Origin of the sequence: Clostridium sp. MF28 (genome assembly GCF_002969175.1) — a bacterium.
GTDB classification, from domain to species: Bacteria; Bacillota; Clostridia; order Clostridiales; family Clostridiaceae; genus Clostridium; species Clostridium beijerinckii.
In genome coordinates this window covers 3,603,395-3,661,065 of record NZ_CP014331.1, presented here as the reverse complement: position 1 = coordinate 3,661,065, position 57,671 = coordinate 3,603,395, and the positions used below count along the sequence as shown (strand labels likewise).

The window sequence follows — 57,671 nt, the reverse complement described above, 5'->3', positions numbered from 1 at the left end:
TATAAAAATAAATTTTTTATATAATATCTTTCAATAATAAATTTACATTTGCCCCCCTGGTAATCTAAGGGCTCAATTAAGGCTGAGATTTAGAATTTTAATTAGAATATATATCACAAATGACTTATATTAGGTCTTGTAGTTTTTCTTTAAGTTTAGGGTATAATTATAAAAGAAAATTATATTTGTTTTAATTGCAAGGAGGTGAATAATAACAACATGTTAAAAGGAACTTTACCACCAAGGAACATTTCTTACAAAAGACTTTTCAAAAATAAAACTTCCTTAAGTATTTTGGTATTCAGCTTATTGTTTGTAATGTTTTCTATTTACCTAACAACACACAATATATCTTATAAAAATTCTATAGCTTCTAATCATGGTTCTGATAATACAAGTATTGATGAAAATCATGTTGGATCTGAAAATATATTAAAAAAAGATCCTTCCAATGTAGACAAAAGTACACTTCAAAATGAAAGATCTTTTAATAATTCAAATTTAATTACTGACAATAGAGGAGTTCCCGTATTATATTACCATTCAGTGAGAGAACCGGCTGAGAATGAGGTTACAATAACTCCAGAAAATCTTCGGATACAGCTTGAGTACATAAAAAATCAAGGTTATACAACATTAACTTTAGATGAACTAAAAAACTACTTATTAAACAATTCCCCAATTCCTGAGAAGAGCATAGTTATCACTTTTGATGATGGCTATATGGATAATTACTACAATGCTTTTCCAATTTTGAAAAATCTAAATATGGTAGCAACAATATTTTGCATAACATCAGATCTAGATGGTTCCTATTATTTATCAAAAGAGGCTATAAAAGAAATGTCTGATTACGGAATAGATATAGAAAGTCATACTGTTAGTCATCCCAAACTTAATCAGCTTCCATATGATAAGCAATTAAATGAATTGAAGGAATCAAAAGAAACTTTGGAATCAATAACAGGAAAAAAAGTTGAAGCTGTTGCCTATCCATTTGGAGATTTTAATGATGATAGTATTATCGCCGCTAAAAATTCAGGCTATACGTTAGCATTTACTACTAAGAGAGGACTCTCCGATAGAGATGATAATATTCTTAAACTTGATAGAATTTATATTAGCTCAAAATATGATATGAATACTTTTAAGGAAGTTTTAGCACAAACTAAAAAATAACTCTTAAATAAAGAGTTATTTTTTTTCTTCCTTGCTATCTTCAGTTGAGTATTTGGGTAATTTTTGTTGATTTCCTGCATTATTTATAGCTATAGGTATATTGTGTTCGTATATAAATTTATTTGTTTTAGTAAGCTCTCCATATTTTAAAGCTTGTCCATTAATTGTTATTAATGTTTTCCTACTTAAATCTAACATTTCATTATCCAATGCGTATTCAAATATCTCCGATATAGCATCATCAACATCCTTGTTCAAAACATCAATATTTCCTATAAGTTCTTTTCCTTTATCTGTAGGCGAATAGGCATATATAACTTTGTGAAACTTATTAATATGAATCTTTATATTAGAAGTTGTTTCTATCACTATTATGCTTTGTGTTGTCCTATATTCAATAGTTATACCACTACCAATCAATATTAATATAAATAGTAATATTGATATATGTATTTTGTACCCCCTAATCCCTTTCTTTTCTTTTCCTTCACATACATCTCCAACCTTTGATCTATTAGAAGTCTTTATCTTTAAAAATTCTCCTTTTGAAGTTAATATATATGCTGAATTTTTAAAGGCTTTTATTACTATCCCTTTATATAGCTGTTGATTTTTACTTGAAATGCTTACAACTTTATTATCTTCTTTTAATTTTATTCTTAGATAATCTTGAATAAATTTATAATTTGAATTAGTTATTATAATGCAATAAGCTATTATGTAGTCCCTAAGTTTATTTATAATCTCAGATTTTATCCTAGTTAACTTACTTATTTTAGCTATCGGTAAAACTCTTTTTTCATTGATTATTCTTAGTAAATCCTCATCACTAGCTATATAATAAGCTATATTTAAAGCTATATTTCTGTCAGCTTCTTTAATCGGAAAGTTTACTAAATCTTTAAGTAAAACATTATATGAGCTTAATTCATTTATAAATAAAGATATCTGTTTTTTTCTAATATCCTCTGCAGTATCTCCTATTAGGAACATTGACGGCATAGATGAAAATACATATTTGTCTTTACTAAAGCCCAAATTTTCCATAAAATTAACACCTCTTTAAAATATTAACCCTTTGTATAAGTTCTTCATACTATGATATTATAGCATATAAAGCTATTTATCTATAAAATTTTCTTTATCTAAATTTAATTTAAAAGCAATATTTTGGAGATTATTAATGAGAGGAAAAATTATATATGTAGATTTTGTAAAAAGACGTAGAACAACCTTTATACATTTTCATATAAATAGATTTATTTCTTGGTTTAACATTAAATTTTATATTAAACCCAAAACAAGCTCTTTGAACAACATGTCAACAAATAAACGTAGACGTATTTTAAATTAGTATAATTATTTATATAAAAAGCCTCATAATATGTTAAAATAGTAAAATAATAAAACACATAATGAGGTGATTATATGAGAATTGGATTAGGATATGATGTTCATAGATTAGTTGAAAATAGAAAATTAATTTTAGGTGGAGTAGAAATTCCATATGAGAAGGGGCTGCTAGGTCATTCCGATGCGGATGTTCTTATCCACGCTATAATAGACTCTTTATTGGGCGCTTGTGCTCTTGGCGATATAGGCAAACATTTCCCTGATACAGATAGTAGATTTAGTGGAATATCTAGTATCATACTTCTTGAAGAAACAGGTAAATTGCTTCTTAAGTCCGGCTATGCCATCAACAACATAGACGCTACAATAATAGCTCAAAAACCAAAAATGCTGCCTCATATTGAGAATATTAGAAAGAACATTTCAATTGCTCTGAATATAGATATTAATAAAATAAATATTAAGGCTACTACTGAAGAAGGCCTTGGCTTTACTGGTGAGATGCTTGGAATTTCTTCTCAAAGTATCTCTTCTGTTGAAAGTATAATTTAAAAATATACTATTCAAAGTTTATAGTGCTTTATAATTAAAAGGGAGCTATAATTAGCAGATTCTAATCTGCTAATTATAGCTCCTTAAATTATATATTAATCTTTTAAAATACTTCGCTTAATTTTTTTAGTAGAATCTCTCTGAATACTTCTCCTTTATTAGGATCACTTATTGCATTTTTGCAGATATCTTCCCACTCATCAATAGACATTCCTATTCTATTTTCTAATTCTTCTTTTGTATTTGTTAATAACGAAGATGAAATTACAAATTCTCCAAGTTCCTCTGGAGTCTTGAAAATTTTTATATATAAAAATTCTGTGTTATCCCCCATCCACTTCTTATTAAACTCTGCTGGGAATTTATCTAATCTAGCTTGAGCCTTTTCAGATGGAATATTCCATAAGCTACTTAAGAAATCATAGTCTCTCCTCATATTACTTGCAACTTCTTTGTCTATTTTCTTTAGTTTTTCTCCCTCACGAATGATCTTATCAACAGTTAAATGTGGAATCCTAGTAATTAATTTTTCTTTTCCATATATCCACTTATAAAAAGCTTCCTGCAAGAACGAATATTGAAGATAACCAATCAAACACTTTCTATTAGGGAAATATCCCCATATATTATTTATACCATTATTGTTTCCAAATATAAGGGTATGAAAATAAATACTTCTTTCTGTTGGTGGTTTCTGCATAAACATATGTCCTCTTATTGTCTTGTTCCTACTGATAACGTTTTCCCAATAATTAAATGAATTATAAACTTCCCACACTTTACTCACCTTCCCAACTAATATTTTATAAAATATATTATTAATAGTTATCTTTTGTTCTCTAATTATATTATAACTCATTTATCTCATAATTGTTTATTCTTGGATAAATTTGTTTAATATATACATATTAATATATTATCCCCATTTTATTATTTTATTACAAAATTTTAGACTTTTATTATAGATATTCAAATTGATATTTCTTATTTATTACTTTATAATATTAAATGTCAAGTTATTTACAGTTATCATATTATTATATTAAGAATTCTATTATTTTTTTAATTTAAATAAACTTTAACAATTAATATATTTTTATATAGGGTAGATTCTAAGGAGGATTAAAAATTGTCTTTATGTGAAATATGTAATGCCGAAGCTGATATACATCATATTGTTCACAGAAGTGAAGGTGGCTTTGATATAGAACTAAATTATAAATATTTATGTCCTTCCCATCATAGAGGAAAATATGGTCCCCACCAATCCAAAGAAGTTGATTATAGATATAAGTTAGATCTTCAAAATAAACTATACGATATGCTAAAAAAAGATTATTATTCTTTTAAGGAGCTAGCATTAGAATTAAATATACCTAGAAACACTCTTAAAAGAATTACAAGAAACTTAAAGCTTTATAAAGAAGGTTATAAAAAATCAGAAGTAATATTTAAAATAATGGGTGAAAAATTTTACTCTGAAGAAATGATTGTTAACTTAACTTTAGACAAATTGATTGAAGACAATTATTAACTTATTATGTTATATAATTAAATTTATCTTAGTAACCATGTGTAAATTAAAATAACAAATATCTAAAACAAAAATTTGTTTTAGATATTTGTTATTTTAATTTAATCTTTATATTCTTACTGGAGCGGAAAACGGGGCTCGAACCCGCAACGTCCACCTTGGGAAGGTGACACTCTACCATTGAGTCATTCCCGCTTATTGGTGCAGATGAAGGGAGTCGAACCCTTACACCAAAAGGCGCTAGATCCTAAGTCTAGTGCGTCTGCCAATTCCGCCACATCTGCCTACCAATATTATACATCTATTCAATATATTAAATCAATATTAAATTTTATACATTTGTTATGATTTTTTAGATATATTTATATAACAAACTATGATATATTATATCTTCCTAAATCATCCTCCGGGCATTCTCCTTCATCTTTTTGCTTAATATATTCTTTAATTTCTGTTATCTTAGAGCATCCCCATCCAAAATCTTTAGTTGATGTATCTACTTCCAACTTTTCCAGCGGAGACACACTTAAATCAACAAAGTGTTCTGCCAGTGATAAATCCAGATCACTTGTCTCATAATTACTAAATTCCAAATTAATTTCTTCCTCCGGTAACATTGATAATTCCTTTAATTCTTTTTCCAAATCAAGATCTAGATTTCTTTCATATTGATTAATATCTCTTGAGTCTTCAAACTTATTTAATAAATTCGTTTTTTCTAAACTCTTATTCTTAGTGTCTAACTCTCCTCCCCCACTGGAATATGATTTTTCTTCATATTGATTATTTGCTTTTGAATTTTGTTCAGATATGTCGGTATCTTTTGTTAAATCCTCTTCTTTGATTTTAAATTGATTAACTTTTTGAAGCAAATCATCTGCTCTATCTAGTAAAATATCAGAACTACTGTTAACTTTCTCTGCAAGTCGTGCAAGCTGCACTGATGAATTAGTTACTTGCTCCAAGGAATTTGATGTCTCTGTTATTTCTCCTGATAACTCATATACAGTTTCAACAATTAAATCTTTGCTGTGATTAATATTATTAAACACACTATCTATATTAGATACTTTAGGTGCTATTTCTTTAACTAGAAGTGCTATTTCTGAAAATGAACTTGATGCATTATAAATCATTTCCTTCTGCTCATGCAACTCACTCTCCATATTTTTAGACTCTTCTACAAGTTTATTTATTATATTTATAAGCCTATTTATTATCTTATAAATATTCTGTGCAGACTCCTTACTTTTATCTGAAAGCTTTTTCACTTCTAATGCTATTACGCTAAACCCTCGTCCTGCATCACCTGCACTAGCTGCTTCAATAGCTGCATTAAGTGCTAGAAGATTTATTTGTTCAGATATTCCATTGATAATATTCGTAATTCCATTAACATTTTTCATATCGCCTTGTATATACTCTATGCTGATTAAAAACTTTTCAAAACTATCATTAACACTTATAATTCCACCATTTAATTCTTCTATGTCTTTAGTTCCTTTTAAAGATTTATCATTTATTATTGCAATATCTTCATTAATTGAATGAACATTATTCTTAACTTCAGTTATATTTTCACCAAAGTTTTCAAGCTTAGTGCTTATCTGTACAAAGTCATGGCTTTGTTTATTAGTATTATTAGAAACCTCTCCTATGGATGCTGATATTTCCTCTGTAAGAATTGATAGTTCTTCTGCAATTTGATTTAATGATACAGAGCCTTCTCTAACTATATTTGAATCCTCTCTTACTGCCTCTATCATTTTCCCTACTGACTCTTTAGCTTGGCTTACACTTAAGCATATTTCACTTATTTCATCATTACCTTTAGTATATTTATTATCAACTTTAGTATAAAAATCACCTTTAGCAATACTATCTACATAATACTTCGCCCCAAGTAACCTGTTTACAAATATAATTGTAAAGCCTATTATAATAGTTAATATTAGTAGCGTCATAATAACAGTCACTATAATATCAATAAAAGCTAAACTGTTTAATGCACTTAGTAGATCTTTTTCTTCTACTGTGATTCCTATGGCAAGACCTGTTTTCCCTATCGGGCTATATGATATATATCTTTCTTTACCCTCATAAGTATATTTTCCTGTTCCAGATTGGGTCCCAATTGTCATACTTTTTCCTATGTTATTTAGATCTTGTAAATTTTCTTTATCAGAGGTCATATTGGTTATATTTTTATTCTCATTTACCAAGCTCTCATCTTCTGAAACTATAAAATTACCATTACTATCTACAATTAATAAATTTCCCGTTTTCAAAAAATTAGTTTCTTTGTTTAAAGAAGCGAAATCTTTACAATCTTTTATTGAGGTAATAATTCCTATAATACTATTTGAAGAATCCTTGATAGGTACTGAATATGATATGACTTTTTTCTTTGTGACTGGATCTATATATGGATTGGTTATTGAATTTTCACCATTTATTGATTTCATAAAACTTTGTGTTGTCTTTATTGATTTCTTATTTCCTAAAGTATCTATTGAATTTCCATCTTTATCACTTATGCTCATTTCTAATTGTCCAACTGTTTTTAATGCTGGTTTAAGTATTTGAATTTTTTCTTCTATTTGCACATTCTTATCCGTTATTATCGGATTGCTTGCAATTACTTCAAGGTTCCTAATCTCACTTTTTATTTGATCATCTGCTCGTGATGCAGCAGTTTTCGTCATCTCTTCCATTACATTTAAGTTGCTCTCTTTTAATGACTTACTTGCAAATCTATATCCTATTCCCGACAAAGCTATAAATGCAATTAATAACATTGGTATTAGGAACATAATAATTTTAACTTTTATACTTTTAATACTTCTATTCATCTTTACCTCCTGAAAAAAATACTAAATACAACCTAATATACATAAATTTTATTTGATTTTAATAAATTCTAGGTTAAAGCCTTATTATAATTTTGTTAAAATATCCAATATATTCTGAGATTCTTAATATCTTTTGTATTTTTTTTGTTAATTAGTTGACATCTAAAAATCATGTGCTTATAATTAAGAATATTAATATAATAAATAAACACGTTGATGAGGACAGTAAGCTAAAATCTTATTTTTCAGAGAGAGAATATGTTGGTGCGATTATTCTTATATAAATTTAGACTGAAAACCACCTCTGAGTGGCCCTAATAAAGCCCGTAATTATCACGTTACGATAAATTTAAGTGACCTATTTAACTGATTTTTAAAAAGGTTTTTAATGTTTATTTTATTTGACCTATTTTAATCAGTTTCTTCTAGGTAATTAGAGTGGAACCACGGATATTACTTCGTCTCTATTTTTAGAGATGAGGTTTTTTTGTTTGCAAAAATGCATGATTTTAGTAATAACTTTTCTTAACGATATTATTATTAAAATTTAACAAGTCACAAAATCAAAATTTTCTTAAATCTGAAAGGAGTTTTAAAATGATAAAAGTAACTTTAAAAGATGGATCAATTAAAGAATTTGAAGCTGGTTTATCTATTTATGAAATTGCCAAATCAATTAGCGAAGGTTTAGCTAGAAATGCTTGCTGCGGTATAGTTAATGGAAAGGTTGAAGACCTTAGAAAAGAAATAAATGAAGATGTTGAATTAAGCATATGCACATTTGATTCTCAAGAAGGTAAAGATGCTCTAAGACATAGCATATCTCACGTTTTAGCTTATGCCGTAAAAAGATTATTCCCTGAAACAAAGTTAGCTATAGGACCTTCAATTGCAACTGGCTTCTACTATGATTTCGATAGAGAAATTGCATTCACTGCTGCAGACTTAGAAAAACTTGAAGCAGAAATGCAAAAAATAATTAAGGAAAATCCAGAAATATCTAGATTTGAGCTTCCAAGAAATGAAGCTTTAGAATTAATGAAGGATGAACCTTACAAAGTTGAATTAATAAACGATCTTCCTGAAAATGAAATAATCTCATTCTATAAAATGGGTGATTTCACAGACTTATGTGCTGGTCCTCATCTTATGTCACTAAAATCAGTTAAAGCAATTAAACTTACTAGAAGTGCTGGTGCTTACTGGAAGGGTAATGAAAAAAATAAGATGCTTACAAGAATCTATGGTACTGCATTCTTAAAGAAAGCAGACTTAGATGCTTTCCTAGAAGCTTTAGAAGAAGCTAAAAAGAGAGATCACAATAAGCTTGGTAGAGAGTTAAAGTTGTTTACAACTGATGAAAATGTAGGTCAAGGGCTTCCATTATTAATGCCTAAAGGAGCAAAAATAGTTCAACTTCTTCAAAGATGGGTTGAAGATGAAGAAGAAAAAAGAGGTTATCTTTTAACTAAGACTCCTCTTATGGCTAAGAGTGATTTATATAAGATTTCTGGTCACTGGGATCACTATAAAGATGGTATGTTTGTATTAGGTGATGAGGAAAAAGATGATGAAGTATTTGCTTTAAGACCAATGACTTGCCCATTCCAATATACAGTTTATAATGCTGAACAACACAGCTATAGAGATCTTCCAATCAGATACGGCGAAACTTCTACTTTATTTAGAAATGAAGCTTCAGGCGAAATGCATGGTCTTATAAGAGTTAGACAATTCACTTTAGCTGATGGTCACTTAATTGTTACACCTGAACAATTGGAAGAAGAATTTAAAGGTGTACTTGAATTAATTCAATATTTAATGGGAACTTTAGGAATTGCTGAAAAGATAACTTATAGATTCTCTAAATGGGATCCAAATAATACCGAAAAATACATCAATGATCCTGATGCTTGGAATAAAACTCAAGATACAATGAGAAATATCCTAGATCATTTAAATATCAATTATGTTGAAGCTGATGATGAAGCTGCTTTCTATGGTCCAAAACTTGATTTACAATTTAGAAATGTTCATGGTAAAGAAGATACTTTATTCACAGTTCAAATTGACTTTGCTTTAGCTGAAAGATTTGATATGAGTTATGTAGATAAAGACGGAGAAAAGAAACGTCCTTATATAATCCATAGATCATCAATTGGATGTTATGAAAGAACTTTAGCTATGCTTATAGAAGAATACGCTGGTGCTTTCCCAACATGGTTATCTCCAGTTCAAACCAAAGTATTACCAATCTCTGATAAGTACAATGATTATGCTGAAGCAGTTACAAAAGCCTTAAAGAATAAAGGTATTAGAGTTGAAACTGATTATAGAGCTGAAAAGATTGGTTATAAGATTAGAGAAGCTAGACTTGAAAGAACTCCTTACATTTTAGTTGTTGGAGAAAAAGAAGCTGCTAATAATGAAGTATCTGTAAGAAGCAGAAAGAATGACGATGAAGGCGCTGTTAAATTAGATGCGTTTATCGAGAGAATCGTTAAAGAAATAGAAAATAAAGAATTATAAAATTTATATAAAAAATGAGGATGCCCTTGTAAATAAGGCATCCTCATTTTTTTAGTTTACACAATTTTTTTTACAGAGCCTAGGCTTATGTTCTTTCTGTAAAATAATATAATATTCAGTAAATCATAATAATATATCTACAATTAACCTTTTAGTAGCCACCTTCTATGTCTATATACGCATTCTTCATAGTAGTTAACTGCTTCTGCAAGTCAATAATTTTACTTCCTATATTATCAACTAGTGCATCTTTGCTTTTCAGCATCTCCTTATTTTTTTCCATAGATTCATTCACTTTTTGAATTTGATCTTCTAATTCTAAGAAGACTGAATATTCTTTTTTAAAGTAAGGCTTTTGCTTTGCTTCTTTAATTAGCAACTTTTCAGCTTCTAGCATATTGGATTCATTAATAAACTTATTCGCTTGATCCTTCCAAACCTCTATAGAAAAAATGCTTTTCAATGTTCCGATTTTATTTTTTGATTCATTGATATGCTTTTCTGCTAACTTTTTCTTATTGCACAAATCATCATAGTAAAAATATGATGGCAAGAGAACTCTTTTTTCTGAATTCATAACTAGATTTTTAAATTCACTCTCGTAGCTTCCATACCTTCTCAATAATGAGTCATAGGCTTCTGATAATTCTTTCTGGTTAATTTCTAATTCTAATTTTTCTCTCATTAGTAGTGCTAAGCTACTTTCCTCTTCCTCTTTCTTCATACAGATATCGTTATATTTTTGCTGTTTTTGTTTCCATAACTTGACCAAATCATTATAACCTTCCAGATTTATAAAATCATTATCTGAGACTAAACTTACACTCGTTATTAACATCACTGCTAATGGTACTAATTCTTCTTGCTGATTTTGGCTTACAACTATTGCATCGCTAGATAAATATAATAGAACCATAAAATAGGTATTAGAAAAATTTTTAATTAAAGACCTTTTCTCAATTAAATTTTCAATTTGAAATATAATACTAGACATATCCTTATATGAATCAATGCTCGCTAAGTCTGCTATCATATATAGAAATGTATATGGTTGAGATTTTATAACTGCTTTAATGGTCGACTCCGTCATGACATCTAAATCGAGTTTTTCATAGTAAAGCCTTTTCTCTTTATTTTCTGGTCTTTGTCTTAATTTTGTGATTATATCATAAATCTTTTCTATAAGCTCTTCTGTAATATGTGTATTTGAACCTTTATTTTTTAATGCCGAGATAGTTCTATTCATGTAATATTCATTTATTGCATCTAGCTTTTTTGTTCTTGCTTTAAAATCCTTTTTAGTGGCTAAAAGACTATAAGCTTTATCTACCATGTAATCCAATGTCTGTACAAATTTTCTTCTATTGTATATCTTCCCATAAGGCGCATTTGACAAACTTATTAATTTATAATATAAAATTAGCTTTATTTCATTATCATTAATGTTTTTTAAATTCTCTAAATTTCTATTTAGTAATTCTAAAAACTTATCTTCATTATATCTACCCAATAATTCCTTAGGTTTACTTATCAAATTAAAACTTGAAGTAATATTATTAATGATTGTATATACGATTTTAAGCTCTTTTCCTGATAGTCTTAAAAATCCATCATAAAATTTTTCATGCCTAATTTCTCGTTTTATATTTTCATTTACTAGTTCTTTAAATATTAACGCTTTTCTTTTATACTCCACTGTATTTTTATTGTAAATAATTATATTCTCATTAAATACAGCATCTTCAAAGTTTATTTTTATTTGAATACTGTTCTTTTTAGCTTCTAATTCTTTTCGTAGCTCATTATCATATAAAAATTCTATTGTTTCAACAATATCATTATATTCTTCTGTTAAGTTTAATAAACTTTCATATGCGTGTCTTAATATTCTTAATTCTTCATCCAGTGATACTTTCATCCTTTTTATTGATTCATCTTCGTCATCTAACTCCTCAGTCGATATTTTCAATTCTTGATTTTGTATCTCAGCCTTCAGAAGCTGCCCCTCTTTTTCTAGAAGAAGTTCTTCATTCTCATTAAACTTAATTTTCATTTCATTAAGCTTTTTTTCATATGTTTTATAATCCGTTTCCATATTCAATACACATTTATTTTGCATTTCTACTTTTCTATTTAATATATCTTGGATTTCTTCTAAATAAGCTTTTTCTTCTTTTATTAATATTATGATGTTATTTATTTCACTTATTCGCTTTGGAGAACTATCTACCTCAAGAATCTTTTTCCTAAGATTATTGATTAAATTTTCTCTTTGAGCAATATCGTTATTGATCTTTAAAAGTTCTTTCTTCATATATTCTATAGTACTAGGAGCACTAAAACTTAAATTCTTTATATCTAGCATCAAATTTTCTTTTTCTTTCAAATAGTAATATAGAACCTTCTGAGCTATTTTTAAAATTTCTATTGGATGTTTAGGTATCTTTCTATTTCTATCTCTTTTTGAAATGTTCTCATACCCGTTAGCCAATATAATCTCTATATTATTATAAATTTCTTCTGAAAAAGAAATATTAGACTTTAACTTAATACCATTTAGTAATGTAAGTGCAGAAACATTCATATCCATTCCACTGTCCTGCGCTATATCTCTTAAAAGCATTTCCATTACTTTTCTAACAATAATCTTTGTAACTATTGGATAATACTCGCATAAAAATTCTGCTTTTATCAGATCATCGTAGTACTTTTCTATTTTGGTTCCTTTTAGGTAACCAAAATTACTTTCAATGTATTCCATATATTCCCCCTGTTTATTTTAATCCGCCATTACATTATTCCAACTTTATAAATTCTTTCTCAGTTATAATGTAATCTACTGGTACATCATGATAACTGGTTGGAACTTTATCAAGTACTTGAAAATCATATGCTAATGCTAATTTTGTAATTCTTTTTATATTATCCTTGTTAATTTTCTTGAAATATCTATCATAAAAACCTGCTCCATAGCCAACTCTTCCCCCACGCCTGTCAAAAGCTACGCCTGGAACTATAATTAAATCAAGTTCGTTTGGATCAATATATGGATCATTTATAGATGGTTCTGGTATTCCATATGAACTCTCCAACAAATTATCCAGTGATTTAATTTCTACTGCATCCATAAGTCTAGTTTTAATTTCCGTCCTTGGAACATAAATTCTTTTATTATTATTTAAAGATTCCTTTATAAAATCTCTTGTATTTATTTCAGTGTCAAACGATATATAAACAAAAATTTTTTTTGCCAATTTATAATACTCGCTACTATAAACTGTTTCTAATATTCTTTCATCCATTTTTTCTTTTTCTGTTGCATCTATTTTTTTTCGCTTATCTAAAATTTCTTTTCTTAGTATTTTCTTATTAATAAAGCTTTCCATACAAACAACTCCTATAATTATACTTCATATCAATCATGAACTTTATATTGTTCTCAAATTAATAAATCTATAGATATTTTATCTAGCTATTCACTTTACTTATTATTTTAATTTTACTTACTAAAACATCTTATGTCTATTCTTTATATATCTAAAAATAGTAAACCTTACATAGTAGTAAAATTAATTATGCTTTATATTGTACTTATCTTTATTGATTATACATATATCTTTTAATATAATGAACATAAAATATGTGATAAATAAAGGGAGAGTAATTTATGAACTACGATGTTGAATTAATAAGAGAAAAGAGCTATAAGCCGACATTTTGGTCTGGTGGAATGGCGACAGAATTAATAACATATCCAGTAGATTCTGATTATGCAAGCCGGAACTTCTTATGGAGACTTGGTATAGCTAAAATTGATATACCGGAATCTACTTTTAGCGATCTTACAAATGTTTCACGTAAATTTATGGTTACTGAAGGCAAAATAACCCTTGATCATAAAAATAAGTATAGGAAATTACTAAAAGCCTTTGAACAAGATAGCTTCATGGGTGATTGGAAAACAAAAACTTATGGAAAAGCCTCTGTTTTTAACTTAATGACAAGAGAGAATTATAATGGTGAATTAGTTCATTTAAATATTACGCCTAGAAAAAAGTGTGTATTCAAATATCAAGTTCAATTAGATAAGGAACTTATAGCCATTTGTTTTTATGTTGTAAGTGGTAGCTTTAAATTTACTATTAACAATAAAATTTTCAAAGCTAATACTAATGATTTGCTATTGCTTAAATCCTTAAACCTAAGTTCTATACATGAATTTTTACTCTCTAGCAATTCATTAGAAATTACTAATATAATAGCAAGCGTAATTTATAGTCAATAATACTAGAATGCATTAAAAAGGCTTCATCTCAAATTACTTCTAATTTGAGATAACTCCTTTTTATTTTTCTTTTAAAATACATATTATAAACTGAAGTCCTTAATTACTACCTTAGGCTTCTTAAAGACTACCTCCTTTGTTATTTCATAGCTATCTTTATCTATAGTTATTCTATAAATATCAGGACAACCTTCTTCTCTCCATTTTTTCATATATTTTGCGGTAGCATCTATATCTGTATAATAATTTTCATCATAATAATCTGAGAATTCCAAATAAGATAATATGCATCTCTTATCTAATACTAAATTCTCTCTACCTACATTTTTACATATTGGAATAAAGAATCTTAAAGGTACTTCATATTGATATCGTCCCTTAATTTCTTTTGATTCCATAATAGCTCTTTTAAATAAAATATTTTCTTTATAATCGCTATCTATTTTTAATTTAAATATTATTTTTCCACTTTTATTCTTTTCTAATTTAGCTTTAATCATATACTCACCATCTGTCTTATTTTTATATACTTCTTTTATTTTAACACGGTAAATATGAACTGTCTAAATTTTCAAAAATACCAACGCAAAAAAGGAAACACTTAATTTAAACTTAAATATAAGTGTTCCCTCAATGCATGTCTATTTGATTTCTATATTAATAATTTTCAACAAATACTTCAAAGTATGCTTGTGGATGTGCACATGCAGGACATGCAACTGGTGCTTCTTTGCCTTCATATATAAATCCGCAATTGCCACACTTCCAAAGAGTTACTTCATCCTTCTTAAATACTGTTCCATCTTCAATATTTTTAGCTAGTTTTTTATATCTAGCCTCATGTCGTGCTTCAACTTCACTTATCTTTCTATAAACTACTGCAATTTCTGGATATCCTTCCTCTTCAGCTGTTTTTGCAAAACTTGGATAAAGGTCTGTCCATTCTTCATTTTCTCCTGAAGCTGCTGCAAGTAAGTTTTTCAATGTACTTTCGTGGAATGAGACTGGGTAAGATGCTTGTATTTCTATCTGCTCGTCAACATAATCATCCTTAAGGAATTTATAAAACCTTTTTGCATGTTCTTTTTCTTGTTCTGCTGTTTCTAAGAATATGTTCGCAATTTGCACAAACCCTTCTTTTTTAGCAATACTAGAATAGTAAGTATATCTAGTTCTAGCTTGGCTTTCCCCTGCGAATGATTTCATTAAATTTACTGCTGTTTTGCTTCCTTTTAAACTCTTCATAATCATACCTCCAATATACAAATTCTCTATATAATGATACCACTAAATAATTAAATTATCTAGGATGCTTTTAACTCTGTTTGAGTCAAGTAAAAGTTGGCAAGAATTTTATTTAATTTATTATCCATTATTTTACATCATATTTTTAGAATTTCCCTACACACGCTTTATACTTAACTATAACTAATATCACTAAATGATTTTAATCCACATAAATCACGCACTATTTTTCTACCTAGCGTTGTGGCAGCTCCGCTGTACGGAATTTGTGCGCTATTACACTTATATACCTTACATTTATTAGATTCTTTATTTGCTTGAAATACTGTTAATGGTAGTTTTGTAACTATTGTATCAATAACATTATCAGGAATAATATTTCTATAGATTTTATCCACAGTATCAAACAACCTATTACTAAATTTTTCAGATAATATTTTAGATAAATTATCTGCACCATTAATAGACCAGCTCATTTTTCTGCCCTTCATCCTTTGAGCTAATACATCACAAATATTATGTTCCATTGTACCTAAATTCCTGTATTCTATGCCTTCCGGCGCCGTAGGCATGTCTATGTTACCTCTTAATTTATATGGTGTTAATCCATCTCTATTGTGAGCTAAGTAATCATATAACTCAGTAAGCTTCTTAAATGAAACATCTTCTTCATTTGTAAGTGTCATCATATTTACAATAGCTTCTAGACCTTCATCAATTTTACCTTCTCTAAATAGTTTTAATAATTGCTTTTGGGTTCTTTTATCACTTACCTTACGCATAATTGCTTGACCTACATGAAATGGATCTAGTTGAAAATGAATGTCTTGATCCTCACAAGTTGCCTTAATCCACTTTGCTCCATCACCGTTTAATATTCTAGTTTGAATTTCGTCTACATTGTATTTTTCTGAAATTGTTGCGCTAGCAAGCTTTTTAAAGTGGCTAGAATTACTAAAACTTGCACAAGCAGTTTTATCAACAACTACATATTCTTTTTTGCTTCCTGGACGTAAAGTCCAGCCTGTATATGATACTGCTAGTTTTAACTCTTTCTTTTTATTTTTCCCTTTTGGTCTATCTTTACCTTGAAGATAGAGCCAAACTCCATCTTGCTCTTGAAACAATACTGGTACTTCCTTTTCGCCTTTTAACACACCTTTATCATCTAGTTCAATTTTACGATTTTCTAGTTCTTTAATCTTTTCTCCAACTGTTTGAACTACGTTCCAAACGCCTTGAGCACTAATTTCTTGATTACACATAGTTTTAATATTCTCAGATGTCTTTCTAAAAGAAACATCCGCCACGTTAGTCAAAATAGTTTCTACGAGATTTATAGAAACATTTCCTATAGTATCCATTCCTAAATACTCATCCAAAAGGTATTTAGTTGCTTTCTTACCATCCTCAAGTTTTAATTCATAAACACGCCTAGAATACTCTACATTCCCCATAATAGTCCTCAAACAAGTTTGCTTACGGCCTTTATTACGGTAAACCTTGCTATCTCTTTCATTAAGTAGTTTTTCATCCAAGGATTCTAATATGCTTTTTAATGCATTGCAAGCTTCATCACAAGCATATTTATAAATTCTTTTCTCTAACTCCTTGAAAGTAAATCCATTATCATTTAAACTTAATTCATACATAAATCTAACTCTATTCTATTTAGTTTCGTCAACTTAATTATAATGGATAATTTATGTATTGAGGAGATGCTTTTGCATCTCCTTTATTATTTATATAGTATTCTTTATTATCTTTGCCTACTAAAATTATACTCTAACTTTAACTCTAATTCATTATTATTCCTACAAATAAAGAACAAGTTGAATTAGATTCTTACATCAAATTCAACTTGTAATTCTACCTATGTCATTTTAAACTTACTTATTTCTTCATCTAACTTTTCCGCCAATAATTGTAGCTCATCCGCATATTTTGTGAATCTATCCATAACTGCTGTTATTTCCTCTGTTGATGCAGTTACTTCTTCTGAAGCTGAAGCAGTTTCCTGTGATATTAGTGATATATTCTCAATTTCTAATACCGCTTTTTTCTTTTTCTCATCAACATCAATAATAGAAGTCTTTATCTCATCAACCTTGCTTATCATTGTTTCAATTGATCTAAGGATTTCGCTAAATATCTCCTGTGTCTTTCCTACTGCTAAATCTTGCTCTGTCACTACACTTTCTGTAGATTTAATCGCTTTAACCGCTGTATCAGACTTACTCTGGATATTTGTAATAATAACTTTGATTTCTTCTGTTGATGATTTTGATTGTTCCGCGAGTTTTCTTATTTCCTCTGCTACAACTGCAAACCCTTTTCCTGCTTCCCCTGCTCGTGCAGATTCTATACTTGCATTTAGTGCCAGTAAATTAGTTTGCTCTGTTATTTGCGAGATTGTTTCAGATATAGTATTTATCTTTCTAGTACTTTCATCCATATCTCTAACTATGCTATCAACTTCACCTGTAGCTATTTTAGTTTTCTTTGATTTCTCTATTAGTGTATCTATCATAGATAATCCTTTAGCACCTAATTCTTTGGTGCTTGCTGATAGTTTGTCCATTTCATTAGAATTTACACTTATTTTATCTAGTCTACTAGATAAGTCATTCATTTCTGTAACTCCATTTTGAGCATTTTGCGATTGATTTGTTGCCCCTTCTGATACCTCTTCTATTGCTTTTGCAACCTCTCCTATAGATGCAGTTACTTCCTCAGACATACTTGCAAGATTCGATGACGTTTCCAAAACTGTTTTTGATGATTTAGTTACATTGTTCATAAGCTCTGAAATATTCTTTAGCATTTCATTAAATGAATTAGCTAAATCCATAAATTCATCTTTTGTAGATGAAGTAATAGAGACAGTTAAATCTCCACTTGAGGCTTTTTCAAATACTTCTTTTAATTTCTTAATATTATGTGCTATTCCTTTACTTAATAATAAAGATAAAACTATTGAAATAAAGCATATAACTACTATTATAATTAAAGTTGTAGTTAATATTGAATTTGTATCATTTGATAGCTCTTTTTCATCTAACGTCGCTACTAATTTCCAACCTGTAATATTATTAGTTTCATATACTCCAAACTTCTTTGTATTATTAAAGGTATACGTTATAAATCCCTTTTCATTAGTCTTAGCATCATTCCAAAAAGATTGTTTAGATGCTGCATCAGTTCCTAATAAATCTTTATTGGGATGCGCTATCATACTTTTACCTTCTACATCAGAAATAAAAACATATCCTGTTCTTCCTATCTTTTTCATACTTATTTTTTCTGTAAGTGTCTCTAAAGAAACATTCATAGCGCAAACTCCTATGACTTTCCCATCTCTTTCCACTGTCTTTGCAATAGACACAACATTTTTCCCTGTCTGAGCATCTGTAAACGGCAACGTTATTATTACTTTTCCTTTATTATCTGCAGCTTGCTTATACCAAGGCCTTTCTCTTGGATCAAATCCTTCTGGCATTTTACTATTAGGATATATATCAAATTTCCCATCAGTAGTTGCAAAATATGAACTAAAAATATTACTATTACTTTCTTTTAAATTCTTTAGACTTTCTGGTATGTATGCTGCTTGCTCACTCTTATCACTGTTAACAAAGTTATAATCTGTGGATGTCATAGTTATCATATTACTGAATCCATCAAAATAGCTGCTAATTCCATCATTCACTTCTAAAAGCGTTTGCTGGCTTGTTAATTTTAGTTTTTCATTAAGGATGGATTTAGCCTGTATATTGGCACCATAACCTAATATTATTAGGGGAATCACACAAATTCCTATTAAGCTAATAACTAGTTTGCTGCGAATAGTGTTAACCCTAAACTTTTTCGTTTTCATTACTATTACCCCTTTTCATAAAATTGAACAAATAACAATTTAACTTAATCAAATCTGTTATCTATTTGCATTATTTTCCCTTTTAATTTTTACAATAACAATTTACATATTCTTTTTATTATCGCACTGATAGTTCAATTTCTTTACATATATACTATAATATTATTAACTTTTAGCATAAAATCGAGTCGAAAATTATACTATTTTTACCATATTAATCTTCATTAATTACATCTACCTTACTTACTAATACTTGATTGTACTTGTACATATTTAATATAATATGTATATATTTAATATATATTTATAATAGTAGAGTGTGTGGAGGAAATTACCTTGGATAATTCATTCATATCAGATATGAGTATTTTTAATAATGACATATCATTCTTAATAAAACTTAGAGCAAAGCCGCAAATCTTAGAAATAGTTAAAAAAAAGCATTCCGATGAAATTTCCGATGAGATATCTATACAGGATAAGAAAAACGATTTGCTTATTTGGAATGCTATGTATACTAGAGAAATAGTTGAAAATGGCATTTTAACGAGATATCTTCATCCAATATACAACAAATTCTATACTTTAATCCCTACCCTTAATACTATAGACGATTTACAAACTATTGAAATACAAATGATAGATACATACATTAATCTCCTTATAAATGACGTTGAAGTGAAAGATAACTTTGTCATAAATAGAATTCTGAAGCACTTACATCTTAATATTGAAAGCCAAATCTCATTAAAAAAATTATCTGGAGAATTAAATCTATCTGAAGGCTATATATCAGATTGCTTTAAAAAACATATGGGCATGACTATTATGAAATATGCAAAAAAAATAAGAATTGATAGGGCTAAAGTATTGCTTGTAACTACAACTAGTAGCATTTTAGAAATAGGCTTAACCTTAGGTTTTCATGATCAAAGCCATTTCCATAAAGTATTTAAATCATTTACTGGTGTTTCACCTTCTGAATATAGGAACAATAATTTTGGATAATAAACAAACTTTTACTTTAATAAAAAGAAGACTAAAAACTTGAACTCTCAAATTTTTAGTCTTTCTTATCAGTTAAATTTGCTGCTAACCGGGATCGATACCACTTAAACTAAATTATTATTCTATTTATAAATTATAGCTTCCAAATATCTTCATTGTATTGAGCAATTGTACGATCTGAAGAGAAAAATCCCGCTTTGCTAATATTCATTAACACTTTTTTGTTCCAAGCTTCTCTATCTTCATAATCTTTAAATACCATATCTTTTGTGTTTATATAATCCTCAACATCAAGTAAAGTCATGAACCAATCCTTATTAACTAATTCTTTATGAAGTCTTGTAAGATTTTCTTCATCCCCAACTTTTATCATTTCATCACTTATGATAAAGTCAACCAATTCTTTTATTTCTGGCTTTTTATAGAATTCATTAGAAACATAATCTGCATTCTTATAATGCTCGATAACTTTTTCAGAAGATTCACCAAATATATAGATATTTTCAGCTCCAACTAATTCGTGAATTTCAACATTAGCTCCATCTTCAGTTCCTAGAGTTAATGCACCATTTAGCATGAACTTCATGTTACCAGTACCTGATGCTTCCTTAGATGCAAGCGAGATTTGTTCAGAAACATCACAAGCAGGTATTAACTTAGAAGCCTTAGTCACATTATAGTTTTCAACCATAATAACTTTTAGATATTTATTAACTTCTGGATCATTATTAATTATTTCTTGTAGACAAAGAATAGTATGAATTATATCTTGTGCAATTACATAAGCTGGTGCAGCCTTAGCTCCGAATATCATTGTTATAGGTGTAGTTGGCCTATTCCCCTTCTTTATATCCAGATATTTATAAATAATATAAAGTACATTCATTTGTTGTCTCTTGTACTCATGAAGTCTTTTAATTTGAATATCAAAGATAGAATTTTCATCAATTTCTACCCCTTGTGTTTCTTTTAAATATTGCTTTAATGCAATCTTATTTTCTTTTTTAATTTCCCCAATCTTACTTAACACTATTTTATCATTTATGAACTTATCTAATTCTTCTAGCTTAGCAGCATCTTTCTTATATCCATCTCCGATAAGTTCTGAAATATAATTAGCAAGTTTATTATTACAATAAATTAACCATCTTCTGAAGGTTATGCCATTAGTTTTATTATTGAATTTTTCTGGATATATATCATAGAATGGCTTTAACTCTTCTTCTTTTAAGATATCAGTATGGAGAGCAGCAACACCATTTACACTATATCCATAGTGAATATCCATATGAGCCATGTGCACTCTCATATCTTTATCTATAATAGCTACTTTTTCATCTTTAAATTTAAGTTTAGCCCGATTATCCAATTCTCTAATAATTGGTAATAAGTGTGGAACAACCTTTTGCAAATAAGCTATAGGCCACTTTTCCAAAGCTTCTGCTAATATTGTATGGTTCGTATAGGCACAAGTCTTAGATACTATTTCAATGGCTTCTGACATAGGTATGCCTCTTTCCCCGAGCAGCCTTATCAATTCAGGAATAACCATAGATGGGTGCGTATCATTAATTTGAACAACAACATGTTCATGTAATTTATGAAGATCATACCCATTTTCATCTGCTTCAAGTAATATTAATTGTGCAGCATTACTAACCATAAAATATTGTTGATATATTCTTAATAAGCGTCCAGCCTCATCACTATCATCAGGATATAAGAATAATGTTAAGTTCTTCTTAATATCTTCTTTGTCAAAATCAATTCCTTCTTTAACTAAAGTTTCATCTATTGTATCTACATCAAATAGATGAAGTTTATTTGATAATTCTTGATTATAGCCAGTTACATCTATATCATAAAGTGTTGAAGTGACTATGAATCCTGCAAATGGAACTTCAAACTTAATATCAGATTTATTTAACCAACTTTCACTTGTTATCCATGGATTCTTAACAGCTTTTTGCTTATGATCTTCAAAAACTTGTTTAAATAATCCAAAGTGATAGTTTAGTCCTACACCATCTCCATTTAATCCTAAAGTTGCAATAGAGTCTATGAAGCAAGCTGCTAATCTTCCAAGTCCACCATTTCCTAGCGAAGGTTCTAATTCAATTTCTTCAATTTCAGCTAACTTCTTACCATTCTTAGTCAAAACATCTTTAACATCTTCATAAAGACCTAAATTAATTAAGTTATTCGATAGTAATTTGCCAATTAAAAATTCAGCAGAAATATAATATAATTTTCTCTTCCCTCTATTAACACTCTTTTTCTTGATTGTTCCCTTTGTTAATTCTAATAATGCTAAATAGATTTCTTCATTACTCGCTTCTCTTGCTATCTTATTAAACCTTTTCTTTAAGATTTCGTTTAAATTTTTTTCTAACATATAATTTCCCACCTTAAATAAATTATTTATTTTTATACCCATGAGTAATATCTTCGATTTAGCCTTATTATATCAATTTACATTCAAACCGATTGTATATTTCTATTATATTTTGTATATTTATCATGTGAATTTTAGGTTCATAAATTTCTATAAAAATAATTTATGATTAGTCCTCAAAAAAATAGCCTATAGGATAGACTTTTATAAAATTATCTATCCTATAGGATCAAATTTAAAATTTATATACTTAATATTTAAATATTTATACCTATTATATTGGAATTATTAATTTATTATCTGCATAAGTTGTTCCTTACATTTAAAATAAGTATCCATACTTTTTTTAGATGAAAATATTTGTTCATAGTTTGCATACTCATTATAGTTGATATTATTATCGAATTCATTTTCCTCTACAATTCTAAAATCCGAGCTATCATTCTTTATAGGGAACTTCCCTAAAAATGGGTTCTTATATATGTATGAATTTTTCTCTTTATCTGTGTAAGCATGATCTGCAATATTAGAAAAATCGTTTATGCAGAAAACATACTCTTCATCATTTTTAATTAAATTGTAACCTAACATAGATTCAAGCTGTTTGGAATGATTTCCACCTATTTCTATAGATACAGGTTCATAAATATAAATACTTTCCTTATTAATATTCCCCTTGATAACTTTGGTAATGTTAATCTGAGTCAAAACCGCACTATCTAAAATTTCATGTTCACCTGTTGCAACTCCTTCTACTATATAATCTGAAAAATCACTCATATCAATATTATTTTCATCGCTTATATCTGTGAATACACTACCTGAATATCTTAAATCTTTATATGGATAATATGAATATTGATTCTTTTCTGAGAGAAATTTATTATAATCATAATTGATGATAGATGATCTTAATATTAATGATGATATTATGCCTATACATATTATTAAAAATATAATAAGATAAAATAAATTTTTTTCTGATTTAAATTTCATATACTCTACCAAGATCAACTTTAAACTTCTTATCAGCTAACCTATCAATGTCCTCACTAATATGACTAGCTATTAAAATAGTTGCTCCTCTGCTCCTTTCTTCTCTTAATATATTTCTCACTCTGATTGCCGACTCTTCGTCCAGAGAATTAGTAGGTTCATCTAATATAATAAGATCTTGAGATTCCATAAATGCTTGTACTAAAGCTAATTTTTGTTTCATTCCTAATGAATATTTTCTAAATTTTCTTTTATCTTGTGGATTTAACCCTATTCTTTGCATTGATTCCATTATAGCTCTATCATCCACTATATTCTTTATACTTGCTATATTCTTCAAATTATCAAATCCAGTTTGATCATTCCAAAACCCTGTATTCTCAATAGTTATACCACATGATTCAGGGAAATCAATTTCTTTTCCAATCACTTTGTCATTAATTGAGACCTCACCACTTGTTGGTCTAATTAATCCTGAGATAGTTCTAAATAGCATAGTCTTCCCTGATCCATTACTCCCTAGGAATCCATAAATTTTTCCTTTTTCTAAAGATAAACTTATACTATCTAAAATTTTAGAATCTTTTACTACTTTACTAACATTCTTTAATTCAATGTAACTCATAACTCCTCCTACTAACCTTCAAAATTAAACATATCTCTTTTTTTCTTAATTGATGTAGATATAATATAAAAAATCAATGCTATAATTAATGTTTTCCTACATACTTCATAAATAATGAAATCATTAGAACCGCAAGGTATTGAAAAGCTTGCAGAAATATTAAGATATTGATTCAATAGAAAGTTATCAATTAAGTTTAATATGGAATATATTATGAAAGGAATTGTTATAGCGAACTTTAAATTCAATGTTTTGAAATACACTAATGTAGCAAAAAAACCTACTGACATGAATGCAGCAGCTTGAGTTATTGTATTAATTGCTAGATACATCTTCCAATTGTCATATTTTATAACAGATGAATTTAAGACTATATATATGACTGGATTACATTCAATATAAGTGTAAAAATTATTGCTAGGAATATTTGGTTCTTTATTATAGACAATCTCCATTTCTCTATAGTTTGAAATCTGATTATTATATAATCTTTATCATAATAATCTATAAGTATACTCAGCAATAGTAAGTATGCTAACATGATTGCTCCTATTCTGCTGAAAAAGCCTACCCCGATATCATAAATATCGAAATTACTATAATTCGCAGTTGTACCTATTGAAAAATTATATATTAAAACTGCAAATATAAATAGAAATAAAAAGATTGATTTAATATCTAATAACGCTTTCTTTAAATATATGCTCATAAACTATATGCTTTCCTTTCTTTTTATAACTAAATAATTTCTTTCTTTATTCCTATCACAAATGTAATCACTGTTAGTAATATCCAAATAGATAATACCATTAAAAATTTTTTAAACTCAGCTGGCCAAGTTTGAATATACATTTGCATTTGATAATCATCAGACAAAAACATTTCAGTCCCATTAACTATTAAAAATGTTATAATAACCATTATTATTTTATTTATTTTAAATATCATCGATAAATTAAATGCTATTAATGAGGATATTGAACAAAATAATGCGGTAATAATAATAATAATAAAATTATATAAGTGCGGAAATCTATCATAAATATCTTGTAAAAAATACTCTGCTTTATTATTTTGAATTATTAAGTATGCAGGTTGTCCATTATTGATGCCTACATCAGGTATTGATATCCATGTTAATATTTCATTAAATCCAAGTATAAAAAATATAGAAACAAATGTAACTGTAAATATTGTAATTGTTTTGGCTATTATATATCTTTTCTTACCTGATCTCATTAAAAAAATTGAATACATGTTATTCTCTCTCTGCTCTATAAAAGAATCACTATACATTAAGGTACATATTAACGGAGCAATTAATACAAATGTTAAAAATATAGTTCTTATATCACTAGAGCTAATTATCATACTGTAATCTGTCGTCTTTCCCAATTGTAATGAATTGCGCTGAAATGTTTGTTTAAATAACATTGCATATGATAAAATTGTTAACCCAAATAAAATAGAAAAACAATATTTAAACTTCTTACTATTTAAACATCTGCTAAATTCCATTTTTAATTCATTCTTCATTTTTTTCCTCCCATTTGATTGTGAAAAGAGAGCATTTAAGCTCTCTTTTCACAATTAAATTGTTTATTGATAATCTAATTCTCCATCAGTGATATAGCTAGTATTTTTATGATCATAATGATCACGAAGTTGCATATCTATTGGAGATCCCTTTTGGATTACTGTTCCGTCAACAGGATGAATGGTACAATTTTGCCAACCTGAATAGGTACTAATGCTCTTCCAATCCAAAACAGAATTTCCATTAGCATCTAACGCACGCATATCAACTTTTGTTGTACCTTGCATGCTCTTTGCTAAAATTGCTACCTCTTTATCATCATGATTTTTTGCGCGGTATCCCATATCAGTTACTTGTTGATGTGGTTGGAGTATTGCATTTGAGCTATTTAATGGTAAAGTTTTGTAGTGCGAGCTTGCTGCTGCTGGTATAATGCTAGCGCATAGTAATGCTCCTAAAGTGATTTTAGCTATTAAGTTTTTTTTCATGGTTATTCTCCCCCTTTAAATTGTAGATTATTTACAATTACATATTCTCACAATATTGTAATTAATTAAATAGCTTTTTCTCTAATCATACAAATTTATGCATTAAACGTAAACTTTTTGGTACTAAGTTCAAATTATCAAAAATTTTCTTTTTATTCCAAAAAGCAGCCGTTTTATGCTAATAACCTATAATTATTCTTAATAAAAATATAAATAAAACCAAATTGCCCAATCTAAATTTAAATATTTTATCTCTTACTTTATTATATATAACATTGCTTAGATTCTAATTTTAATTCGAATTCTTTTAACCTGATAGAACTTTTTTTAAATCTATAAATTATCATATATTATGCTTCCTATAGTTAGTTTCGAAAATAAAATAAGCATAAAGATTCAGAATTAAACCTGATTTCTTCATGCTATATATATTTGGAATAAAGCTCTATCAAAATATTTTTTTAATATACTAATTAATATGCCATTTTTCTCAATTCATCAAATTTACTGACTATAATATCTATTTCATTACTTAATTTAGAAAAGTTATTTCTAGATTGCTGAATATTTTTTAACCGATTCTTTAATTTTTCTATTTCATCATTTGCATCCTCAGTCAAACAATACATCTTTTTCAATGTATCATTCATACTTAAAACCAATTCTTTAGTGCCAATAGAAAGCTTTTTAACTTCATCTGCCACTACCGAAAATCCTCTTCCAGCATCACCTGCTCTTGCAGCCTCTATTGATGCATTAAGTGCTAGCAGATTAGTTCTAGACGCAACATTATTTATCTCAGATGATATATTTTCTATAAATTTTGTATGAGCTAAAAGCTCTTCAAAGGTTTCAATAAAACTATTCATTTCATCTCCTCTGTTAGCTACTTCCTCTGAGAAAGTTATATTTCCTCTCACTTCATTTAGTAAATTAGATATAGTTTCAATGCATTCTTTTGTCTGAATTTCTCCATTATTTATTAAATTGTTATTTTCTTGCATTATTATCTTCTCCTCCCTAAAGCTCGCTTATTAAATCATCTAAAAAACTACTTATAATACCTAGTTCCTCTTTATCATATTTACTTAATATTTTCACAAACTTCTCGCTCTCAATTTTATGAAGCATTTCATGTACTTTAAAAACTTCTTTGCCTTGCGCTGTCAGTGTATAATAAATTTCTTTTTTATTATTTTCTAAGTGATTTCCTTTTATCAATTCTTTCTTTAGCAACTTACTGGTAATCTTAGATATAGCACCTTTCGTCATATTTAATTCTTTTGATATAAATGTTGCATTAATTAATTGATTTTTTCCAATACAATCAATTACGTGAATTTCCGAAAGCATTAGACCCATATCATAAAGATCCTTATGATTATATTGGATTAGCAAATTTTTTATTTCATCCCCGTGACTGTCCATTGAATTATTTATATGTTCAAAAGCTGTTACAAGCTTATTTATTGTTAAATCCATCTCAAATTTTGCATTTTCTTTGTTCATAATTGTAATCTCCCTTTAAAATTAATTTCTTTGGAAACAACTATATTATAACTGTTATTATGCACATATTCAATATTATTTTCAAAAAATAGTTTACAAGGAAATAATATTATGATATTATGATGTTGTTTCCCAGGAAACTATTCAAATATATTGGAGGTTATAAAATGAAAATTGATTTAAGTTTTAAAATTAAAAAAGAAATGTTAGATGAAATACACGCTACTACTAAAGCCACTAATGAAGCAGCTGAAAAATCTGGACATATAGGCACTCATTTAGATGTCATGAATGGGGAATTTTCACTAGATAATATTATTACAAACGGTAAAATATTTGATATAAGCCATATAAAAACTGGTGAAGTAAAATTAGAAAATTTAGATTTAAGCGACATAAAAGAGAATGATTTTGTATTATTTCATTCAGGGATATTAAAGCAATATGGATATGGTACAAAAGAATATTTTTCAACATACATCGAATTATCTGATGAACTAGTAGATTATCTTATTAATAAGAAGGTAAGCTTTATAGGAGTAGATATGGCAGGAGCTAAAAAACCTAAAGATCATCATCGTATTGATTTACATTGTGCAGAAAAGAGAATTTTCATCATTGAAAATCTTGTTAATTTAGATTTATTATTAAAAGAAGCTCCTAAAAAATCTTTCACAGTATATACTTTCCCTACAAACATGAGCGGCTTCTCTGGTCTATCTTGCAGAGTAATTGCTGATATATAAACTTATATTAAATTTCTATTAATATATAATATAAGCATGCATGAAATTTACTTACACGAACTTATGCATGCTTAATATTTATAGAAATTATGTCACAGTCATATTTCTTCTCCTTTTATAAAAGTGGTTTTTTAGCATTTGCCCTGCTGTATATCATCTCATTACGATATATAAAATATTGATTCAACGGTCACTTGACAAAAGTGTATGGTAACCATATACTATTGTCATGGATAGATTTATAGATAACAAACATAAAATTGCATATGATTCTCTTGATTTAGCATTTGCCTTAATCGATCTTGATAAAAAGACACGCTATTTCGGAACTGATGTGCCAATTTTTCACTCTGAAATTCATATAATAAAGGCCATTGCTGAACATCCTGGTATTCATGTGGGTGGATTAGCAGATATTCTAGGAGTAACAAAAGGGTCTGTTTCCGAAATCCTCAAAAAGCTAGAGAGAAAGGCTCTGGTTGTAAAGGAAATTGATAATCTTAATTTATCTAGATATTCGTTGAATCTGAGTGAAAAAGGTAAAAAAGCTCATAGCAGCCATATGTACTATCATTCTATTTTGAACAGAATGTTTGAAGATGAGCTACAAAATGCTTCCGAATATGAATTAGAATTTTTGTCAAACTTTTTATCGTCTATGATAAACAAAGTTAAATTCTTTAATGAAAACTTTGATGAATAAATACTTTACGCAAGTGCATGGATTCTATATTCATTATAATTTAAGCTAGAAAATGCTAATATCAAAAAGAGAAAATTATCAGAGGTCAGATATGACTTCTGATAATTACAAAATATGTAAGTGAATATATAAACAATTACCCCAAAGTATATGGCAACCATACACCATTTATCTATAATCAAAGCAAGAAACTCATAGTAACTATGTGAACTACCATTCTATTGTTGCAAATACAGTTGGATATGAACCACAAAATGCCTCCAAACATGAATTGGAATTTTTCTCATTCATGATAAGCAAAATTAAATTTTTTAATTAAAATTTTATGCATGTGTATGGATGCTATACACTTTTCATCACAATTAAGTTAGGAGGAGATAATATGAAAAAGAAAAAATCATTAAAGTCATTTCTGAGTTTTGATAATAGTAAAGTGAGTAAGAGAAAGCCACTTGATGCTGATGAAAGAGGTTTATGGACTACTGAAATGAGTTTATGGACTATCTATACTTCTTTAGCCTCATGCGTTCTCTTTGGTTCTTATCCATATGAGTGTCCAATATTTCCACCAACGAATCTTTCCAATAACAAATTGGAAAGCAATAAATTTGATGGACTCTAAAAAAATAAGATAAATGAAGAATTGTACCAAAGTGTATACCACCAATACGCTTCAATCTATAATTAATGCAAGGAGGATCAGTGATGTATCAAAATAGGCGTTATTCCCAGAAAAAACTTAGTCCTTCAAAAGAAGAATATTTAAAAGCCATATATAAGTTATCTGAAAAAACACAATCGGTACGTTCGATTGACCTTGCTGCTTATTTAGGATTTTCAAAGCCAAGTATTAATAATGCTGTGGCTATCTTGCAAGAGGCCGGATTAGTTGTTAAGCCTTTAGGCGGGGAAATCCATCTCACTGATGAAGGACGTAAACAAGGCCAAATAATTACAACTAAGTTTCAGCTAATAAAACAATTCTTAATTGTCTATTGCAATGTTAATGAGCAAACAGCAAGTGAAGATGCCTGCAAAATGGAGCATATTATCAGTGATGAAGCTACTTTTGCTTTAAAAAAATATTTAAATCAAGTATAAACATATGATAATTTTAAGGAGAAACTATATAAATGAATCAATTACGTAATGAACAGAAAAAGAACCTACATCCATATTCAAGAAGATCTATACAAATAGTGCTGATAATCGGAATTACATTTACTGCAGCGAATTTGCGTGCACCTTTAACAGCAGTTGGCCCGTTGATCGATGAAATTCGTAGAAGCTTACATATTTCAAATACATTAGCGGGTATGATTACAACACTTCCGTTATTCGCTTTTGCAGGATTTTCACCTTTCGCTCCAAATTTGGCGCGAAAATTTGGCACTAAGTTAGTGCTTTTTTGGTCACTTATCTTCCTGACTTTGGGAATTATATTACGTTCGTTGTTTGGAGATTTAGGACTGTTTCTTGGTACAGTAATCCTTGGATTATCAATTTCTGTAGGTAATGTGCTGATTCCCAGCCTAATAAAACACGAATTTCCTGAACGGGTCGGTGTAATGACAGGCATCTATACTGCTTCTATGGGCCTTTTTGGCGCTATAGCGTCCGGTATCAGTGTCCCCGTTGCTTCAGAATCAGGATTAGGATGGGGAGTAGCCTTAAGCATTTGGGCTGCACTTAGTTTCTTATCCATTATCCTCTGGATACCTCAAATTACACGAAGAAAACAAAAAATATCTATTGTTCAAAGAACGGTTCATAATGGCATTAGAATAAACGCCAAAGACATCCACGAAAAAAAAGGTGAAATGGAGATCGTTAAGGCAAATGGTACTAGTATTAATAAGATTAATCTCTGGAAATCTCCTTTAGCATGGCAAGTGACAGTATATATGGGATTACAGTCTATGCTACTCTATTGCATGATTGCGTGGTTACCAGCTATTTTAGTTCATCAAGGTATGGATTCAAGCAAAGCAGGATGGATGCTCTCCCTTTACCAACTGGTATCTCTTCCTACATCCTTTGTTGGTTCTGTACTTGCTGGGCGTAAGGCTAATCAACGTCCACTAGTTATCACTGCTTCCATATGTGTTTTGGTAGGGCTTTTGGGAATATTCCTCGGAGAAACAGAGCTTACAGCACTATGGATGATTATATTAGGTATTGGCGGAGCGCTTACTTTTTGCTTAGCTCTTATATTTTTCAGCTCTCGTACAAGAAATGCAGATGAGGCGGCAAGACTGTCCGGCATGGCGCAATCAGGAGGCTACTTGCTCGCTGCTTTCGGGCCGATGCTTTTTGGTTTTCTGCATGATGCAGTTAACAACTGGACGTTGCCACTTATTATCTTAATCTGTGCTGCCGGATTATGCTTATTGGCCGGTCTAGGAGCATCGCGCAATCTTTATGTTAGTAAAAATACTAGCAATAAAGCCACCATCTAGATCTTCTATCTATAATCTAGATTAATGTAGTAAACTATTTTTAATTTAAAAATAACATCCAAAAAGGTGGTTTTGATATGAAAACCACCTTTTTTCCAATACAGCTAGCAATCACATTATTATGGCAGCTGACTATATGGCAAATTCTCTTCCTGCATGATGGTGTTATGTGAATATCTTAGACACAAAAGTTAAACTTTTAAAATGCATTTTGTTAAGCCAAATTTTCTCCATCTTTAAATGCTCTTAAAGATAACTCATTAAAAACTTCATCATCTGTTCCACAGTAGTGGATGCAATCTTCTAATTTCCAACCAAATACATCAAAAATATTATTAACATATTTAATGGCTTCTGCACCCTTTTTAGGATCTAAGCTTCCTTGAGCAAATACAGTTATTAACTTTTTACCTGGATGTCTAGGAATAAACTTATTTGGAAGCTCTTCAACCATTGGAAACGTACGATCTAACCAAGTTTTTGCTTGACTTGTAATTTGATACATATATATTGGGGAACCAAATACAATAGCATCTGCCTCAGCAATAGCTTTATACATTGGTTGTAAATAATCATTGACAGCACAGCCATCATGAGTACGACAATAAAAACAACCTTGACATCCACGGATTCCAGTATCATTTAAATCAAATTCAATGACCTCAGCACCTTTGGATTTTGCTCCTTTTGCTACTTGATCTAATAATTTTGTAGTATACCCATTCTTTCTTGGACTACCCTTAAAAATAACTACTTTTGACATTTTTCATCTCTCCTAAATATAAAAATTTGAATCCTGTGTTTCTATATCTTCCTTAGTATCTTTTCAATCCAACTAAAAATACGTTCATTTGCAATTAATTTAGCTCCAGCTTGGCAATGAAATTCAGCACCTTCTTCAGCTGTAAATAAAATAAAATCTTTATAGCAGGTAATCTCCTCATACAATTGCCTTGCTTGATCTCTAAGCAGTTTGTCATTTTCCGAATCAACGATTAAGGTAGGGCATTGTATTCTTTCTGCTAATCCTTTCATATAAAAATCTCCAACCTTTAGAATGAATTCAGCAGGGGTATTTACACCAAATACATACATTCCATGTGAAAAACTCCATTTTGCTTTTGAGTTTAATTCCATTTTTTCCTTAACAGCGTTATTAAATCCCTCTGAATCAGAAAGTGCGAAATTTAAAAATTCTTCTCTTGGCATATTAAAGATACTTGTAAATCCTCCTAAAAAGTCATATACTCCTCCATTTGCTATGCAGCCTGCAAGTCGATGTTCAAAAGCTGCAGCTCTAGGAGCAAGATACCCACCTAAGCTTTGTCCCCATAAGACAATTTTATTTGGATCAACTTCTTTTCTTGTAAGCAGATAGTCTACAACTGGGGTTATAACCTTCTCGTAGTCATGTCTGAAAAATAGTTGTTGTTTATGTACGGCCTCTCCTTGTCCTGGTCCCTCGAAAGTAATACAATGCATACCGTGTTCAAGTGCATCCATTGCCATTCCGTAAAATGCTTCCTTTGTTCCATCAAAGCCAGTCATAGCAATTAAAACTGGTTTAGGTTCCTCTGAATCCTCTAATTTATAAAAATGTCCTGTAAGTACTGTATTTTCATATGGAATTTTCACTTCTTCAATAACAGGCTTATTAAGTTTCATAACATTAGAAAAGCAATCTAGGCTCGCGTTGTATAACTTATCTATCTTTGGGTCTTCTGGATTTTCATGAAGGTAAAATTCTGCAATTCTATAATAATTAGATGCTCTAAGATAGGCTTTTCTTGCACTTATCAAGTGACCATCTGAATAGCTATCCTCTGCAACTTTTTGCAAACGCTTGGCTGTTTTTGTCCATTCTCCACACCAGCTCTCATAATCTCCTTCTTTTATCTTTTCTGCTGTTGAAACCACCTCTCCTATATCAGCAGCTTTGAAAGCAGTGTCTCCAAGAAGTCCTAATACCTTAGATGCGAATTGATCATCTTTAAAAATCAAATTATTCATAGTTATTCTCCTTTGCAGTATTTATTGTTTATGCAACACCTTGTTGCTATAATTTAAATATATCAGATATAGATTTGTATTCAACCAACAATATTTATAGTTTGTTTTATATACAACAAAGGAGTGAAAATGTTGCAGAATAAACATGATATTCGAACAAAAAGGACACATCAGCAAATAAGAGATGCTCTTATTGATCTTATTTTTGAAAAACATTTCGATAATATTACAGTCGGTGATATTACTAATAGAGCCATGATTAATCGTTCTACCTTTTATAGGTATTATCAGGATAAATACGATGTTGTACTAAAAATCTTTGAAGAAGCAATGGAAAGAATGAAGAAAGATTTAGGTCCTCCTAAAGAAAGCCTTAAGTATCTTAATGAAGACCAAAGATCTGATCCCTGGGTGAAGCTATTTGATCACTTTGCTGAAAACAGTAGATTATATCTTGCAATGCTGGATGATTCATGTAACATATGGTTTATGTCTAGACTGCGCAGCAACATCATCTCAATGTTAAGAGAGCGCGAAAACTTGCGAAGCTCTTTTCTTGTAAGTGATAAAGACTGCTCCCCAGAGATTCAGGAAATGGCGTTCTTATTTACCGCTAATGCTTTAATCGGTACTATTGATTGGTGGTTAAAGTCAAACTGTACTCCAGATTCAGAGAAAATGTCTTATTTATTTAGAGCTTATTTTAAAAATGGATATGTAGGAATGCTGAATAGAGATTAATTTTGTCTGCTGCTCTTACTACTTTTATTCCTGCCCCCCTTCCCTTAGGCGAAACATCTTCAATATTGATCCCAACTAAATATTCTTTACTATAATTAATTGCAAAAATAAAAGAAGCATGAAGATTCAGGATTGCCCCTGCTTTCTTCATGCTCAATATAAATTATTATTCTACTGTTACAGATTTAGCTAAGTTTCTTGGCTTGTCTATATCGCAACCTTTATTTCTAGCTGTATAGTAAGCTAAAAGTTGTAATGCAACTACAGCAACTATTGGTGAAACTAAGTTAAGAAGTTCTGGAATTCTAATTACTTTATCGAAAATTGATTCATCTAATACATCATTTTCGTAAGCAATTGCAATTACTTCTGCTCCTCTAGCTTTAACTTCAACTATATTACTTACCATCTTTTCTCTTAATGATTTTTGAGTTAATAATGCTATTACTTTAGTTCCTTCTTCAATTAAAGCAATTGTTCCATGTTTTAATTCTCCACCAGCATATGCTTCTGAATGGATATATGAAATTTCTTTAAGCTTTAATGATGCTTCTATAGATAATGCATAGTCAGCACCTCTACCTAAATAGAATACATCTGTTTCATCAGTTAAAAGATTTGCAATTTCTTCTACTTCACTTGCTTTATCTAAAATTACTTGAACCTTTTCAGGTACTAATAATAATGCTTCTTTTAATTCTTTTTCTAATTCCTTAGTCATTAATCCCTTTAATTCACTGAAATACATTGCCATCATATACATAACAACAACTTGTGTTGTATATGCCTTAGTAGAAGCTACTGCTATTTCTGGACCTGCCATTGTATATAATACGTCGTCAGCTTCTCTAGAAATTGTACTTCCTACAACATTTGTTATAGCTAAAGTTTTAGCTCCAGCTTTCTTACAATCTCTAAGAACCGCTAATGTATCAGCAGTTTCTCCTGATTGGCTTAATGTTATTACAAGGGATTTATCAGTTACTAATGGGTCTTTATATCTAAACTCTGATGCTATATCAACTTCAACTGGAATTCTTGCTAATTTTTCAATTGCTACTCTTCCCATAAGTCCTGCATTATATGCAGTTCCACAAGCTACTATAAAGATTCTATCTATATTATTAAGATCCTCTTTTGATAACTTAAAGTCTCCAAAAGTGATATCATGACTCATTGATAATCTTGATGCCATTGTATCTCTAATAGCTTTTGGTTGTTCGTTGATTTCCTTTAACATAAATGAATCATATCCACCCTTTTCAGCAGCATCTTCATTCCAAGTTACTTTGAAAACATCTTTCTTTATTTCACTTCCATCAGCGCTTAAAATTTTAGCGCCATCTTTGCTTATAACAACAAATTCTCTATCTTCTAAAAGATAGATATCTCTTGTATAGCTTATTATCGCTGGAATATCTGAAGCAATAAATGTTTCATCTTGTCCTAAACCAACAATTAGCGGACTATCTTTTCTTACTGCAATTAGCTTGTCTGGTTCTGCTCCAGTTACTACACCTAATGCATAACTTCCTTCTAATCTTTCAGTAGCTTTAACTACTGCTTTAAAAAGATCTCCTTCATAATAGTAGTGAATCAAATTTGGTATTACTTCAGTATCTGTTTGAGATACAAATTCGTATCCTTCTCCTTTAAGCCATTGTCTAAGTTCTAGATAGTTTTCTATAATTCCGTTATGAACTACAGTAATATCTCCCTTTGAACTTTGGTGTGGATGTGAATTAATATCTGATGGCTCTCCATGAGTTGCCCATCTAGTATGACCGATACCAAGTGTTCCTTCAGCTTTGCCTTGTCCTAAATTATCAGTTAAGTTAGTAAGACGACCTTTATGCTTTTCGATACTTACTTTACCATCATTAACGACTGCAATACCCGCTGAATCATAACCTCTATACTCTAACTTTGATAATCCATCTACTAAAAAAGATTTTGCTGATCTACTTCCTAAATATCCAACTATTCCGCACATATTTATTCTTCCTCTCTTTTTTCATATAATATTTAATTTTAATTCTTCTTTTAACTTCATTCCTAGCACAATTATAAAAGGGCATAGTAATCCTAGAAATTAAAATTAAAACAAAGGTTTTAACACCAGACTGAATTTGTCCTGTGAATCACTTCACAGTTTTACCAGTCGTTTACGGTAGTGCGATACCGTGGGGCACCCGCCGAAGTTTCGATACTCCCCAACCTCGTCGACGTAAATGAAACTCCAAATCTTCGATTTGGATAGTTGAATTTACTCAGTGAACGAACCGTGAGTCGAGTTTCCTTTAAAAAGATTTCATTAGCTATTCGCGTAGCTTATATCAAAGCTTACTATTAACTAAATTCCTTTTATAAAAACCAACCCTGTAAAAATTCACTTTCAACTAAATTCCACTTAGTCCTGGCGCTTTTTATTGATTTTAAGAATTTCTTTCTTCTCCATTCATCACCTCTGTTTTCTTTATTTATGCCTCTTTGACTATTTTATCATATTATTTTCAATTGTCTATATTTATATATATATTTTATTATTACTTTTTGGTTACAAAATCATCTTCAGATAATTAATTATTAATATGTTAAATCACTAAAAATTATTAATAAAATATTTAAGGTGGATAATTATCCACCTTAAATGAGCTTTCTATATTGCTAAAACGTCATTATATGCCTTTTCTATCTTTTCTAATAAGTCATTATCATCGATATTAGCAACTTCTGCTATAGCTCCTTTTACGCCCTTTTCTTTTATTAATTCTTGTAGTTTTACACTTTGTGTATCTTCTTGATTATTGTAGTGTAATGCTGCACCTACTCCTAGTAATAAATTGTCAACGCTTAAGTCAAATCCTCTAGCAGTCATTAATGGTTTTATTAATCTATCACTATCACTTAATTTTCTAAGTGGCTCTCTTCCAACTCTTGATACATCATCTTTTAAGTAAGGATTTTTGAATCTTCCAATAATCTTATCTATATATTTGAAGTGAGCTTCTTTATCAAATTTATGCTTTTCTACTAAGCCCATTCCACTTTCTGTCATTGCTTTCTTAACAACATTATATATTTTTTCATCAGCTATACTTTCATCTATTGTTCCATAACCTTTTAAATTTCCTATATATGCTGTAATTGCATGACCAGTATTTAATGTGAATAGCTTTCTTTCTATATAAGCCATTAAATTATCTGCTAAATTCATTCCTTCAATTGCTGGAATACTTCCTTTGAATGCTTTTTCTTCAACATTCCATTCATAGAATTTTTCAACTACTACATCTAGAATATTTTCACTCTTAACTGGTGGAACAATTCTATCTACAGAGCAATCTGGGAATCCAACAAATTCTTCTAAATAAGCTTTTTCTTCTTCGCTTAGGCATTTTTCAACTTCTGCTTTTAATTGAGAACTTGCTTTTATTGCATTTTCACATGCAATTATATTTAATGGTGTTTTGATTCCTGCTTCTTTTCTAAGTTGTATTCCTTTAGCTATTGTTGGAGCTATTCTTGGTAATACAACAAGACCTACTGCTGTTGTTATAATTTCAGCTTCTTTTATTTCATCTAAAATTTCATCGTTTATAGAAATAACTCCGCTTATGTTTTCAACTACTATTTCTTCACAATTTACATCCATTACATGTATTGTGTATTTTTTATCTTCATTGATTTTATCAATTACTTCTTTATTTACATCAGCAAATACTACGTGATATCCTGCTTTTGAAAGTAATGCACCTATGAATCCTCTTCCTATGTTTCCTGCACCGAATTGAATTGCTTTCATATTACATTTCTCCTTCTTCTATAATCTCCATTATTTCTTCTGGTGTCTTTGCTTTTCTAAGTCTTTCAACATTTTCTTCATATTGAATAGTTAAAGCTATTTTTGATAATATCTCCATATGTTCATCGCCTTTTCCTGCTATCCCTATTACTATATAAGCAGTATTGCCTTCACCAAAATCTACACCATTAGGGTATTGAGCTATAACTATTCCTGTTTCAAGTATTTCTTTCTTGTATTCATTCATACCATGAGGAATAGCAACACCATTTCCCATGTAAGTTGTAACTTCTTCTTCTCTAGCTTTCATTCCCTCTATATAATTGTCTTTAACGTATCCTCCATTAATTAAAAGTTTACCAACTCTTTCTATCGCCTTGTCCTTAGATTCTGACGCAACATTTAATACTATTCCTTCTTTTACTAAAATTCCTTTTTCCATTAGTCTTCCTCCTCGTTATTTATAATATTAATTAAATAATCTCTAATATCTATAGTGTTACTTAGTCTTAGCATTTCAACAAATTCTTTCTTTTCTATTAATGAAACGCTTATTTTCCCAAGAATCTTAAGTATATAATTACTTTCAGTATTTCTTGCAAACATTACTATAAAGGTATCTACATCTTCTGTTGAAAATCCTATACTCTTCATAGATAAAGGTTTATTTATTCTATACACTCCTACAAATGGAGCAGTTATTGTATCACTTCTTGTGTGTATAAGGGCTACATGAGTTCCCGGAATTACAACATTTCCATTTTCCTCTCTCTTAAATATAAGATCCCTTATTACTTCTTTATCTGTTCCAATATCAATCCTGTGAATATCATCTACTATATAATTTATTAAATTAATAAATGAATCACTATCTGATTTTTTTAGCTGAAAATTCTTAACCATTGTATTGGCTAATTCATATTCGTGATTTGTTACTGTATTGTCTTTTGTTTGAGCAAATAATTCTAATTCTCTTTCATTATTACTAGCTTTAAAGTTAGAAATAAAATTACTTATATTCTCTATATCTACTTCAGTCATAAAGTGAGAAACAACAATCAGGTTATGTTTGGTTTTCAAGTTTACAGGAACAGTAGATAGGATCAAATCATATTTATTTTTATCAATTATACTATTAATGTCATGTAAGGATACAACATCAATAACATTGATTTCATTAAATATAGACTTTACTTTACTACAAAGTATTCTTGCAGTCCCTATGCCACTTGGGCATAAAACAAGTGCTTTTATATTCTTTGACATCGCTTGTTGCTTTTGCACTGCAACAGCAATATGCATTGTTATATATCCAACCTCTTCTGGAGGAATCTTAAAATTGTACCTGGAGAATATTAATCTGCAAGTATTTTTTATGATTTTATATAACTCTGAATAGTGTTCCTTTATTTCATTAATCAAAGGATTTATAACTTTCAATCCTAAATTTAACATATAAAATGTTTGTTTAAAATGCTGAGTCAAATCCCTTATTAGCTGCTCATCTTTAGTAATATCTACATATATTTTTGTTGATATTTCCTCTGTAACCTCTTTAGCAATATTCTCATAATTAATGTCTGATTCTATAAGATGCTTATTGTTAAAAAAGTATTTGTAATCACTTAAATATAAACATAAGTAAACAAGTTCATCTTCACATATATCTATATTATTCTTTTGCAGAACACTACCTAAATATTGTATTTTTTTATATTCCTCTAAAGATAATATACTATTTTTAATCTCTTGAGGTAAATATATAATTTCTCCATTCTTTGTCTTTTTTATAGATAGCAATACTTGGATAAACAAACTAAAGTATTTGACATCATTTCCTTTAAGATAATCAAAATCTATATCTTTTAATATATCCTTTACTAATTGGATAGCCTCATTCCCAAAAACAATGTTAAACAAAGTTTTAACTATCGGATCAACTTTTTCATCATAAAGAAATGCTATTAAATCTTCAAAAGGTTTAAAATCAAAGAATAGCTCCACTAATGCATTTCTCTTATTCCACTCTGACCCTTGAATACTTATCCCATAGCTACGTTTTCTAATCACACATAAATTCTTAGATATTAGCCTTTCTTCAATATTGTCTATATCAAGGCTTATACTTCCCATTACAACATTGAACTTATGACAAAAGTACGAAGCTTTTAGTGGCTCATTACTAACTAATAATTCACATATGATAACTATTTGTCTCTGTTCTTTACTTAATAGCCAAGGAATCGGAACCATATCTAATGATTTCTTTATCTCCTCTATATTTTCTTTATTACCTGAAATACTTAAATTCATATTTTCGTCATTAAATATAGTTATACTATTCTTCTTTAATCTTTTATTAATAGAAGAAAGTTCTCTTAAAATAGTTCTCTCACTTATGTCAAGATCTTTATGAAGCCGTTTTATATTAAAAGTTCCTTCATTTAATACTGTACTTAATATGAATTGTTGTCTAGGCGTTAAATTATTCATAATATCTCACCTGATTTATCTATTATTTTGTATATATTGATAGACTGATCATATCTATAACAATTAATTTTAACTTGAAGTAGAATCTTCAGATGTCATTAGATTTTGAATTTCTTAAATTCTTTTAAAAATAGATTTTCCTATTAAAGAAGATCCAATACACACATCTTAAATAAAACTGCTAATTTAAAGTTAATAACCCGTTGTATCATAAACGTTATCATCAGATCTACCAGTTTATCCAAAGTTCAAGTTGGAAGTCACTTTGTCTAAATAAAGTTTTATATAATAAAACCTCCTATTTAATTACTATAAATTATTGCTTCTTTCAATATATATATTACTCTATATGAAACATCCTTTCAATTCAAACAAGTTCAAAACTGTGATACATTTCTAATGACAAATTTAAAGTTTGACTATCATCCACTCTCATCTCTATTATTTATCAAATTTAAAAATGGCATTGGTAAATCAGTCCGTTTACCAATGCCTGTAAGTTATATTACTAAATTCTACTCTAGTTAATAATATCTTATTATTTTAATGTGTTAATAAACTCATCATACTTAGAACGATCTAAGAAGTTTTTAACTGTAATTATATTAGCAGTTTTAGCTGATTTTCTTGCTCTTTCAACTAAGTTTTCTTGAGTAAATACAACATCTGCTTCTTGTGGAATGCTATCAACTGATGAATGCTTAACTCCAACATCAGTAATTCCAGCATCTTTTAATGCTTTTTTAAGAATAGATTCTCCCATTGCAGAAGATCCCATACCTGCATCACAAGCAAAAACTATTAATTTAACATCAGCTTTTGATACATTAGCCGCAGTTTCTGAAGCTTTTGCACCTTTACTTTCTGCTTTCATATCTTTCATCTTAGCTTGAGCTTCATCAATGTCTTGTTCTCCATTATCTTTTGATGCCTTAAGAATTATTGAACCAACTAAGAACGATACAATTGCACCTACAGCAACTCCTGCTAAAACAGATGCATAACTACCTTTTGGTGTCATCGCAAGTACTGCAAATATACTACCTGGTGAAGCTGGTGCTGCAAGTCCAGCATGAGTTAATACAAAAGTTAAATCTGCACATATTCCACCAGCTATTGCTGCTAATATTAATGCTGGTTTCATTAAAATGTAAGGGAAATATATTTCATGTATTCCTCCAAGAAAGTGAATTATTATAGCTCCTGGAGCTGATTGTTTTGCATTTCCTTTACCATAGAAAGTGTAAGCTAAAAGTATACCAAGACCTGGACCTGGATTTGCTTCAAGTAAGAAGAATATTGATTTACCAACTTCTTGTGCTTGTTGTATTCCAAGTGGAGATAATATTCCATGATTAATTGCATTATTTAGGAATAATACTTTAGCTGGTTCAATGAATATATCTATTAGAGGTAAAAGTCCCATATTTGTAACTATAGTAGCTAAACTTCCTAATGTGTTTGAAAAAGCTGTAACTACTGGTTCAATACAAGTATAACCTATAAGTGCTACGATTCCTCCAAAAATTCCAGATGAGAAGTTATTAACAAGCATTTCAAAACCTGTTGGAACTTTTCCTTCTAGGAATTGGTCAACTTTTTTAATTACAAATCCACCGAATGGTCCCATGATCATTGCTCCTAAGAACATTGGGATAGAAGCACCAATTACAACTCCTGTTGTTGCTATTGCACCAACTACTGCTCCTCTTTGACCATATACCATCTTACCACCTGTATATCCAATAAGTAATGGTAATAAGTAACTTAACATAGGGCCTACCATTTTACCGAAATATTCATTTGGAATCCATCCTGTTGGAATGAATAAAGCTGTAATTAAACCCCAAGCAATAAATGCACCAATGTTAGGTAATACCATACCGCTTAAAAAACTACCTAATCTTTGCACGCTTCCTTTAAGAGACGATTTGTTAGTTTCCATAATAAAACCTCCATCTATTTTTATTTATATAATTTATTATTAGTTCTTTCATTTACTATCTTAAACTATGAAGAATACCTTTTCAATTTAAACAACTTCAAATTTGAGTTACGTTTTCAATGACAAATTTAAAGTTAATGTTAAACTGTTGAAAATACATGGTTATATCCTAAAATGATCGAAAAGAAAGCATACTTTTATTATCTTTACAAAACAAAAAAATATACTTAGTAAGTGTTTTTAACCTATTAAGTATATTAAATATTACAATAATCCTTATCTATTGTCTTCAATTTATCAATAGTTTATAATTTACTAATATACCACCTCAGGAAGGATTTGTTTTAATATGGAAAAAGAAAATTTATTTAAAGTTGCAGATTCCTTAATTAACTTTTTATGGATTATTCAAAGTAATATATTCAAAGTACAAGATATATCTAAAATTTTTCAATCATTACATGAAAATAATAAACAATGCTGCTCCGATTTTTCTATTCCTCCTTCACACGCCAGAGTTATATTCTATCTTTTTCACAGTAATTCATCTCCTATTTCTCAAATAGCAGATAATATAGGTATATCAAAATCTAATATGACTCCAATTATAGACAACCTTATTAATTATGAATTAGTTAATAGATATCCAGATCCTAATGATAAAAGGATTCTTAGAGTTGAACTAACACCAAAAGCTTATGATTTACTGAATTCTCTTCGTAATGCCATCTGTAGCTCTTTCGCTGAAAAAATTTCTTCTCTTTCTGATGATGAAGTAATTACGTTAGATGATTCCATAATAAACCTTATAAATATATTAAAAAAATTAAAATAACACTTACCTAATCACTTGCTTACATAAAGGATATTTTTTAAATTATAATATCTCGATTAATTCTATTTCTTTCATTTCACCAAATTTAATCGAATTATTCCTCTAATCAGAAGCATGAAAAAAGGATCATCATATAAATCACCCTTTTTCATCAACTTTTATATATAACTTATCTCTGTAATTTTTATTTTTCCATTGCTTCTCTAAATGACTCTATTAAATCATCTATATCTTCTAATCCTACGGATACTCTTATCAATGTGTCTGTTATTCCAAGCTCTTCTCTTTCTTCTTTTGGAATTGAAGCATGACTCATCTTAGCTGGATATGAAACTATAGTTTCAACACTACCCAAGCTAACAGCTACCGCTACATTCTTTACATTATTTAAAAATACTTTTGTTCTCTCAAATGTTTTAAATTTAAATGATAATACAGCGCCTGCTCCATCAGCTTGTTCTAAATGTAGTTCTCTTCCCTCCATAGAAGGTAATCCAAGATAATATACCTTTTCAACTTCTTCTCTTGATTCAAGCCATTCTGCTAGCTTTTGGGCACTTTTTTGAAGTGCATCTAGTCTAACTTTTAATGTTTTGATACCTCTAACCAAAAGCCACGAGTCTTGTGGTCCAAGTACTGCCCCAAAAGTATTTTGTATTTGATACACCCTATCTCCTAATTCCTTTGTTTTAGTTACAACAAGACCTGCTATAACATCACTATGCCCTCCAAGAAATTTAGTTGCACTGTGAACAACAATATCTACTCCTAGTTCAATAGGTCTTTGCAGATATGGTGACATAAATGTATTATCCACTATAGTTATTGCTCCATTTTCTTTAGCTAAATTACTAGCTGTTCTTAAATCTATAACTTTTAGCAGTGGATTTGAAGGTGTCTCTAAATAAAGACCTTTAGTATTTTCTTTGAATGCTTTTTCTATCTCTTCAATATTTGATGCATCTACAAAAGTGAATTCTATATTGAATCTTGAGAATAATTTTGTAGTAGCTCTATATGTCCCCCCATATACATCTCCACATATTATAATATGATCTCCTGAAGAGAATATTGATAATACAGAGCAAATAGCTGCCATTCCTGATGCAAATGCAAATCCGCACTCGCCACCTTCAAGTTCTGCAATTAATTTCTCTACCACATCTCTGGTTGGATTACCTGATCTTGCATAATCGTATTTTCCGAAGTTTTCTATATCAAATTGGTGAAATGTTGATGTCTGATATATTGGAGTGCTTACTGATCCTGTTGCCGGATCTATATCTCCACTTGCATGTATTAATTTAGTTCCAAAATTCATATTTAACGCCCCATTCTATTTTAATTATAAACTTTATTTTCCTATAGCATTTTCTAAATCCTTTAGCAAATCTTCTATATTCTCTATTCCCACTGATAATCTAAGCAGATATTCATCTACTCCAAGTCTTTGCTTAATTTCTTCCGGTATCTCTGAATGTGTTTGAGTAAATGGATATGTTATTAATGTCTCTACTCCCCCTAGGCTCTCTGCAAATCTTATTACTTTAACTCTTTCTAAAATCTTGGCAACTAATTCTTTTTCTTTTACTCTAAACGATAATGTTGCCCCAAAACCTGTCGATTGTTTCTTATTTAATTCATAGCCTTCAAAACCTTCTAGACCTACGTAATACACCTTTTCTACTTTAGGATTACCTTCTAAAAACTTAGCTATCTTAAGTGTATTCTCTTGTGACCTTTCCAACCTTATATGTAAAGTCTTTATACCCCTTAAAATTAACCATGAATCAAAGGGAGATAAAGTTGCTCCTGTTGACATGTGAATTCTTCTTAATTTTTCTAATATTTCTTCATCATTTGCTACTATGAACCCTGCAAGTAAATCATGATGCCCACCTAAAAACTTTGTTCCACTGTGAACAACTAAATCTGCTCCTAGTTCTAGTGGTCTTTGATAGTACGGAGTTAAAAAAGTATTATCCACAATTAACAGTAAATTATTTGTTTTTGTTATTTCTGCAACTGCTTTTATATCTGTTACCTTCATCATAGGGTTAGATGGAGTTTCTATAAGTATTGCCTTTGTATTTTCCTTTATAGAATTTAATATATTTTTAGTAACTGTAGTATCAACGAAGGTAGCTTCTAATCCAAAATCCCTAAAAATATCATCAAACAATCTATATGTCCCACCATATAAATCATCAGATAAGATTATATGATCTCCAGCCCTAAATAAATGTATACAGGCTGTAATTGCTGCAACTCCTGAAGAAAACCCTATCGCTGATTTTCCACCTTCTAAAACAGCTAATGTTTTTTCAGCTTCTTCCCTGGTTGGATTTTGAGCCCTTGCATAATCATATCCGGTGCTATTATTAAGACCATGATGTTTAAACGTAGCAGCCTGATATATCGGAAAGCTTATAGCACCAGTTTCTTTATCTCCACCTGATACTCCACTGACTGCGATTGTTTCAAAAGATTTTTTTAAAGTCATTATTTTGCCTCCTTTAATTTGCTTTGCTTAATGCATTACTTATTGCTAATATCAGAAATAATATTAATAAAAAAAGCCACTTCCAAAACAAGAAGTGACTTTATAGTCATATTATAAGTTCTACAAAAACTTAATTCCTCTCATTTTTCAAGATATTCTCTTGCAGGATTTAGCACCAACGAAAAAATTTTTATATAAAATCTTTCAGGTTGCCGGGCTTCAAAGGGCCAGTCCCTCCACCGCTCTTAATAAGATTAACTTATCCAGATATTTTTTTGTTAATACTAATTATACATAGTTACAGAAACTTGTCAACAATTATTAGTAAAAATATCGACTTTCTATGTAATTAAATTATGAAAGTTTCATTCCTACCTTAAGACTTCTTCTAAATAAAAAAACAGATAGATATTTTAATTCTTAATAAAATATCTATCTTCACAAATTTAACCTTCATAACACTAATCATATTTTGCATATACATTTTAAATAATACAATTCATTCTTTATAGAATATATAATTTTTACTATTCACTAGTTTAAGGTGAACTTCGATGAATTAAACTTCTTTAGGATATATGTGTTTTATTTTTTATCTACTACTTTTTCATACTGCTTACTCATATCTTAAGGCTTCAATCGGATCAAGGCTAGCCGCTTTTTTAGCTGGATAATATCCAAAGAACACACCAATCGCCATTGAAAAAGTAAAGCTTATTAAAATTGTTGGAATAGATATCGATATTGGTGATTTTAATACTATACATGCAATTATTCCCATCCCAATTCCAAGTATTATACCAATTGTTCCACCAATGGTGCATATTATAACTGATTCAATTATAAATTGCATCTTTATGTGACTACTTTTAGCACCGAGAGCCTTTCTTGTTCCTATCTCTCTTGTTCTCTCTGTAACAGATACGAGCATTATATTCATTACTCCTATTCCTCCTACAAGTAATGCTATAGCTGCAATTACAGATATCCCCATAGATATCATACCAAGCACTGATGTTATTTCTGCAGCATCAGCTTCATTATTCTGAACCATTAATGTCCAATTCTTATTATTCTTGTACATCTTATTCCCATACTTTTGCATATCGCTAACTAATTTCCCTTTGTCTATCCCCATTTTAGGGACTACAGTAAAATACTCAAAGTTTTTATTTTTTTGTAGTGCTTTTTCAGTTGTTATAGGGATATATAAAGAAGTTCTTCTGTCCTTTTCTGATGTAGAACCTTCACCCATTCCAAATAATGATGAATTTTCATATTGATATACACCAGCTATAACATATGTCTGAATATCATCATTTGCATAGACTTTAATTTCTTTACCTAACGGATCAGTTTTTCCTTTAAAGATATTATTAACAAGCTTATCAGAAACTATAGCGACTTTAGAATTTGCTTTAACATCCCTATCAGTGATAAATCTTCCACTAATTAGTTTCAAGTTTTTAACCTGTTTGTATCCTTCATTTACTCCTGTGGTGCTTACATTTGCATAAGAATATCCATCTTTTACTTTTCCTTGTCCTAATTGTTCCTGTACACTTATACTATTAATTTTATCTTTAAATACTTCATTAAATGAATTTATCTGTTCCATTGTTATAAGATCACTATCTTCTGGCTGTTTACTAGTCCCATTCCCACTAGCAGTTCCGTCTTCTTTTTTTATCGCTATACCAATGTCTATATTATTTGCACCCATTTTATCCATTTGAGATGATACTGTAGATGTAATTGCACTTCCAATAGAAACAATCCCTATAACAGATGATATTCCTATTATAATTCCTAGCATAGTTAATAATGAACGCATTTTGCTTGATTTTATACCTGCTATCGCAAGTGCTATATTCTCTTTTATAAACATAACTTTTCACCATTTTGAAACCTTCTAGTATATTTGTCGTTATGTTCTTCTGATACTATTTTCCCATCCTTCAATGTTATGATTCTCTCTGTTTCTCCTGCAAGTTCATAATTATGAGTTATAAAGACAATTGTCTTCTTCTCCATTTCATGTACCTTATGAAATAAATCCATAACTAGCCTACCAGTTGATGAATCAAGTGCTCCTGTTGGTTCATCAGCAAGTATTATGCTTGGATCATTTGCAAGTGCACGTGCAATTGCCACTCTCTGTTTCTGTCCACCTGATAATTCATTTGGAAGATGCTTCATTCTATCTTTCATTCCAACAAGTTCTAGAAGCTTTTCTGCCCGTTCTTTTCTCTCCTGCTTTCCCATTCCATAATAAAGCATTGGTAACTCAACATTTTTCAAAGCTGAACTCCTCGGTATTAAGTTATAAGTTTGAAACACAAATCCTATCTTCTTATTTCTAACTTCTGATAATCCATTATCTGTTTTTTCACCAACATTTGTTCCACTTAAAATATATGTTCCAGATGTTGGTCTATCAAGTGCTCCTATAATATTCATTAAAGTGCTTTTTCCTGACCCTGACGCACCAACTATTGATACAAATTCGCCCTCTTTTATTGTTATATCTATATTCTTGAGAATATCTAATTGATTGGGAGTTCCAATATAAAAGCTTTTTACGATGTTTCTCATTTCTATTATATTATCATTCAAAAAACTCACCTTCCACTTATTCGAATTTTTTCTCCAACTTTATGAGTTGAAGGGTCATCAATTATGATAATTCCATCTGATATTCCTTCACCTGAAATTTCTACACTGAAATCAGATTCAAGTCCTGTATCTACTGGTAACTCTTTAATTATATATTCATTTGGTTTTTCACTGCTTTTTTCTGCAACATATATGCTCTTCGTATCTCCACTTTCAACTATGCTATTAGATGCAACTGTATAAATATCAGATTTTTCATTTGTAATAATATTTATTCTTGCACTCATTCCTACCTTCATATTCTCATTTGTATCATCTACTTTAATTTTTGCCTCAAAACCTGCATCTGAGTTTGCTCCTTGAGACTGACTTTGTGAATTCTCTGATTGTGCTTGAGGTGCAGATCCCCCTCCTTTTTTAGCCGCTGGACTAACACTTTCTACTTCTCCTGCAAAGGTTTCATCCCCTGTTGCATCTGTTTTTATTTCTGCTCTCTGTCCTACTTTAACATTAGCTATATCGACTTCCTTAATTGGCACAGTTATTTCTATATTATCTAAATTTTCGATCTGAAATAAAACTCCATTTCCTGAATTTCCAACAACAGCATTTACATTTGTAACTATCCCATCACTTGTAGCCTTAATAGTGCAATCATCTAACTGCTGTTTTTGCTTCTCAATCGCAATTCTCTGACTTTTATTATTATAGTTTGTTTGTGCTGTTTCATAGTCACTTTTAGCCTTATTAAGAGCTTGGTCAACTTTAACCTTAGCATTTTCAAGAGCTGTTTTTGCCTTCTCATAATCTGATTTAGCAGTGTCATAATCTATCTTTATCTTATTTAAGTCGCTCTCAGAAATTGCTTGAGCGTTAAATAAGGCTTTATTCTTATCATATATTTTTGATTTATCATCAAGAGTAATTTGTGCTAAACTTAGTGTTTCTTCTGCATTTTTAATATCTGCATTTGAATTGTTATTATATAAATTCAATTCATCATTATATTCTTTTTGAGCTGAATCAAGCTGTGTCTTAGCATTAGCTTCAGTTGCATCTGCTGTAGCTGTAGCCTGTTCAATATCTTTTTCTAACCCATTTGAATCTAGTACCGCTAGAACATCTCCAACTTTAACCTTATCTCCCTCTTTTACTTTTACCTCTTGGACTGGATTGTTCAAGGTACTGTATATGTTAGTTGATTCTTTACTTTTTATTTCTCCCAAAACATTAACACTATTTACAATCTTCCCCTTAGAAAGAACTGTACTCTTTACTTGCGGAGCTGACTTAGGCATAATAAACTTTCCTATTATGATAGCTCCAATTAATATAAATATTGTACATATTAATATTACTTTTTTGCTTGGCTTCTTTTTTAGTTTCATCCCCTTAAGACTTATGCCCTTAGGTTTTAACTTTTTTACATCTAATTTCGGCATTTTTAAAACTTCCCCCTATTCTTAACAGCCTTTTTATCCATGTAATAGTAATTAACTAACATTGTCATATATATGTTACTCTTTAAGCATCATTAATTCTTACACTACCCTTACAAACTTCCACTATATTGAATTTATGTAACTTTACCAATCTAATATTCATCAGTATATCACTAATGCTTTAACATAACCCTTAATAAAACATTAATTTTTCCTTAAATAAAAGCTTAATATAAATCAGTTCCTGTCATATCACTTATATAATAACCTAAGTTTAATTATTCTTATATTGATAAACCTTACATTTACCTTTCAATTCTGTAACAATAATATGGATAAAGACATATTATGAATAATTCCACTTAACATAAAGGCTGCTTCGAAGTAATTATTTCAAAGCAGCCTTTTATATTTATTAACAATAAAAACTCTATTTAATTTTAAAAAACTCATCTTTAATATTCCCATTTAGCGTCGGTGATAATTCATTTAATTTCCTTAATATGCTAGTCTTATTCTCGCCACCTGCTAAAGTTGGAATATAATCATTTTTATCATTTCTTGAAGAAATCATTGCTGGAATTACTTTATACTCAAGACTAGATAATTTATCATCTTCAATATTAACTTTAATTTGAAGTATGAAAGTTCTTTTATCTGATGGATTGGAATTTCCTCCGAAACAAAAGTTTCCCATAGAGTATGCTATAAATTTCCCCTTATAATCTTCCATACTTTCAATTACATGTGGATGAGAACCAATAACCGCATCAGCTCCATTATCTATAGAAAATCTAGCTAAACTTTTTTGGACATTATCTGGTTCATATTTTTTCTCTACTCCCCAATGAAAATATGGAATGACAACTTCTGCTCCCTGCTTTCTTAACTCACTAATATCGGTTATTATTTTAGATTTTAAATTATTAGAATATTCCCAACCTGTATATCCTAAAAATCCAAATTTTATTCCTTGAATATCCTTTAATATTTTATATCCTTCACCACATATATCAATATTCTTTTCTTTTAAAGTATTAATCGTATCATTTATACCTTGCTTTCCATAATCATAAATATGATTATTTGCTATCGTAACACCTTCTATTGATCCGCTAGTAAGAATGTTAACGTATTCCTTAGGTCCTTTAAAATTATAAAATACTTCTCCATCTTTATGTGCTTTATCTTTGGAATCTGTAAATGTAGTTTCTAAATTCACTAATGTATAGTCATCTTTACTAAATACGCTCGATACATTTTGCATAAAATAAGAATAATTCTTTCCACTGCCTATAAACGCTGCTGGTAGGCTACCATCATAAGGGAATTTAGTGTCAGTCCCTAAAGTGAAGTCCCCTGCAAAAGAAATAACAATCGTTTTCTTTATTGGTTCTTTGAGTTGATTAGTTTTATAATCATCATCAGTTGACTTATCAGTTTCTCCATTTACTTTATCGTTAGCTGTATTTTCTTTATTGCTTAATCCTTCTCTATACCTTAAATAGATTAAAGAACTAGTTAATACTAATATAGTTACCAATATAAAAGTTATATATTTAAAATAATTACTTTTTTTCTTCTTATCTCTTATGTATGTTTCTCCATGGCTGATCCTAGAGTTTTTATCATTCATATATAGACACCTAACCTTTTAGTTTTGAGTTATCTTTATACAAATGCTAACATATTATACATTTTGATTCTATATTTTATATGTAATACTCCATCTAAATCCAAACAATATTTGTTCATAAAAGAATTCTTTTATTTAAAATGTATTTCTAATATTTAATGAAACCCAATAAGTGTTGATAAAGTTCTAACTCTCATCAATTACCTGCAACCATATGAACACATACTAAATTTAAATACCACATTTTGTTACTTAAACGATTCTCTTTTTACTAGCTTAGTATCTATAATATAGTGATTTATCGCCGTATCATTATTTTCTAGAAAATCTATTAAAATTTTTGTAGCATAATACCCTAGTTCTTCAGATTTAATGTCAACTGATGATAATGATGGTATTTGAAGCTCCGCTAATGGACTATTATTAAATCCCACTACATCTATATTTTTAATTTTTCTGTCATTGAGTACCTTAAGCGTACCAAATGCTAGTACATCATCCTCTGCTATTATGGCTGTAGGAGTAATATTTTCTAACAATTTAATTGTTCCATCTATTCCTTCCTGTTCATTAAAATCATCCATAATCGCAAAATTTTTATCCTGTATTGAAATTCCGTTAATTTCGCATGCAACTTTGAATCCTTTAAATCTATCTTTTGTAACATTCCATTCCTTCTTTGCGCCTAGAAAAGCAATAGATTTATGCCCTTTCTTTACAAGTTCATTTACTAAATTGTAAGTAGCCTGAAAATTGTCATTATCAACCCATAGCAAATTTTCCGATTCTTCCGGTCTTCCTATTACTACAAATGGGAATTGTGTTTCCTTAAGATATTTAATACTTCTATCATCAGTTCTTGCACGTAATAAGCATATTCCATCAACTAAGTTACTTGTTATGAAATTATTTATATATTCCAATTCAGCTTTTTCATCCTCACTAAATGCATATGTAATATAATACTTTTTGTTTTGAGCGTATTTGCTCATTCCCTTCATAGCTTGAATAAAAAACGTATTAGTTATCAAGTCTTGAGCTTCATTAGGTAAAACCACACCTAATATTCTGCTTTTCTTATTTGCCAGACTCCTAGCTATCGCATTTGGCTTGTATTTCAATCTCTTTATCGCATCTCTAACTCTTTCCTTAGTTTCTTCACTTATCTGTGAACTATCTGATATAACTCTCGATACAGTTGATGGAGATACATTCGCTTCTCTTGCTACTTCCTTTATTGTAACTTTCATAACTTACTCCTATTCTCAATAATAAATTACTTATAAAGTTTACTAACATAAAAACATCTTAATCACATTCTAATATACTATCTTTTTAGGAATAATCGCTTAATGACAGTAAAAACTTATATATGTCACGCTTTATAACTATTTTCCTTTAATAATTTTAATATTAACATACTTAAAATAATGTTACAATTGCCATATATATGGTTTTATTAAACAGCAATCAAATAATCTTTCTTGCTATTACTAGGAATCATAAATTGAGGCACGCTATCTAATTAACAAATAAATATGTAGTTAATCTCCACCATAATTAATGAGTATATATTATTGTAGAGATTATCTTTCATATAAATTATCACTATCCTTTACTTTTGCTATAGTACCTCCTAATTATCACACCTTCCATAAGTTCTAGTGATCTGATGAATTTTTTCTGCTAATTGATCTGTCAATGCATCTTTCCTTACTCTCCAACGCCAATTATTCCCCAATGTTGAAGGCAAATTAATTCTGGCTTCATTTCCCAAATTCAAGAAATCTTGCATTTGTGCCATGGAAATATTCGCGATACTGCTCCAAGCACCCCTAATAAATCCCCAGTTATACCCCTCTTCTTTATTTAGACCTAAATACGTTATTGCTCTTTGAACTTCTTCTTTAGGTGCTGTTTTTTCAATCCATCCTCTTACAGTATCATTATCATGTGTACCAGTATAAACTATAAAGTTCTTTTCATAGTTATGAGGTAAAAAAGGATTTGAGCTATCTGAATCAAATCCAAATGTCAATATCTTCATTCCAGGAAACCCTGTATCATTTCTGAGCTTTATTGTTTCTTCAGTAAGTGTACCTAGATCTTCTGCAATTATATTAACTTCACCAAGCTCATCTTTAATTACATTGAAAACTTTTATTCCAGGGCCTTTAACCCATTCACCATTTTCTGCTGTTAGATCTCCATAAGGAATAGACCAATATGATTCAAATCCTTTAAAATGATCTATTCTAAGTACATCATATAAGTTCAAACTTTGTCTTATGCGATCAACCCACCATTTATAGTCCGTTTTCCCCATATAGCACCAATCATAGATTGGATTTCCCCATAATTGTCCTGTGGCAGCAAATATATCCGGTGGACATCCAGCAACTTTTAATGGTTTTAGTGTATTTTTATTAAGTAAGAATGCTTCAGGATTCCCCCATACATCAGCACTGTCCTCTGCCACATATATAGGCATATCTCCTATTATTTCAATTCCCAAATTATTAATATAGGCTTTTAAATTATTCCATTGTTTATAGAACTCATATTGCAAAAACTTCCAAAATCCTATTTCATCTTCTAATAAGATTTTATACCTATTTATTGCCTCTGTTTCTCTTAACCTAATGTCTTCATCCCATTCATACCAGCTCTTCAAATCAAAATGTTTTTTTATTGACATATACAATGCATAATCATCAAGCCAATAGGCCTCAGCTTCTTGAAATTTAATTAAATCCTTATCTTGTCTTAATTTAAATTTTTCGTATGCTATTTTTAATACCCTTAATTTTTCTTTAAAAATCAAGCCATAATCTATATCCTCTGAACTTTCCCCAAAGTTCACTGAATAATAATCGCTCTCATCTAAAAATCCATCCTGTCTTAAAATATCAAACTCTATAAAATATGGATTCCCAGCAAATGCCGAGAAAGATTGATATGGTGAATCTCCAAAACTTGTAGGCCCTAGCGGAAGTATCTGCCAATACTTCTGACCCGCCTTTTTTAGAAAATCTCCAAATTTATATGCTTCTTTACCAAATGTCCCTATCCCATACTTTCCTGGCAGAGAAGCAATGTGCATTATTATACCACTACTTCTATTCATATATTCCTCCTAATTTCCAACGTTTGTTTTAAATTTATTTCTATAACTAATCTCTACTCTCTTCATGCTCAAGCAACCGCTTGCGCAAAGACACATATTAAACTACATTAACAAGAATATAGTAACAATAGCTAATATACGCTCTCTTAATGACTATTTTATAGATCCTTGAACAATACCTGCAATGATATGTTTTTGAACAAAGAAATAGAATATGATTATTGGAATTATTGCTAAAATTAATGCTGCCATTGCTAATTCCCATTGTTTTGAAAACGCTCCGAAGAAATTGTTCATGGCTAATGGTATAGTATTTATCTTTCCGTTTATAGTTAAAAATGGTAATAAAAAATCATTCCATATCCATATGCTATTTAAAACTGCAACTGTAACGGTAATTGGCTTTAATAATGGCAATAGAATTTTCATATATGTCTGCCATTTGCTGCATCCATCTATAGTTGCCGCTTCTTCGACTTCTTTTGGTACTCCTTTAATGAAACCATGATATAAGAATATGCTCATGCTAACCCCAAACCCTATGTACATAAAAATAAGCCCATAGTGTGTTCCTAGCATTTGAAATGGTCCGAACTGGATTTTTGCCATCCATTTTACAAGCGGTATCATTACTGCTTGAAATGGAACAATCATTCCCGAAGTGAATATATAAAATATTATCTTACTCTTTCTTGACTGATCCCTTACTAGCATCCATGAAGCCATTGATGAAAAAAGAATTATTAGTACCACACTTCCTATAGTTATTATCATAGAATTTGCAAATGAACTTATTACACTCATTTTTTTCATAGCATCTAAATAATTCTGAAAATTCCATGTATCAGGAAGACCAGTTGTGTTTGAAAAAATCTCTCTTCTTGTCTTAAATGAATTTATAAGCATCAAGTAAAATGGTGTCATATATGCTATCAATAATAACCATGAAAATACTTCTAATAGTTTTAATCTGCCAGTATAACTATCTAGTGTCTTTAGCTTTTTATTTACTTTAACTTTTTCTATGTTATTAACAACTTTACTTGGCTCCATTATACCTCTACCTCCTTTTTCTTATTAAAGTAAACTTGAGTTAAAGAAATAGTAGTTACTAGTACAAAGAATATAATAGCTTTTGCTTGTCCTATTCCCATATTGTTCACAATAAACGCTTCATTGTAAATATTTAATGCTAACATTTCAGTGGTTTTCATTGGTGTAAGTGAAAAATTTAAATCAAATAACTTGAATGAATTTGCTAAAGTTAAGAATAAACAAATTGTGACCGCTTGTCTAACCATAGGTATTGTTATATTTTTAAATGTATGCCACCCATTAGCTCCATCAATATGTGCTGCTTCTATTAAGTCAGTCGGAACATTTTCAAGGGCTGCCACATAAATAACCATTATATATCCAGCATATTGCCATGTCGAAACGATTAGCATTGCTAGCATTGCCGTAGTTGATGCTTGTAAAAGTGATGTCGAAAGTGTTGCACTTCCCAATGCTTTACCAACTCCTGTAAATACTGAATTAAACATAAATTGCCATATAAAACCTAAAATTAATCCTCCTATTAAGTTTGGCATAAAGAATCCGGTTCTTAAGAAACTACTAGTTTTTAATTTTCTAGTTACTATATACGCTAGTCCAAACCCTATTATATTTATAGTTATTACGCTCGCAATTGTATATAACACTGTTATCTTTAGAGAATATATAAATTGTACATCTTTAAAGATTCCTGTATAATTTTTTATTCCAACAAAATCATAATGAGGATTAGCACCATTCCAATTTGTAAATGTATAATATATACCTATTATAAACGGAATTATTACAACCATTGTCATAGCAAATAAAGCTGGTCCGACAAAAATCCAAAAATCTTTAATATCTCGTGATTTCTTACTCATACACTTACTCCTTTCTTAATAATAGTTAGCTCTATCTTATAATTTAAAATACTTATACAAAATTCATGAGGAGGTATTAATCCCCTCATGAATAAATCTTATCTAATATTATTTAGCTTTTGTAGCATCTTGAATTCCTTGTAACATATCTTTCTTTGCTTGTGGCCCCATATCTGTATTAATAAATTTAGAGAATAAAGGCGCTAAGCTATTCTTGTTAAATCCATCTGGTAGATTAGTGAATGCCCAAGGAAGAGTCTTTCCTTCTTTGTTATATTCAGAAATTGATTTATTTAATTCATTATCACTTTCAACTGTAAAGTTTGTAAATGCTGGAATCATATTCATATCCTTAACTAATGCCTCTTGACCTGTTTGACTTGTAACCATCCAGTCCAAGAATTCTTTAGCTTCTTTATTAATTTTAGAATCTTTATTTACTACCCAATACATTGGAACGCCTACTGGAATAGACCCACTCATTTTTGGATCATTATTAATTGCAAGTGGTGCAAATCCCATATGGAACTTATTATTCGAATCTTCCAGCTTTTGTAAATCCCCAGCAACCCAGTTACCTTGATGCAAGAATGCAGTCTTTCCAAGTGCAAAGTTACCAACTTGAGTACTAAATCTATAGTGTCTAGATTCTTTCCTCCACCATATTTACAAAGTAATTCAACTAAGTTCATCCAGTCATTAAATTGCTTATTATTAACTATATCTG

Annotated in this window: 48 protein-coding genes, 2 tRNA genes, 1 pseudogene, 1 riboswitch and 1 other annotated feature (1 of these 53 cut by a window edge); of the genes and pseudogenes, 13 read left to right on the top strand and 38 right to left on the bottom strand. The window is 29.6% G+C overall.

Translation table 11 applies throughout. The features are described 5' to 3' along the window. Window positions 1–219 precede the first annotated feature (219 nt). The gene (locus AXY43_RS15955) at window positions 220–1,179 is read left to right on the top strand and encodes a polysaccharide deacetylase family protein (protein WP_039772626.1); all 960 of its coding nucleotides are present in this window, start codon (window positions 220–222) and stop codon (window positions 1,177–1,179) included. Between the two features lie 15 nt (window positions 1,180–1,194). Here AXY43_RS15955 and AXY43_RS15950 read toward each other — a convergent pair whose 3' ends face one another. Next, entirely contained in the window at window positions 1,195–2,226 is a 1,032-nt protein-coding gene (locus AXY43_RS15950; RefSeq protein ID WP_039772628.1) for an anti-sigma factor domain-containing protein, read from the bottom strand. A 381-nt stretch (window positions 2,227–2,607) separates the two neighbouring features. On the opposite strand from AXY43_RS15950, the gene ispF reads away from it, so the two are divergent. Then, window positions 2,608–3,084 (top strand): 2-C-methyl-D-erythritol 2,4-cyclodiphosphate synthase, encoded by a 477-nt coding sequence (ispF, locus tag AXY43_RS15945; RefSeq protein ID WP_105411759.1) that lies wholly within the window; start codon window positions 2,608–2,610, stop codon window positions 3,082–3,084. 103 nt (window positions 3,085–3,187) lie between these two features. Here ispF and AXY43_RS15940 read toward each other — a convergent pair whose 3' ends face one another. Further along, complete coding sequence (locus AXY43_RS15940; RefSeq protein WP_023974744.1) at window positions 3,188–3,784, bottom strand: hypothetical protein; 597 nt, start codon at window positions 3,782–3,784, stop codon at window positions 3,188–3,190. Between the two features lie 429 nt (window positions 3,785–4,213). Here AXY43_RS15940 and AXY43_RS15935 point away from each other — a divergent pair, with 429 nt between their 5' ends. After that, window positions 4,214–4,618, top strand: coding sequence for an HNH endonuclease (locus tag AXY43_RS15935; protein ID WP_011967645.1), 405 nt, complete (start codon window positions 4,214–4,216; stop codon window positions 4,616–4,618). Window positions 4,619–4,738: 120 nt separating this feature from the next. Here the strand turns inward: AXY43_RS15935 and AXY43_RS15930 are convergent. From AXY43_RS15930 to AXY43_RS15920, 3 genes are all read right to left on the bottom strand, one after another. Next, window positions 4,739–4,813: transfer RNA gene (locus tag AXY43_RS15930), tRNA-Gly, on the bottom strand. Window positions 4,814–4,817: 4 nt separating this feature from the next. After that, window positions 4,818–4,902, bottom strand: a tRNA-Leu gene (locus tag AXY43_RS15925). A gap of 90 nt (window positions 4,903–4,992) precedes the next feature. Next, window positions 4,993–7,470, bottom strand: a complete 2,478-nt coding sequence (locus tag AXY43_RS15920) for a methyl-accepting chemotaxis protein (RefSeq protein ID WP_023974745.1) — start codon at window positions 7,468–7,470, stop codon at window positions 4,993–4,995. Window positions 7,471–7,674: 204 nt separating this feature from the next. Next, window positions 7,675–7,939 (top strand) — a binding site (T-box leader). Window positions 7,940–8,067: 128 nt separating this feature from the next. Here AXY43_RS15920 and thrS point away from each other — a divergent pair. Beyond that, window positions 8,068–9,999, top strand: a complete 1,932-nt coding sequence (gene thrS / locus AXY43_RS15915) for a threonine--tRNA ligase (protein WP_039772630.1) — start codon at window positions 8,068–8,070, stop codon at window positions 9,997–9,999. A gap of 151 nt (window positions 10,000–10,150) precedes the next feature. Here thrS and AXY43_RS15910 read toward each other — a convergent pair whose 3' ends face one another. Further along, complete coding sequence (locus AXY43_RS15910) at window positions 10,151–12,760, bottom strand: hypothetical protein (protein ID WP_039772632.1); 2,610 nt, start codon at window positions 12,758–12,760, stop codon at window positions 10,151–10,153. Between the two features lie 34 nt (window positions 12,761–12,794). Next, a complete protein-coding gene (locus tag AXY43_RS15905; RefSeq protein WP_023974748.1) occupies window positions 12,795–13,385 on the bottom strand; it encodes a 5-formyltetrahydrofolate cyclo-ligase in 591 nt (196 codons plus the stop codon). Between the two features lie 281 nt (window positions 13,386–13,666). Between AXY43_RS15905 and AXY43_RS15900 the strand changes: the two genes are divergently transcribed. Further along, on the top strand, window positions 13,667–14,284 hold the full coding sequence (locus AXY43_RS15900; protein WP_039772633.1) for a HutD family protein: 618 nt from the start codon (window positions 13,667–13,669) through the stop codon (window positions 14,282–14,284). A gap of 83 nt (window positions 14,285–14,367) precedes the next feature. Here the strand turns inward: AXY43_RS15900 and AXY43_RS15895 are convergent, their stop codons facing one another. The 4 genes from AXY43_RS15895 to AXY43_RS15880 form a co-directional block, all read right to left on the bottom strand. Then, window positions 14,368–14,784 carry a hypothetical protein gene (locus AXY43_RS15895; protein ID WP_011967639.1) on the bottom strand — a complete coding sequence of 139 codons (417 nt, stop codon included), beginning with the start codon at window positions 14,782–14,784 and terminating at the stop codon, window positions 14,368–14,370. A gap of 157 nt (window positions 14,785–14,941) precedes the next feature. Further along, entirely contained in the window at window positions 14,942–15,529 is a 588-nt protein-coding gene (gene rbr / locus AXY43_RS15890) for a rubrerythrin (RefSeq protein WP_017209758.1), read from the bottom strand. Window positions 15,530–15,702: 173 nt separating this feature from the next. Further along, window positions 15,703–17,181, bottom strand: a complete 1,479-nt coding sequence (locus AXY43_RS15885; RefSeq protein ID WP_077870071.1) for an ISLre2 family transposase — start codon at window positions 17,179–17,181, stop codon at window positions 15,703–15,705. A 221-nt stretch (window positions 17,182–17,402) separates the two neighbouring features. After that, window positions 17,403–19,406, bottom strand: a complete 2,004-nt coding sequence (locus tag AXY43_RS15880; RefSeq protein ID WP_039772635.1) for a methyl-accepting chemotaxis protein — start codon at window positions 19,404–19,406, stop codon at window positions 17,403–17,405. A gap of 336 nt (window positions 19,407–19,742) precedes the next feature. Here AXY43_RS15880 and AXY43_RS15875 point away from each other — a divergent pair, with 336 nt between their 5' ends. Next, window positions 19,743–20,414 carry a helix-turn-helix domain-containing protein gene (locus tag AXY43_RS15875; RefSeq protein WP_039772637.1) on the top strand — a complete coding sequence of 224 codons (672 nt, stop codon included), beginning with the start codon at window positions 19,743–19,745 and terminating at the stop codon, window positions 20,412–20,414. A 133-nt stretch (window positions 20,415–20,547) separates the two neighbouring features. On the opposite strand, the gene AXY43_RS15870 is transcribed toward AXY43_RS15875, so the two are convergent. The 8 genes from AXY43_RS15870 to AXY43_RS15835 form a co-directional block, all read right to left on the bottom strand. Further along, window positions 20,548–22,809 (bottom strand): glycogen/starch/alpha-glucan phosphorylase, encoded by a 2,262-nt coding sequence (locus AXY43_RS15870; protein WP_039772639.1) that lies wholly within the window; start codon window positions 22,807–22,809, stop codon window positions 20,548–20,550. Window positions 22,810–23,097: 288 nt separating this feature from the next. Continuing rightward, entirely contained in the window at window positions 23,098–23,805 is a 708-nt protein-coding gene (locus tag AXY43_RS15865; RefSeq protein ID WP_039772641.1) for a hypothetical protein, read from the bottom strand. Further along, a complete protein-coding gene (locus AXY43_RS15860; RefSeq protein WP_023974754.1) occupies window positions 23,795–24,430 on the bottom strand; it encodes an ABC transporter ATP-binding protein in 636 nt (211 codons plus the stop codon). Before AXY43_RS15860 ends, AXY43_RS15865 begins: the two co-directional genes overlap by 11 nt. A gap of 11 nt (window positions 24,431–24,441) precedes the next feature. Continuing rightward, the gene (locus AXY43_RS28005; RefSeq protein ID WP_243099096.1) at window positions 24,442–24,885 is read right to left on the bottom strand and encodes a hypothetical protein; all 444 of its coding nucleotides are present in this window, start codon (window positions 24,883–24,885) and stop codon (window positions 24,442–24,444) included. Window positions 24,886–25,168: 283 nt separating this feature from the next. After that, complete coding sequence (locus tag AXY43_RS15850) at window positions 25,169–25,966, bottom strand: hypothetical protein (RefSeq protein WP_011967631.1); 798 nt, start codon at window positions 25,964–25,966, stop codon at window positions 25,169–25,171. 63 nt (window positions 25,967–26,029) lie between these two features. Further along, window positions 26,030–26,455, bottom strand: coding sequence for a hypothetical protein (locus AXY43_RS15845; protein WP_039772645.1), 426 nt, complete (start codon window positions 26,453–26,455; stop codon window positions 26,030–26,032). A gap of 473 nt (window positions 26,456–26,928) precedes the next feature. After that, window positions 26,929–27,459, bottom strand: a complete 531-nt coding sequence (locus tag AXY43_RS15840) for a methyl-accepting chemotaxis protein (RefSeq protein ID WP_023974757.1) — start codon at window positions 27,457–27,459, stop codon at window positions 26,929–26,931. A 16-nt stretch (window positions 27,460–27,475) separates the two neighbouring features. Beyond that, window positions 27,476–27,964 (bottom strand): MarR family transcriptional regulator, encoded by a 489-nt coding sequence (locus AXY43_RS15835; RefSeq protein ID WP_023974758.1) that lies wholly within the window; start codon window positions 27,962–27,964, stop codon window positions 27,476–27,478. Window positions 27,965–28,131: 167 nt separating this feature from the next. On the opposite strand from AXY43_RS15835, the gene AXY43_RS15830 reads away from it, so the two are divergent. The 5 genes from AXY43_RS15830 (at window position 28,132) to AXY43_RS15810 (ending at window position 31,872) form a co-directional block, all read left to right on the top strand. Further along, window positions 28,132–28,710, top strand: coding sequence for a cyclase family protein (locus AXY43_RS15830; protein WP_023974759.1), 579 nt, complete (start codon window positions 28,132–28,134; stop codon window positions 28,708–28,710). Between the two features lie 229 nt (window positions 28,711–28,939). Further along, window positions 28,940–29,413 carry a MarR family winged helix-turn-helix transcriptional regulator gene (locus tag AXY43_RS15825; RefSeq protein WP_023974760.1) on the top strand — a complete coding sequence of 158 codons (474 nt, stop codon included), beginning with the start codon at window positions 28,940–28,942 and terminating at the stop codon, window positions 29,411–29,413. A 382-nt stretch (window positions 29,414–29,795) separates the two neighbouring features. Then, entirely contained in the window at window positions 29,796–30,035 is a 240-nt protein-coding gene (locus tag AXY43_RS15820) for a hypothetical protein (protein ID WP_031275800.1), read from the top strand. Between the two features lie 83 nt (window positions 30,036–30,118). Continuing rightward, window positions 30,119–30,514 carry a metal-dependent transcriptional regulator gene (locus tag AXY43_RS15815; RefSeq protein WP_039772648.1) on the top strand — a complete coding sequence of 132 codons (396 nt, stop codon included), beginning with the start codon at window positions 30,119–30,121 and terminating at the stop codon, window positions 30,512–30,514. Window positions 30,515–30,546: 32 nt separating this feature from the next. After that, the gene (locus AXY43_RS15810; protein ID WP_039772650.1) at window positions 30,547–31,872 is read left to right on the top strand and encodes a CynX/NimT family MFS transporter; all 1,326 of its coding nucleotides are present in this window, start codon (window positions 30,547–30,549) and stop codon (window positions 31,870–31,872) included. Window positions 31,873–32,086: 214 nt separating this feature from the next. Here AXY43_RS15810 and AXY43_RS15805 read toward each other — a convergent pair whose 3' ends face one another. Together AXY43_RS15805 and AXY43_RS15800 are read right to left on the bottom strand one after the other, a co-directional pair. Continuing rightward, complete coding sequence (locus AXY43_RS15805; RefSeq protein WP_039772652.1) at window positions 32,087–32,635, bottom strand: flavodoxin family protein; 549 nt, start codon at window positions 32,633–32,635, stop codon at window positions 32,087–32,089. A 41-nt stretch (window positions 32,636–32,676) separates the two neighbouring features. Further along, a complete protein-coding gene (locus AXY43_RS15800; protein WP_039772654.1) occupies window positions 32,677–33,882 on the bottom strand; it encodes an alpha/beta hydrolase family protein in 1,206 nt (401 codons plus the stop codon). 129 nt (window positions 33,883–34,011) lie between these two features. On the opposite strand from AXY43_RS15800, the gene AXY43_RS15795 reads away from it, so the two are divergent. Further along, entirely contained in the window at window positions 34,012–34,623 is a 612-nt protein-coding gene (locus tag AXY43_RS15795; protein WP_039772656.1) for a TetR/AcrR family transcriptional regulator, read from the top strand. On the opposite strand, the gene AXY43_RS15790 is transcribed toward AXY43_RS15795, so the two are convergent. The 6 genes from AXY43_RS15790 to AXY43_RS15765 form a co-directional block, all read right to left on the bottom strand. Continuing rightward, on the bottom strand, window positions 34,586–34,774 hold the full coding sequence (locus AXY43_RS15790) for a hypothetical protein (protein ID WP_087702611.1): 189 nt from the start codon (window positions 34,772–34,774) through the stop codon (window positions 34,586–34,588). The two genes, AXY43_RS15795 and AXY43_RS15790, sit on opposite strands and share 38 nt — an antisense overlap. Window positions 34,775–34,789: 15 nt before the next feature. Next, a complete protein-coding gene (gene glmS, locus AXY43_RS15785; RefSeq protein ID WP_011967598.1) occupies window positions 34,790–36,616 on the bottom strand; it encodes a glutamine--fructose-6-phosphate transaminase (isomerizing) in 1,827 nt (608 codons plus the stop codon). A 666-nt stretch (window positions 36,617–37,282) separates the two neighbouring features. Then, on the bottom strand, window positions 37,283–38,428 hold the full coding sequence (locus tag AXY43_RS15780) for a mannitol-1-phosphate 5-dehydrogenase (RefSeq protein WP_011967597.1): 1,146 nt from the start codon (window positions 38,426–38,428) through the stop codon (window positions 37,283–37,285). 1 nt (window position 38,429) lies between these two features. Further along, entirely contained in the window at window positions 38,430–38,870 is a 441-nt protein-coding gene (locus AXY43_RS15775; protein WP_011967596.1) for a PTS sugar transporter subunit IIA, read from the bottom strand. Then, on the bottom strand, window positions 38,870–40,921 hold the full coding sequence (locus tag AXY43_RS15770; protein WP_039772659.1) for a BglG family transcription antiterminator: 2,052 nt from the start codon (window positions 40,919–40,921) through the stop codon (window positions 38,870–38,872). Before AXY43_RS15770 ends, AXY43_RS15775 begins: the two co-directional genes overlap by 1 nt. 538 nt (window positions 40,922–41,459) lie before the next feature. After that, a complete protein-coding gene (locus AXY43_RS15765) occupies window positions 41,460–42,866 on the bottom strand; it encodes a PTS mannitol transporter subunit IICB (RefSeq protein WP_039772661.1) in 1,407 nt (468 codons plus the stop codon). A 349-nt stretch (window positions 42,867–43,215) separates the two neighbouring features. Between AXY43_RS15765 and AXY43_RS15760 the strand changes: the two genes are divergently transcribed. Further along, window positions 43,216–43,701, top strand: coding sequence for a MarR family winged helix-turn-helix transcriptional regulator (locus AXY43_RS15760; RefSeq protein WP_039772663.1), 486 nt, complete (start codon window positions 43,216–43,218; stop codon window positions 43,699–43,701). A gap of 184 nt (window positions 43,702–43,885) precedes the next feature. Here AXY43_RS15760 and AXY43_RS15755 read toward each other — a convergent pair whose 3' ends face one another. The 11 genes and pseudogenes from AXY43_RS15755 to AXY43_RS28490 form a co-directional block, all read right to left on the bottom strand. Further along, window positions 43,886–45,022: a trans-sulfuration enzyme family protein gene (locus AXY43_RS15755; RefSeq protein ID WP_039772665.1), complete on the bottom strand. Its 1,137-nt coding sequence runs from the start codon at window positions 45,020–45,022 to the stop codon at window positions 43,886–43,888. 33 nt (window positions 45,023–45,055) lie between these two features. Beyond that, entirely contained in the window at window positions 45,056–46,204 is a 1,149-nt protein-coding gene (locus AXY43_RS15750) for a trans-sulfuration enzyme family protein (RefSeq protein WP_039772667.1), read from the bottom strand. A 137-nt stretch (window positions 46,205–46,341) separates the two neighbouring features. Further along, window positions 46,342–46,459: riboswitch (SAM riboswitch) on the bottom strand. Between the two features lie 361 nt (window positions 46,460–46,820). Next, a complete protein-coding gene (locus tag AXY43_RS15745) occupies window positions 46,821–48,092 on the bottom strand; it encodes an ABC transporter permease (RefSeq protein ID WP_039772669.1) in 1,272 nt (423 codons plus the stop codon). Beyond that, window positions 48,083–48,820, bottom strand: a complete 738-nt coding sequence (locus AXY43_RS15740) for an ABC transporter ATP-binding protein (RefSeq protein ID WP_011967589.1) — start codon at window positions 48,818–48,820, stop codon at window positions 48,083–48,085. Before AXY43_RS15740 ends, AXY43_RS15745 begins: the two co-directional genes overlap by 10 nt. 5 nt (window positions 48,821–48,825) lie before the next feature. Beyond that, complete coding sequence (locus tag AXY43_RS15735) at window positions 48,826–50,262, bottom strand: HlyD family secretion protein (protein ID WP_039772671.1); 1,437 nt, start codon at window positions 50,260–50,262, stop codon at window positions 48,826–48,828. Between the two features lie 430 nt (window positions 50,263–50,692). Next, a complete protein-coding gene (locus tag AXY43_RS15730) occupies window positions 50,693–51,898 on the bottom strand; it encodes a CapA family protein (protein ID WP_039772672.1) in 1,206 nt (401 codons plus the stop codon). 248 nt (window positions 51,899–52,146) lie between these two features. Further along, window positions 52,147–53,148, bottom strand: coding sequence for a LacI family DNA-binding transcriptional regulator (locus tag AXY43_RS15725; protein ID WP_039772674.1), 1,002 nt, complete (start codon window positions 53,146–53,148; stop codon window positions 52,147–52,149). A 386-nt stretch (window positions 53,149–53,534) separates the two neighbouring features. Next, window positions 53,535–55,025 carry a 4-alpha-glucanotransferase gene (gene malQ, locus AXY43_RS15720; protein WP_105411758.1) on the bottom strand — a complete coding sequence of 497 codons (1,491 nt, stop codon included), beginning with the start codon at window positions 55,023–55,025 and terminating at the stop codon, window positions 53,535–53,537. Window positions 55,026–55,178: 153 nt separating this feature from the next. Then, entirely contained in the window at window positions 55,179–56,078 is a 900-nt protein-coding gene (locus tag AXY43_RS15715; RefSeq protein ID WP_041893544.1) for a carbohydrate ABC transporter permease, read from the bottom strand. Further along, a complete protein-coding gene (locus AXY43_RS15710; protein ID WP_105411757.1) occupies window positions 56,078–56,944 on the bottom strand; it encodes a carbohydrate ABC transporter permease in 867 nt (288 codons plus the stop codon). Before AXY43_RS15710 ends, AXY43_RS15715 begins: the two co-directional genes overlap by 1 nt. A gap of 108 nt (window positions 56,945–57,052) precedes the next feature. Continuing rightward, window positions 57,053–57,671 (bottom strand): annotated as a pseudogene (locus AXY43_RS28490) (ABC transporter substrate-binding protein); it runs 694 nt beyond the window's last position.

Excerpts from the sequence above, each read along its gene's own strand:
- AXY43_RS15955 (WP_039772626.1), top strand. The coding sequence starts at position 220 with ATGTTAAAAGGAACTTTACCACCAAGGAACATTTCTTACAAAAGACTT.
- AXY43_RS15950 (WP_039772628.1), bottom strand. The coding sequence starts at position 2,226 with ATGGAAAATTTGGGCTTTAGTAAAGACAAATATGTATTTTCATCTATG.
- ispF (WP_105411759.1), top strand. The coding sequence starts at position 2,608 with ATGAGAATTGGATTAGGATATGATGTTCATAGATTAGTTGAAAATAGA.
- AXY43_RS15940 (WP_023974744.1), bottom strand. The coding sequence starts at position 3,784 with ATGCAGAAACCACCAACAGAAAGAAGTATTTATTTTCATACCCTTATA.
- AXY43_RS15920 (WP_023974745.1), bottom strand. The coding sequence starts at position 7,470 with ATGAATAGAAGTATTAAAAGTATAAAAGTTAAAATTATTATGTTCCTA.
- thrS (WP_039772630.1), top strand. The coding sequence starts at position 8,068 with ATGATAAAAGTAACTTTAAAAGATGGATCAATTAAAGAATTTGAAGCT.
- AXY43_RS15910 (WP_039772632.1), bottom strand. The coding sequence starts at position 12,760 with ATGGAATACATTGAAAGTAATTTTGGTTACCTAAAAGGAACCAAAATA.
- AXY43_RS15905 (WP_023974748.1), bottom strand. The coding sequence starts at position 13,385 with ATGGAAAGCTTTATTAATAAGAAAATACTAAGAAAAGAAATTTTAGAT.
- AXY43_RS15900 (WP_039772633.1), top strand. The coding sequence starts at position 13,667 with ATGAACTACGATGTTGAATTAATAAGAGAAAAGAGCTATAAGCCGACA.
- AXY43_RS15895 (WP_011967639.1), bottom strand. The coding sequence starts at position 14,784 with ATGATTAAAGCTAAATTAGAAAAGAATAAAAGTGGAAAAATAATATTT.
- rbr (WP_017209758.1), bottom strand. The coding sequence starts at position 15,529 with ATGAAGAGTTTAAAAGGAAGCAAAACAGCAGTAAATTTAATGAAATCA.
- AXY43_RS15885 (WP_077870071.1), bottom strand. The coding sequence starts at position 17,181 with ATGTATGAATTAAGTTTAAATGATAATGGATTTACTTTCAAGGAGTTA.
- AXY43_RS15880 (WP_039772635.1), bottom strand. The coding sequence starts at position 19,406 with ATGAAAACGAAAAAGTTTAGGGTTAACACTATTCGCAGCAAACTAGTT.
- AXY43_RS15870 (WP_039772639.1), bottom strand. The coding sequence starts at position 22,809 with ATGTTAGAAAAAAATTTAAACGAAATCTTAAAGAAAAGGTTTAATAAG.
- AXY43_RS15865 (WP_039772641.1), bottom strand. The coding sequence starts at position 23,805 with ATGAAATTTAAATCAGAAAAAAATTTATTTTATCTTATTATATTTTTA.
- AXY43_RS15860 (WP_023974754.1), bottom strand. The coding sequence starts at position 24,430 with ATGAGTTACATTGAATTAAAGAATGTTAGTAAAGTAGTAAAAGATTCT.
- AXY43_RS28005 (WP_243099096.1), bottom strand. The coding sequence starts at position 24,885 with ATGGAGATTGTCTATAATAAAGAACCAAATATTCCTAGCAATAATTTT.
- AXY43_RS15850 (WP_011967631.1), bottom strand. The coding sequence starts at position 25,966 with ATGAAGAATGAATTAAAAATGGAATTTAGCAGATGTTTAAATAGTAAG.
- AXY43_RS15845 (WP_039772645.1), bottom strand. The coding sequence starts at position 26,455 with ATGAAAAAAAACTTAATAGCTAAAATCACTTTAGGAGCATTACTATGC.
- AXY43_RS15840 (WP_023974757.1), bottom strand. The coding sequence starts at position 27,459 with ATGCAAGAAAATAACAATTTAATAAATAATGGAGAAATTCAGACAAAA.
- AXY43_RS15835 (WP_023974758.1), bottom strand. The coding sequence starts at position 27,964 with ATGAACAAAGAAAATGCAAAATTTGAGATGGATTTAACAATAAATAAG.
- AXY43_RS15830 (WP_023974759.1), top strand. The coding sequence starts at position 28,132 with ATGAAAATTGATTTAAGTTTTAAAATTAAAAAAGAAATGTTAGATGAA.
- AXY43_RS15825 (WP_023974760.1), top strand. The coding sequence starts at position 28,940 with ATGGATAGATTTATAGATAACAAACATAAAATTGCATATGATTCTCTT.
- AXY43_RS15820 (WP_031275800.1), top strand. The coding sequence starts at position 29,796 with ATGAAAAAGAAAAAATCATTAAAGTCATTTCTGAGTTTTGATAATAGT.
- AXY43_RS15815 (WP_039772648.1), top strand. The coding sequence starts at position 30,119 with ATGTATCAAAATAGGCGTTATTCCCAGAAAAAACTTAGTCCTTCAAAA.
- AXY43_RS15810 (WP_039772650.1), top strand. The coding sequence starts at position 30,547 with ATGAATCAATTACGTAATGAACAGAAAAAGAACCTACATCCATATTCA.
- AXY43_RS15805 (WP_039772652.1), bottom strand. The coding sequence starts at position 32,635 with ATGTCAAAAGTAGTTATTTTTAAGGGTAGTCCAAGAAAGAATGGGTAT.
- AXY43_RS15800 (WP_039772654.1), bottom strand. The coding sequence starts at position 33,882 with ATGAATAATTTGATTTTTAAAGATGATCAATTCGCATCTAAGGTATTA.
- AXY43_RS15795 (WP_039772656.1), top strand. The coding sequence starts at position 34,012 with ATGTTGCAGAATAAACATGATATTCGAACAAAAAGGACACATCAGCAA.
- AXY43_RS15790 (WP_087702611.1), bottom strand. The coding sequence starts at position 34,774 with ATGAAGAAAGCAGGGGCAATCCTGAATCTTCATGCTTCTTTTATTTTT.
- glmS (WP_011967598.1), bottom strand. The coding sequence starts at position 36,616 with ATGTGCGGAATAGTTGGATATTTAGGAAGTAGATCAGCAAAATCTTTT.
- AXY43_RS15780 (WP_011967597.1), bottom strand. The coding sequence starts at position 38,428 with ATGAAAGCAATTCAATTCGGTGCAGGAAACATAGGAAGAGGATTCATA.
- AXY43_RS15775 (WP_011967596.1), bottom strand. The coding sequence starts at position 38,870 with ATGGAAAAAGGAATTTTAGTAAAAGAAGGAATAGTATTAAATGTTGCG.
- AXY43_RS15770 (WP_039772659.1), bottom strand. The coding sequence starts at position 40,921 with ATGAATAATTTAACGCCTAGACAACAATTCATATTAAGTACAGTATTA.
- AXY43_RS15765 (WP_039772661.1), bottom strand. The coding sequence starts at position 42,866 with ATGGAAACTAACAAATCGTCTCTTAAAGGAAGCGTGCAAAGATTAGGT.
- AXY43_RS15760 (WP_039772663.1), top strand. The coding sequence starts at position 43,216 with ATGGAAAAAGAAAATTTATTTAAAGTTGCAGATTCCTTAATTAACTTT.
- AXY43_RS15755 (WP_039772665.1), bottom strand. The coding sequence starts at position 45,022 with ATGAATTTTGGAACTAAATTAATACATGCAAGTGGAGATATAGATCCG.
- AXY43_RS15750 (WP_039772667.1), bottom strand. The coding sequence starts at position 46,204 with ATGACTTTAAAAAAATCTTTTGAAACAATCGCAGTCAGTGGAGTATCA.
- AXY43_RS15745 (WP_039772669.1), bottom strand. The coding sequence starts at position 48,092 with ATGTTTATAAAAGAGAATATAGCACTTGCGATAGCAGGTATAAAATCA.
- AXY43_RS15735 (WP_039772671.1), bottom strand. The coding sequence starts at position 50,262 with ATGCCGAAATTAGATGTAAAAAAGTTAAAACCTAAGGGCATAAGTCTT.
- AXY43_RS15730 (WP_039772672.1), bottom strand. The coding sequence starts at position 51,898 with ATGAATGATAAAAACTCTAGGATCAGCCATGGAGAAACATACATAAGA.
- AXY43_RS15725 (WP_039772674.1), bottom strand. The coding sequence starts at position 53,148 with ATGAAAGTTACAATAAAGGAAGTAGCAAGAGAAGCGAATGTATCTCCA.
- malQ (WP_105411758.1), bottom strand. The coding sequence starts at position 55,025 with ATGAATAGAAGTAGTGGTATAATAATGCACATTGCTTCTCTGCCAGGA.
- AXY43_RS15715 (WP_041893544.1), bottom strand. The coding sequence starts at position 56,078 with ATGGAGCCAAGTAAAGTTGTTAATAACATAGAAAAAGTTAAAGTAAAT.
- AXY43_RS15710 (WP_105411757.1), bottom strand. The coding sequence starts at position 56,944 with ATGAGTAAGAAATCACGAGATATTAAAGATTTTTGGATTTTTGTCGGA.